Annotated in this window: 49 protein-coding genes (2 of these 49 only partly in view); 20 read left to right on the top strand and 29 right to left on the bottom strand. The window is 66.0% G+C overall.

From position 1 onward, the window contains the following. A protein-coding gene (locus ADE01S_RS09845; RefSeq protein WP_062681509.1) for a M24 family metallopeptidase crosses the window boundary here: on the top strand, positions 1–2 show a 2-nt sliver of it. 1,189 nt of this gene lie to the left of the window's left edge; only 2 of the gene's 1,191 nt are visible here; the start codon falls outside the window, past its left edge; only part of the stop codon is in view: it crosses the left edge, with 2 bases visible at positions 1–2. On the opposite strand, the gene ADE01S_RS09840 is transcribed toward ADE01S_RS09845, so the two are convergent. Further along, a protein-coding gene (locus ADE01S_RS09840; RefSeq protein WP_062681508.1) for a LysR family transcriptional regulator crosses the window boundary here: on the bottom strand, positions 1–960 show its 5' portion. The gene continues 6 nt to the left of window position 1, outside the view; the window shows 960 of its 966 coding nt (coding positions 1–960); its start codon is at positions 958–960; its stop codon lies beyond the left edge, outside the window. The genes ADE01S_RS09845 and ADE01S_RS09840 overlap by 8 nt on opposite strands. Before the next feature lie 44 nt (positions 961–1,004). Here ADE01S_RS09840 and ADE01S_RS09835 point away from each other — a divergent pair, with 44 nt between their 5' ends. Continuing rightward, a complete protein-coding gene (locus tag ADE01S_RS09835) occupies positions 1,005–1,574 on the top strand; it encodes a GAF domain-containing protein (protein WP_242663355.1) in 570 nt (189 codons plus the stop codon). Positions 1,575–1,586: 12 nt separating this feature from the next. Beyond that, a complete protein-coding gene (locus ADE01S_RS09830; protein WP_062681506.1) occupies positions 1,587–2,555 on the top strand; it encodes a Bug family tripartite tricarboxylate transporter substrate binding protein in 969 nt (322 codons plus the stop codon). 131 nt (positions 2,556–2,686) lie between these two features. Here ADE01S_RS09830 and ADE01S_RS09825 read toward each other — a convergent pair whose 3' ends face one another. From ADE01S_RS09825 to ADE01S_RS09810, 4 genes are all read right to left on the bottom strand, one after another. After that, positions 2,687–4,030 (bottom strand): Fic family protein, encoded by a 1,344-nt coding sequence (locus tag ADE01S_RS09825; protein ID WP_244983318.1) that lies wholly within the window; start codon positions 4,028–4,030, stop codon positions 2,687–2,689. A 182-nt stretch (positions 4,031–4,212) separates the two neighbouring features. Then, the gene (locus ADE01S_RS09820) at positions 4,213–6,576 is read right to left on the bottom strand and encodes a TonB-dependent siderophore receptor (RefSeq protein WP_062681504.1); all 2,364 of its coding nucleotides are present in this window, start codon (positions 6,574–6,576) and stop codon (positions 4,213–4,215) included. Between the two features lie 83 nt (positions 6,577–6,659). Further along, on the bottom strand, positions 6,660–7,604 hold the full coding sequence (locus tag ADE01S_RS09815) for a FecR family protein (protein ID WP_062681503.1): 945 nt from the start codon (positions 7,602–7,604) through the stop codon (positions 6,660–6,662). Beyond that, on the bottom strand, positions 7,601–8,101 hold the full coding sequence (locus ADE01S_RS09810) for a sigma-70 family RNA polymerase sigma factor (RefSeq protein WP_242663356.1): 501 nt from the start codon (positions 8,099–8,101) through the stop codon (positions 7,601–7,603). Before ADE01S_RS09810 ends, ADE01S_RS09815 begins: the two co-directional genes overlap by 4 nt. A 95-nt stretch (positions 8,102–8,196) precedes the next feature. Here ADE01S_RS09810 and ADE01S_RS09805 point away from each other — a divergent pair, with 95 nt between their 5' ends. From ADE01S_RS09805 to ADE01S_RS09780, 9 genes are all read left to right on the top strand, one after another. Further along, complete coding sequence (locus tag ADE01S_RS09805) at positions 8,197–8,811, top strand: ABC transporter ATP-binding protein (protein ID WP_062681501.1); 615 nt, start codon at positions 8,197–8,199, stop codon at positions 8,809–8,811. 228 nt (positions 8,812–9,039) lie between these two features. Beyond that, positions 9,040–9,912, top strand: coding sequence for a DUF2971 domain-containing protein (locus tag ADE01S_RS31210; RefSeq protein ID WP_082775751.1), 873 nt, complete (start codon positions 9,040–9,042; stop codon positions 9,910–9,912). Positions 9,913–10,222: 310 nt separating this feature from the next. Next, entirely contained in the window at positions 10,223–11,386 is a 1,164-nt protein-coding gene (locus ADE01S_RS31205; RefSeq protein ID WP_075873195.1) for an AAA family ATPase, read from the top strand. A 92-nt stretch (positions 11,387–11,478) separates the two neighbouring features. Continuing rightward, a complete protein-coding gene (locus ADE01S_RS31545; RefSeq protein WP_131828701.1) occupies positions 11,479–11,979 on the top strand; it encodes a hypothetical protein in 501 nt (166 codons plus the stop codon). Positions 11,980–12,433: 454 nt separating this feature from the next. Further along, complete coding sequence (locus ADE01S_RS09800; protein WP_062681500.1) at positions 12,434–12,766, top strand: hypothetical protein; 333 nt, start codon at positions 12,434–12,436, stop codon at positions 12,764–12,766. Between the two features lie 117 nt (positions 12,767–12,883). Further along, on the top strand, positions 12,884–13,411 hold the full coding sequence (locus ADE01S_RS09795; RefSeq protein ID WP_062681499.1) for a sigma-70 family RNA polymerase sigma factor: 528 nt from the start codon (positions 12,884–12,886) through the stop codon (positions 13,409–13,411). 85 nt (positions 13,412–13,496) lie between these two features. Further along, entirely contained in the window at positions 13,497–14,498 is a 1,002-nt protein-coding gene (locus tag ADE01S_RS09790) for a FecR domain-containing protein (RefSeq protein ID WP_244983319.1), read from the top strand. A gap of 234 nt (positions 14,499–14,732) precedes the next feature. Further along, on the top strand, positions 14,733–17,159 hold the full coding sequence (locus ADE01S_RS09785) for a TonB-dependent siderophore receptor (RefSeq protein WP_062681497.1): 2,427 nt from the start codon (positions 14,733–14,735) through the stop codon (positions 17,157–17,159). Between the two features lie 127 nt (positions 17,160–17,286). After that, positions 17,287–18,360 (top strand): hypothetical protein, encoded by a 1,074-nt coding sequence (locus ADE01S_RS09780; RefSeq protein WP_062681496.1) that lies wholly within the window; start codon positions 17,287–17,289, stop codon positions 18,358–18,360. A gap of 129 nt (positions 18,361–18,489) precedes the next feature. Here the strand turns inward: ADE01S_RS09780 and ADE01S_RS09775 are convergent, their stop codons facing one another. The 3 genes from ADE01S_RS09775 to ADE01S_RS09765 form a co-directional block, all read right to left on the bottom strand. Beyond that, positions 18,490–18,912 (bottom strand): hypothetical protein, encoded by a 423-nt coding sequence (locus tag ADE01S_RS09775; protein ID WP_062681495.1) that lies wholly within the window; start codon positions 18,910–18,912, stop codon positions 18,490–18,492. Positions 18,913–18,927: 15 nt separating this feature from the next. Next, positions 18,928–19,302 (bottom strand): glutaredoxin family protein, encoded by a 375-nt coding sequence (locus ADE01S_RS09770; RefSeq protein WP_062681494.1) that lies wholly within the window; start codon positions 19,300–19,302, stop codon positions 18,928–18,930. A 168-nt stretch (positions 19,303–19,470) separates the two neighbouring features. Continuing rightward, the gene (locus tag ADE01S_RS09765) at positions 19,471–20,022 is read right to left on the bottom strand and encodes a type 1 glutamine amidotransferase domain-containing protein (RefSeq protein WP_062681493.1); all 552 of its coding nucleotides are present in this window, start codon (positions 20,020–20,022) and stop codon (positions 19,471–19,473) included. An 85-nt stretch (positions 20,023–20,107) separates the two neighbouring features. Here ADE01S_RS09765 and ADE01S_RS31540 point away from each other — a divergent pair, with 85 nt between their 5' ends. Then, positions 20,108–20,650, top strand: a complete 543-nt coding sequence (locus ADE01S_RS31540; RefSeq protein ID WP_131828702.1) for a hypothetical protein — start codon at positions 20,108–20,110, stop codon at positions 20,648–20,650. Positions 20,651–20,670: 20 nt separating this feature from the next. Here ADE01S_RS31540 and ADE01S_RS09755 read toward each other — a convergent pair whose 3' ends face one another. Together ADE01S_RS09755 and ADE01S_RS09750 are read right to left on the bottom strand one after the other, a co-directional pair. Then, positions 20,671–20,850, bottom strand: a complete 180-nt coding sequence (locus tag ADE01S_RS09755; protein ID WP_062681491.1) for a hypothetical protein — start codon at positions 20,848–20,850, stop codon at positions 20,671–20,673. 264 nt (positions 20,851–21,114) lie between these two features. After that, positions 21,115–23,469 (bottom strand): mechanosensitive ion channel domain-containing protein, encoded by a 2,355-nt coding sequence (locus ADE01S_RS09750; RefSeq protein WP_242663359.1) that lies wholly within the window; start codon positions 23,467–23,469, stop codon positions 21,115–21,117. Positions 23,470–23,738: 269 nt separating this feature from the next. Here ADE01S_RS09750 and ADE01S_RS09745 point away from each other — a divergent pair, with 269 nt between their 5' ends. Continuing rightward, entirely contained in the window at positions 23,739–24,014 is a 276-nt protein-coding gene (locus ADE01S_RS09745) for a cupin domain-containing protein (RefSeq protein WP_082775750.1), read from the top strand. A 59-nt stretch (positions 24,015–24,073) separates the two neighbouring features. Here the strand turns inward: ADE01S_RS09745 and ADE01S_RS09740 are convergent, their stop codons facing one another. The 6 genes from ADE01S_RS09740 to ADE01S_RS09715 all read right to left on the bottom strand — a co-directional run bounded on the left by ADE01S_RS09740 (position 24,074) and on the right by ADE01S_RS09715 (position 33,908). After that, the gene (locus ADE01S_RS09740) at positions 24,074–26,815 is read right to left on the bottom strand and encodes a beta-eliminating lyase-related protein (RefSeq protein ID WP_062681489.1); all 2,742 of its coding nucleotides are present in this window, start codon (positions 26,813–26,815) and stop codon (positions 24,074–24,076) included. Between the two features lie 65 nt (positions 26,816–26,880). Beyond that, complete coding sequence (gene aspT, locus ADE01S_RS09735) at positions 26,881–28,569, bottom strand: aspartate-alanine antiporter (RefSeq protein WP_062681488.1); 1,689 nt, start codon at positions 28,567–28,569, stop codon at positions 26,881–26,883. A 504-nt stretch (positions 28,570–29,073) separates the two neighbouring features. Then, positions 29,074–31,500: a TonB-dependent siderophore receptor gene (locus ADE01S_RS09730; protein ID WP_075873197.1), complete on the bottom strand. Its 2,427-nt coding sequence runs from the start codon at positions 31,498–31,500 to the stop codon at positions 29,074–29,076. Between the two features lie 106 nt (positions 31,501–31,606). After that, a complete protein-coding gene (locus ADE01S_RS09725; RefSeq protein ID WP_062681487.1) occupies positions 31,607–32,569 on the bottom strand; it encodes a FecR family protein in 963 nt (320 codons plus the stop codon). Beyond that, on the bottom strand, positions 32,566–33,111 hold the full coding sequence (locus tag ADE01S_RS09720) for an RNA polymerase sigma factor (protein WP_062681486.1): 546 nt from the start codon (positions 33,109–33,111) through the stop codon (positions 32,566–32,568). The genes ADE01S_RS09725 and ADE01S_RS09720 overlap by 4 nt, the downstream gene beginning before the upstream one ends. Before the next feature lie 134 nt (positions 33,112–33,245). Further along, positions 33,246–33,908: a TetR/AcrR family transcriptional regulator gene (locus ADE01S_RS09715; protein ID WP_373281409.1), complete on the bottom strand. Its 663-nt coding sequence runs from the start codon at positions 33,906–33,908 to the stop codon at positions 33,246–33,248. 17 nt (positions 33,909–33,925) lie between these two features. Between ADE01S_RS09715 and ADE01S_RS09710 the strand changes: the two genes are divergently transcribed. Further along, positions 33,926–35,404 carry an MFS transporter gene (locus ADE01S_RS09710; protein WP_370511540.1) on the top strand — a complete coding sequence of 493 codons (1,479 nt, stop codon included), beginning with the start codon at positions 33,926–33,928 and terminating at the stop codon, positions 35,402–35,404. Positions 35,405–35,453: 49 nt separating this feature from the next. Here ADE01S_RS09710 and ADE01S_RS09705 read toward each other — a convergent pair whose 3' ends face one another. Next, on the bottom strand, positions 35,454–36,674 hold the full coding sequence (locus tag ADE01S_RS09705) for an MFS transporter (RefSeq protein ID WP_062681485.1): 1,221 nt from the start codon (positions 36,672–36,674) through the stop codon (positions 35,454–35,456). A 175-nt stretch (positions 36,675–36,849) separates the two neighbouring features. Between ADE01S_RS09705 and ADE01S_RS09700 the strand changes: the two genes are divergently transcribed. Then, entirely contained in the window at positions 36,850–37,797 is a 948-nt protein-coding gene (locus ADE01S_RS09700; protein WP_062681484.1) for a LysR family transcriptional regulator, read from the top strand. Between the two features lie 81 nt (positions 37,798–37,878). On the opposite strand, the gene trxB is transcribed toward ADE01S_RS09700, so the two are convergent. The 10 genes from trxB to ADE01S_RS09650 all read right to left on the bottom strand — a co-directional run bounded on the left by trxB (position 37,879) and on the right by ADE01S_RS09650 (position 51,315). Further along, positions 37,879–38,844, bottom strand: coding sequence for a thioredoxin-disulfide reductase (trxB, locus tag ADE01S_RS09695; protein WP_062681483.1), 966 nt, complete (start codon positions 38,842–38,844; stop codon positions 37,879–37,881). Then, positions 38,841–39,857, bottom strand: a complete 1,017-nt coding sequence (locus ADE01S_RS09690; RefSeq protein ID WP_062681482.1) for a Bug family tripartite tricarboxylate transporter substrate binding protein — start codon at positions 39,855–39,857, stop codon at positions 38,841–38,843. Before ADE01S_RS09690 ends, trxB begins: the two co-directional genes overlap by 4 nt. A 39-nt stretch (positions 39,858–39,896) precedes the next feature. After that, positions 39,897–41,129, bottom strand: a complete 1,233-nt coding sequence (locus ADE01S_RS09685) for a CaiB/BaiF CoA transferase family protein (protein WP_062681481.1) — start codon at positions 41,127–41,129, stop codon at positions 39,897–39,899. 58 nt (positions 41,130–41,187) lie between these two features. Then, complete coding sequence (locus ADE01S_RS09680) at positions 41,188–41,766, bottom strand: UGSC family (seleno)protein (protein WP_062681480.1); 579 nt, start codon at positions 41,764–41,766, stop codon at positions 41,188–41,190. A gap of 33 nt (positions 41,767–41,799) precedes the next feature. Continuing rightward, entirely contained in the window at positions 41,800–42,915 is a 1,116-nt protein-coding gene (locus ADE01S_RS09675; protein WP_062681479.1) for a hypothetical protein, read from the bottom strand. 207 nt (positions 42,916–43,122) lie between these two features. Beyond that, positions 43,123–45,135, bottom strand: a complete 2,013-nt coding sequence (locus ADE01S_RS09670) for an acetyl/propionyl/methylcrotonyl-CoA carboxylase subunit alpha (RefSeq protein ID WP_062681478.1) — start codon at positions 45,133–45,135, stop codon at positions 43,123–43,125. A 56-nt stretch (positions 45,136–45,191) separates the two neighbouring features. Continuing rightward, entirely contained in the window at positions 45,192–46,799 is a 1,608-nt protein-coding gene (locus ADE01S_RS09665) for a carboxyl transferase domain-containing protein (protein ID WP_062681477.1), read from the bottom strand. Positions 46,800–47,023: 224 nt separating this feature from the next. Next, positions 47,024–48,205 carry an acetyl-CoA C-acetyltransferase gene (locus ADE01S_RS09660; RefSeq protein ID WP_062681476.1) on the bottom strand — a complete coding sequence of 394 codons (1,182 nt, stop codon included), beginning with the start codon at positions 48,203–48,205 and terminating at the stop codon, positions 47,024–47,026. A gap of 33 nt (positions 48,206–48,238) precedes the next feature. Beyond that, on the bottom strand, positions 48,239–50,122 hold the full coding sequence (aceK, locus tag ADE01S_RS09655; protein WP_062681475.1) for a bifunctional isocitrate dehydrogenase kinase/phosphatase: 1,884 nt from the start codon (positions 50,120–50,122) through the stop codon (positions 48,239–48,241). Positions 50,123–50,136: 14 nt separating this feature from the next. After that, positions 50,137–51,315 carry an isovaleryl-CoA dehydrogenase gene (locus tag ADE01S_RS09650; RefSeq protein WP_062681474.1) on the bottom strand — a complete coding sequence of 393 codons (1,179 nt, stop codon included), beginning with the start codon at positions 51,313–51,315 and terminating at the stop codon, positions 50,137–50,139. Between the two features lie 247 nt (positions 51,316–51,562). Here ADE01S_RS09650 and ADE01S_RS09645 point away from each other — a divergent pair, with 247 nt between their 5' ends. Then, positions 51,563–52,741 (top strand): M20 aminoacylase family protein, encoded by a 1,179-nt coding sequence (locus tag ADE01S_RS09645; protein WP_062681473.1) that lies wholly within the window; start codon positions 51,563–51,565, stop codon positions 52,739–52,741. 58 nt (positions 52,742–52,799) lie between these two features. Further along, positions 52,800–53,768 carry a Bug family tripartite tricarboxylate transporter substrate binding protein gene (locus ADE01S_RS09640; RefSeq protein WP_062681472.1) on the top strand — a complete coding sequence of 323 codons (969 nt, stop codon included), beginning with the start codon at positions 52,800–52,802 and terminating at the stop codon, positions 53,766–53,768. A gap of 39 nt (positions 53,769–53,807) precedes the next feature. Here the strand turns inward: ADE01S_RS09640 and ADE01S_RS09635 are convergent, their stop codons facing one another. Continuing rightward, on the bottom strand, positions 53,808–54,188 hold the full coding sequence (locus ADE01S_RS09635) for a MerR family transcriptional regulator (RefSeq protein ID WP_062681471.1): 381 nt from the start codon (positions 54,186–54,188) through the stop codon (positions 53,808–53,810). 73 nt (positions 54,189–54,261) lie between these two features. Here ADE01S_RS09635 and ADE01S_RS09630 point away from each other — a divergent pair, with 73 nt between their 5' ends. Next, a complete protein-coding gene (locus tag ADE01S_RS09630) occupies positions 54,262–55,329 on the top strand; it encodes an MBL fold metallo-hydrolase (RefSeq protein ID WP_062681470.1) in 1,068 nt (355 codons plus the stop codon). A gap of 46 nt (positions 55,330–55,375) precedes the next feature. Here the strand turns inward: ADE01S_RS09630 and ADE01S_RS09625 are convergent, their stop codons facing one another. Beyond that, positions 55,376–56,002 carry a LysE family translocator gene (locus ADE01S_RS09625; protein WP_062681469.1) on the bottom strand — a complete coding sequence of 209 codons (627 nt, stop codon included), beginning with the start codon at positions 56,000–56,002 and terminating at the stop codon, positions 55,376–55,378. A gap of 134 nt (positions 56,003–56,136) precedes the next feature. Between ADE01S_RS09625 and ADE01S_RS09620 the strand changes: the two genes are divergently transcribed. Further along, positions 56,137–56,868 carry a nitroreductase gene (locus tag ADE01S_RS09620; RefSeq protein WP_075873199.1) on the top strand — a complete coding sequence of 244 codons (732 nt, stop codon included), beginning with the start codon at positions 56,137–56,139 and terminating at the stop codon, positions 56,866–56,868. Positions 56,869–57,032 lie beyond the last annotated feature (164 nt).

Raw genomic sequence — 57,032 nt, 5'->3', positions numbered from 1 at the left:
AGCCGCGTCGCTGGCGGCGCTGCCCTGGGAGGTGCGCTGCGCCTCCTGGCGCAGCGTTTCACGCAAGGCCGGCAGCACGATGCTGGGCGAGTCGGCCGCCCACAACATGCCGATGGGACCGAACTCCAGGCGGGACGGCGCGCGCACGATGCTGATCAGGGCAAGCCGTTCGTACATGTGCGCGACGGAACTGGCCAAGGTGGCGATGTAATCGCGGTCCTGCAGCATCGACAACAGCGCAACCAGCGAACTGGTCTCGACGGATGGCTTCGGGGGCGGCATGCCCGCATCCACCACGGCCTGATCCAGCCGTGCGCGCGACAGCGTGCCCAGCGGCGGCAGGATCCACGGATAACGCTGGGCGTCCTCCCAAGAGGGCGCATCCAGTTCCGCCAGCGGATGCCCGCGCCGGGCCACCACGCTGAAAGCGTCGGTCATCAGCCATTCGGTGCACAGGCCGGAGCGGCTGGCGCGCACGTCCAAGGGCCCGATGATGAGATCGATCTCGCGGCGTTCCACGCGTTCAATCAGCGGTTCAAGCAAGCCCTCGACCAGTTCGATCTGCACGTTCGGCGAACGCTGGTGCAGCGCGGCGATGGCGCGCGGCAGCAACACCGGCGCCGCGGAAAGAATGGTGCCGATATGCAGATGGCCGGCCACCCCGCCCTTGACCGCTTCGATCTCCTCGCCGGTGCGCGCGGTGTCTCCCAGCACGCGGCACGCATAGCGCCAGAGCGCCCGTCCGGCTTCCGTCAGTTCAAGCGACCGGCCGCGCAGGAACAACGGCGTGCCGACCAGGTCTTCCATGTCGCTCAGCCAGTGCGAGAGCGCGGGCTGCGTCATGTGCATGGCTTTGGCGGCGCCGGTGACGCTGCGCGCGGTTTCCAGGGCGGCCAGCACCTGCAAGTGCCGAAGCTTGAGCCGGCGGGTCCAGGGCGGGTCGATCGAGGTGGAGTCCATGCGGAAATGGTAATGGATCTCTCAGGTTTATTCATTAGCCTCGTATGGCCATTGGCAGCCAAAATGCCTTTCCCGATAGACGAGGGCAAGCGGTGACGAACGCAACAGAAAACATGGCGCAGACGCGGGCGTTAAGCGACATGGCGAAGGCCCTGGCCGCCGCGCCCCAACCCGAATGCGGACTGCAGGCGCTGGCCCGCGCGCTGGCCGCGCGGATCGGCTATCGGCTGTTCACGGTATTGGTGCTGGATCGAGAGGCGGAGCAGAGCCGGCGGTATTTCTCAAGCCAGCCCGAGGCCTACCCGCCAGGCGGCGCCAAGCCCATCCGGGAAAACAGCGAGTTCTACGCCACTGTCGTGCTTGAGGGAAAGGCGCGGATCTGCATCGACCGCGCGGAATGCGCGCGCGCATTTCCAGACCATGAGCTCATCCATTCACTCGGCTGCGAGAGCGCCGTGAACGTGCCGGTCCGATGGGACGGCCAGACCATCGCGTCGCTGAACCTGCTGCACGAGGCCGGCTGGTATCGCCAGGACATGCTGCCGGAACTGAGCGGATACGCCGCGATGGCCATTCCCCTCATTCAAAAGATCATTCATACCACCCGCCCGTAGGGAGAGAAAACGATGACACGCCTTTGCACCGCCATCACCGCATTGCTGCTGTCGGTGGGACTGACGCCGGCTCACGCCGCGGACGCCTACCCCGCCAAACCGATCACGATCATCTACCCCTACGCGCCGGGGTCGGCGTCCGACACGATGACCCGCCTGCTGGCGGAAGCGATGTCCAAGCGCCTGGGGCAGCCCGTGATCGTCGACGGCAAACCCGGCGCGGGCGGCTCGATCGCCACCGAGCACGTCGTGCGCGCCGCGCCAGACGGCTATACGCTGCTGCTCAGCGCAAGCGGCACCATCGCCGTCAATCCGCACATCTACAAGTTGCGCTACAACCCCGTCGAGGACCTGGCGCAGATCTCGATCGCCGTGGAAGTCCCGTTCGTGTTTGTCGTGGGCAAGAATTTCCCGACGCAGGATTACGCGGCGTTCAAGGCGTTAAGCACCACGAAACCCGGCGGCCTCTCGTCGGCGAACGCCGGGCTCGGCACCCAGGCGCACCTGACGCAAGCGGCTTTTGCCAAGCTGGCTGGGGTGAACCTAAGCATCCTGGGCTACAAGGGAGCCGCGCCCGCCGTCAACGACATCCTGGGCGGGCACGTGGATTCCATGATGGACAACGCCGCCTCGCAAATCCCGTACGTCACGTCGGGCAAGACGACTGCGTTGTTCGTCACCAGCGACTATCGGTTCGACGGTTATCCCCAAGTGCCCACGGCGAAGGAGCTGGGCATCACGGGGCTGGTTCCGACCGGGTGGTTTGGTCTGGCTGCGCCCAAGGACACGCCGCCCGCGGTCGTTGAAAAAATACAGGGGGCGGTGGTTGCGAGCCTTAAGGATGCCGAGATGCAGCGTAAGCTCAAGGAACTGGGCTGGGTGATCGTGGGGAATACGTCGCAGCAGGCCACTGAACGGGCTCGCACGGACTATGCCCTGCTGGGGCAAGTGGCCCGTGATATCGATCTGAAGCCCAATTGACCGGTCTGTGGGAAGCGCCCGTCCTGATGCCTTCATAGGGCTACGCGGGCGCCAAATCGACCGCGCTTGCTACGCCTCGACAATCTCGGCAAACGCTAATCGGGCGCGTGATTGACACCGCAAATGCGTGCCTACTGCGGCCGCCCCGCCTCGATCCATTCCTGCACTTGGTCCATCGCCAACCGATACCGCGCGCAGTTGTACAGATTCAGCACCCGCAACTCCTCCGCCAACATCGGACGAAACACGCGCGCATCGTCTTCAGACAAGGCCAGCGCCGCCAGCGCAGCATCGGCGGTCTGCCGCGCACGCACCACCCGGCCGATCGCTTCGTTCAGCTTTTCGCGGAACCGCAGCCGCACGGGGTCCGGCACGCCCGCCGCGTCGAGTTGAATGGCGTACTTACGAATCGAGCGCCGATAGACCCAGATGAACAGGTCCGCCGCCAGCGCCACGTCGCAGCGTTCGTAGACGCCCATCATGGCGTAGGCATAATCCTGCGCGTCCACGTCCAGGAAGGACAGCGGCGCGCAGTTGTAGAGCATCAGCGGGATATTGGCTGACAGGCGACTGGTACGCTTGTTGCCGTCTTCGAAAGGTTGTAAGTAGGCAAGGTTCACCCAGAGAAAGAACGCCGCTTCCACGGGGTTCTTGATCAGCCGCGCCTTTTCAACGATGCGGTCGAACATTTCCCGCAGCAGCAAGGGCGCCTGGATGGGCAGGTAGGTCGTGTCGCGGATGTTGACTACGGTCTGGCGGATGCGGCCCAGGCTTTCGGCGTCGGCCAACAGGTCCTGCATCAGGATCGCGTGCAGGTTGCCGACGATGGCGGACGCCAGGCCATACACGGGCACCGCGTCGACCATGAACTCAATGGCGGCCTTGTGGTTGAGCAGCATCACGGCGTCCAGATCATTGCCCGCCGTGCCGCGCTGGAAGAGTTCTTGCGTGGCCAGCAGCGAATACCGGTTGCCTTCCAGCCGCGAGGACGACCAGGACAGGTCGAGCAGCAACGGCTCCAGCACGCGGCGCGCGTAGGTGCCGGCAGGCTGCTGGCCCTGCATGCGGCCCTCCTCGGCCAGGCTCTGGGCCAAGGCGGGAGGCAGCAGGGAACTGTGGTTCGGCACGTATTCGTCCACGAAGCTGCGCTGGTAGCCGACCGGCGCGCGTGACGCCAACGGCTGCCGTAGGTGGGCCAGCAGCGCTTGCCCGGGTTCGGACCAGATCATTCCGCTGGCGTCTGGCGCCGGCTCAGCCAGCCGTGTGGCGATGCCGGCTGCCGGGAGCGCCCAGGCGGACGTTGGGTCCGCGATCCGGTAGCGTGTAGCCCGGCCGCGCCCAAGGCGTTGCACCATGCCGGTTTTGAGCAAGACGTCCAGTTGGCGCTTCACCGTGGACCAGCTTGTGTCGATTCCGTTGGCCAGTTCGCTGGAACTGAGCCACGGACGCGCTTCCCGCTGTCGGGTGCGGAGCATCTGGAGTATGTCTTCGGGGACGGTCATGATGTGCCCAAGCCAGGTCGAATCAGCTCAATTTAGCAGCAATCAGCTCATGAAATAAGCCATATATGGGCTTTAGTGAGCTGAAATGGTCTGATTATGAGCTGATTTCGATCCAATCATTCGGCAGCCCGGGATGTCGGCATCGCCCCCAGTCCCTAAAACGCGTACTTCGCCGTCAACAAAAACGACCGCGGCGCGCCGAAGTGATTATTGTCCTGGTTGCTGCCTATCGCTTGGTAGTAATACTTGTCGAACAGGTTGTACACGTTCAAGCGCAGATCCAGATTCGGCGATGCCCGATACGCCACCACCGCATCCCACACGCTGTAGCCGGGCTGGCGCACGTTGTAGGCGGGCAAGCTGATCGCGCTCTGCACGCGCACCGCCCCGCCCACGCGCCACGCATTCAGCGCGCCCGGCAAGGTGTACATGGTCGAGAGCTTGAACAGATGGCGCGGGGTTTGCGTGTCGTAGGCCGCGCCCGCCCGCAGGCTGCCCGAATCCTCCAGGTACTTGGACTGGTTGTACGTATAGCCGGCCGACACCTGCCAGCCCGGCGTGATCGCGCCCGCCACTTCGAACTCCACCCCCCGGCTTTGCACCTTGCCCGACGGCGCATAGCATTCGATCACCCCCGGGCCGCACGCGGACGTGGCCAGCGCAACCGGACGGTTGCGTTGGCGGATCTGGAACACCGCCGCGCTGGCGTTGAGCCGGCCGTCGTAGTACTCCCCCTTGATCCCCGCTTCCAGATTGGTGCCGATGACCGGGTCCAGCGGCGCGCCGCTGGTTGACTGGCTGCTCTGCGGCTGGAACACGCTGGTCCAGCTGGTGTAGACGGAATGCTGGCGGTCCAGGTCGTAGATCAGGCCCGCGTAGGGCGTCAGCTCGTGCTTGACCTTATAGTCCGCGGGCGGGCTGACGTAGTCGCCGGACTTCAGCGTCATGTCGTATTCATACCAGTCCAGCCGGGCGCCCAGCATCAGCGTCAGCGGATCGGCGAGGCTCAGGCGGGTGGTGGCGTAGCCGCTCATCTGGCGCTGGTATCCCTTGCGCGACCAGGGGTAGACGAACGCGGGCTTCGCCACGGCGCTGGAGTCCCAGTGTTCCGGGTCGACCGTCATGTTGTAGTCCAAGGGCCAGCCGCCGGGGCCGTCGTCGTCCTTGTTCTTCAGGAAGCTGCCGCCCAGCACCAGTTCATGCGTGCGCCCCAGCAGCGTGAAGGGGCCGCTCAGATAGCCGTCCACGCTGTACTGGGTCTTGTCATAGGCATACTGGCCCAGCCCCTGCCCGAAGAACGTCGAGTCTTCCAGGGGGTACAGATAGCTGCCCAGCATGTTCATCTTGGCGCGCAGCGTGCGGGCGGTCAGCTTGCCGGACCAGCCGTTCTCGAAACGGTGGTCGAGCTCGGCGAAGAAGCTGGTGTTTTCCTTGTTCCAATAAGCCCAGTCCGGCGACAAGCGGATCGAACGATTGAAGTCATAGAAGCTGCCGTCCCGGCGCGTCGGCAGCCCATTCCAGTCCGCGCCCGGGTTGTCTTCCCGGTTGTAGTAACCGCCGATGCTGAGCGTGGTGTTGGCCGTGAGATCGGCTTCGATGGTGCCGTAGAAGAGCTGGCGCTGGTGCTCGTAGGCCTTCTTGAAGGTATTCGAATCCTGATAGGCCACCACGCCCCGGGCGCGCAAGGTGCCGGCCTCGTTCAGCGGGCCCGAGCCGTCGACTTCGCCCCGGTAATTGTCCCAACTGCCGGCGCTGGCCGTCACCGAGAACTGCGGCGCCGCCGTGGCGCGCTTGCGCACCAGGTTGATGGTGCCCGAGGGATTGCCGGCCCCGGTCATCATGCCGGCCGCGCCGCGCAACACCTCGATGTGGTCGTACATGGCCAGCGTCGCCACGCCCTGCGTGTCGTAGTCGTAGCCCAGCGGCACCCCGTCAGCCAGGAATGAACTGATCTCGAAACCGCGAGAGAAGAACTGCGTGCGTTCCCCGCCGCCGATCTGGCGCGTGGTCAGCCCGGTCGCGTCGCGGGCCACATCGTCCAGCGACTGAAACCCCCGGTCCTCGATCTGCTGGCGCGTCACCACGCTGACCGACTGCGGCGTCTCGCGCGGAGACAGCGCGAACTTGGTGGCCGTGGACATGACCGGCGTGGTGTAGGAATGGGTGCCTTCCGTCACGCCCAGCGTGGCCGCTTCCACCGTCACCGGCGCCAGCGTGGTCGTGCTGGCCGGCGCCACCGTCAGGCTGCCATCCGGCGTGCGCCGCAACTCCAGCCCGCTGCCGGCCAGCGCGCGGGCGGTGGCCTCTTCCAGGGACAACTGGCCGGAGACGGCCGGCGCGGACTTGCCCGCCACCAGATCCGCCCGAAACGAGATCACCGCGCCCGCGATGCGCGCGATCTGGGTCAGCGCCACATCCAGCCGGCCCGCGGGCAAATCGTATTGGCGCAGCGCCTGGGCATGGGCGGTGCAGGCGGCGGCTGCGATGACGCAGGCGGCCGGAAACCTCAGGGAAAGCATGGAACACTCCGTGGATGCGTGAGCACGCGTTCCCTGTATGTGCATCGGCGCCATCAAAAAAACACCCGGCGCGTAAAAAAAGTTCAGGCCAGATCGATCATCACGTACCAGCCGCTCAACCGCTGCACCCGGATCGGCAAGGTATTCCTCAGCGCCTCCAGCGCCCGGTCGCCATCGTCCAGCGGAAACAGCCCCGTCACGCGCAACCGCGCCGCCTGCGGCGACATCCGCAGCCAGCCCGGCCGGTACCGGGCCAGCGCATCCACCACGGTTTGCAGCGGCTCGTCATGGACTTCCAGTTCGCCGTTCTGCCAAGCGGCGGCGTGCTCCTGGCCGTTCTGCACCGCATCCACCTGCCGCGCATCGAACCAAACGCTCTGCCCCGGCGCCAAGGGCTGGCGCACGCCTGCCAGCGTGGTGACCTCGGCGGCCCCGCTCAAGGCCAGGCAGAAACTGCGCCCGGCCCCGCAGCGCACCATGGCGCGCCCCTGGCCGAGCCTGACCTCGCCTTGCGGCAGCCGCACGTGCAGCCCCTGGCTGCCCCCCACCTCAAAAATCGCCGCGCCGGCCGACACCCGCACCACCTGCGGCCCCTCCCACGACGCCGCGCTGCGCGCATCCAGCTCCATAGTGTTGCCGTCCGGCAAAGCCACCCGCCGGCGCTCGCCCGTGCGGGTCACATAGCCCGCCGCCAGAGATTGCAAGGGCACATAGCGGTCCGCCACGCCCGCGCCCAGCAGCAGCGCCCCGCCCGCCAGCGCCAGCTTCCCCAGCCGCCGGCGTTGCGCAAGCTGCGGCCCCACCAGCGAACGCCGCAGCGCATCGCCATCGGCCAGCAACCCCGGCCGCAGCGCATGCAACGTGCCGTTCAGCGCCGCGTTCAGCCGCTGCCACGCCGCGCCATGGCTCGGGCTCTCCGCCAGCCACCGGTCAAACGCCGCGCGGTCCGCATCGCTGGCCTGCCCGCTGGACAAACAGACCTGCCATTCAATCGCCGCCTCGCGGGTGCGCGCATCCAAGGCCGTCATACCCCAAACACCTCGCAGCAACGGCGCAAGGCCTGCACGATGTACTTGCGCACCATGGTCGGCGACACCTTCAGCCGCGCCGCAATCTCCACATGCGTCAGGCCGTCGAGCTGGCTATACAGAAACGCCATCCTGGCCTTGGCAGACAGTCCATCCAGCGCCGTATCCAGCGCCTGCAAGGCCTGCAAGGTCTGCACCCGTTCCTCGGCCGACGGCTCCAGCGGCTCCGGCTGCAAGCGCAGCACCTCCAGCCACGCTTGCTCCAGCTCGCGCCGCCGCCACAGCCGCCACGTAATGCGCCGGGCGATCGTGACCAGCATGGCCCGCGGCTCGTTCAACTGCTCCAACGCCGGCAGGCACAGCAACTGCGTAAACGTCTCGCCCGCCACATCCTCCGCGTCCTCGCGGTTGCGCAACCCATTGCGCAGCCGCCGCTCCAGCCACGGATGGTCGTTCTTATAAATGGTGGAAAACCGGCTATCGCGTGTCGAGTCCACGGCCTGCGCTATCAATAAATAGGAATCGTTATCAATTATGGCATAGCGCGCGCCGCCGCTTCTAGTCCCCCCTGATCCTGCGTAAACTTCCCGCCATGCTACGACTCGACAATCTCAGCAAACGCTACGGCGACTACCTCGTCTTCCAGGGCCTCACCCACCGCTTCACGCCCGGGTGCGTGGCCCTATGCGAAGAAGACAGCACCGGCAAATCCACCCTCCTGAATATCATCGCAGGCGTCCTCGCGCCCGATAGCGGAGACGTCTGGATAGACGGCCATTCCCTGACCCACGCGCCCCAACAAGCCAAGGCCCGCCTGGCCTACGTGCCCGACAACTGCCTCGCGTTTCCCACGCTGACGGGGCGCGGGCTGCTGGAACAGGTCGCGGCGGAAAAGAATGTGGCGCTGGACGAGGCCACGTTGGAGCTGGCCTATGACCTGGGCCTGGAGCCGCATCTGGACAAGCGCTTTGAACAGATGTCGACCGGCACGCGGCGCAAGGTGTTCGTGACGGCGGCGGCCTTGGGCGATCCGGCGGTGGTGATCGCGGATGGGCCTAGCAAGGGGTTCGATGCGCGGGGGCGGGCTGTGCTGGCGGAGTTATTTAGGGCTTGGGGGAAGGATCGGGTGGTGTTGTTTGCGAGCCATGATGGGGAGTTGGTGGAGGGGTGTGGGGCGCGGACTATTGATGTTGGAGTTCTTTGCTAGCTACTGATGATAAGGTGTTTGTTTAGGCCATCAATCGCGTGTGGAGGCTGGCCCTCGGAACTGTGGGTTGAGCAAAAATTTCAGATTATTTTTTTGCGAGTTGTAGTCCGATATTTCTTCGCTACCGCCTTTTAAAAGGGACTGAAATTCCCGGTTTCTTGGGGGTGAATTTTTTCAAAGAGCGAAAGAAAAGGTTAAAAAATATTTGCGTCGAATACGAGAAAAATAATGCATCCACCGGTATTCTATAAATATACTTCGGCAAAAACCGCTTCCATAGTTCTGGAAGGCTCTCGTCTTCGTTGGTCCAGTCCCGTGCTATTTAACGATGTTGCCGAGTTTCGACGGATGCCGAGATTTGAACCATCGGTAGCGGAAGCCAGTGCACTACTACCAGGAATCCTTGAATCAGCGGTGTTTGATGGCGAGGGTTTGGACGAAGACCGGTTGGGGCCATCGACGAAGGAGTTGCTCGTCCTGATTAGGCAGTTAGTTGCTAGTGGTCTTTCCAGAGAGGAATTGCATCAAATGTTGCATATGGCTCAACCTGACATTGATGATCGAATTGCAACGACGCTACGGAATTACTTCGAGGCACTTGACATCAATAAGGCGAGAGTTCTGTGTGTGACCACCGACTTTAGCATTGATGCGATGTGGGGAAACTATGCCGGATCTCACACGGGTTGCGTTCTTGGTTTTCAGCATATTGAAGAGCGCTCAACGCCCCTGCTTGCAGCACGTAAGGTAACCTACTTGGACGAATGCCCCGTTGTAGGTTCGGGGCTGGACTTCTTGTTGTACGGAGATACCTCTGAATTGAGGGAAAAGACACTTCATGCGGTCTGTTTTACGAAAAAGTCCAGTTGGTCTAATGAGCAAGAGTGGAGAGTTCTTACATGGCGAAACGATGAGGGAGGTAGACAGTATGGAGACTATCAGTTCTATCCCGAGGAGCTGGAGTCTGTCACACTGGGCAATCGGACGTCAGAAGCGACGGAAGCTAGAGTGCGCGAGTTGCTAAAGGAAAGATATCCCAATACTGCTCTTTATCGCATGGGCGTCTCTAATGGTGATCTCATGCGAGAATTAATTTCTTAATTCTCTGCCCTTTTCTTCAATGGGGGGCGGAAATTAAGCGAAGAACATTTTCGAATTGACTAAAAAAAGAAATGGTAGACTATTATTTTATGCCCCCGGGGATAAAAGGGGGGATTGAAGGAAATGGGATTTATCGTTATTGATCTCGAAGGTTGTTTTTAGAGAGTTAATTCCAAATTCTATGAAAATATAATTCCCTGATTGACGATGTCTTTGGTTTAAGTTGTTCTCCCTGGTGATGGTGAATTTTTCTTCGTTCAAATATACTTGAAACGAACTTTCTGGCCAAAATTAAGCGAAAGGCGTAAATATGCAAATTGAGGGAATCAAGTTAAAGAACTGGAGGAACTTTCAGGATATTAATATCCCCTTGAAGCCACGGAGTTTCGTAATTGGGGCGAATGCATCAGGTAAGTCGAACTTTTTAGACGTATTTCGTTTTCTGCGCTCCTTAGCGCAGTCGGAAGGGGGAGGGCTTCAAAAAGCCTTGCGCGACAGAGGTGGACTGACTAAATTGCGCAGCCTTCATGCACGTCGCGATCCGGGAATTCGCATTGAAATTTATTTGTTGGATGATTCAAGCGATGTTCCTGTTCAGTGGGCTTATATCTTGGCGCTTAAAGCTGAAGGGAAAGGTCAGCAGAGGGTTATCGTCGCTGAAGAACGCGTTATGTGTGGTAGCGATGAGGTGCTAAATAGGCCGGACAAAGATGATCTAAAGGACCCTGAGAGATTGACCCAGACTCATCTGGAGCAAATTGGTAGTAACGCGAAATTTCGCGAATTGGCAGAGTTTTTTGCTAGTACGACGTATCTCCATTTAATTCCTCAATTATTAAAGCATGGGGATGAGATCGGAGCACGTATGCCAGAAAGTGATCCCTTTGGACAAGGGCTAATGCAACGTATTGCAAAGACTCCGAAGAAAACTAGAGATGCCAGATTAAAGCGGATTCAGCAATCTCTCGCTACCGCAGTTCCACTATTTTCCGAACTGCGATTTGAGCAGGATGTGGTGACTGGTTTATGGCATTTGGAAGCCAATTTTACTCACTGGCGCGTCAACGGGGCTTGGCAGAGAGAAAATCAATTCTCAGATGGAACATTGCGCTTAATTGGTTTACTTTGGGCCTTGCAAGAGGGGGAGGGGTTACTTCTCTTGGAGGAACCGGAATTGTCGCTAAATGACGGCATTGTTTCGCACATACCTCTACTGATCGATCGAGTGTTGAGAGGTCGAAAAAAGCGTCTATCTTCACGCCAAGTCTTAGTAAGTACCCATAGCGAGACTCTGCTACAGCAAGTTTCAGAAGATAGTCAGATTCTCTTAATCGAACCCGGACCGAACGGCTCAACCATAAGGCCCCCGAATAAGGAGGAGGAAGAGCAGACTCGTTACGGCTTGACGGTTGCGGAAGTCCTGTTGCCAAAAACGAGGCCACAAGCCATTGATCAGTTGGGGCTGTGGGAATGAGTCGAATATTAGTGATAGGCGAAGATGTTCTATGTTGTTCTTTAGGGGAGAAGATAATACAGACATTATTGCCGGCATGGAAATTATCGGGAATGGCTATTGATGCCAGAGGCATAACAAAGCTCACTACCAATTTGCCCCGGTATGCGGAGCAAGCTCAGTATGTGCAGCCTGTTTTTTGTATAGCAGATACCGACGGGAGGTGTCCGGTACAGTTAGCTAGGCAGTGGCGACCTCTACATGCACCGCGCGATTTTGTGTTTCGTTTGGCGGTGACTGAGATTGAAAGTTGGATATTGGCCGATCGTGCCGGTTTTTCATCCTATTTTCAAACCGTCCCTAATAAAATTCCAATGAATGTGGATAGAGTAGTCGATCCCAAGTTGCTGATTTTGAATTTAATTTCAAAATCCAAGAAACGGTTGTATCGAGATGAAATGGTGTCGTCAATGGATTTGAGCAAGAGAGGGTCGGGCTATAATATTCATCTTAAGGAATTTGTAAAAAGCAGATGGGCGTTGCAAAATGCTCAAGATCATTCGGCAAGTCTGCGGCGCGCGATATCAAATTTGAGGGAATTGAATCCTGTGTGATTTTTAAGATGCCTCGCGGCCCCAATACATTATTAGTCTGATGGCGCGGTGCGGCTAGTTGCTGAGGAAACGATTACCCCTGAAAGCAGTCGGCAGGTAAGGGTATGCGGCTGACTGGCCTGGTTAAAAGACAATTATCAGCCTGAATATAAATATCATCATGCGGCGAAATTGTCACTAACACCGGACAGCACCAATCCCCTCCCGTATGCTCCCCCCATTACCGCCACCAACGGTAGCCCGGTTTGGAAGCCGGTAATGTCTTTGGCGGACTGCCGCCGCTTCGGCGGCATTTTCACGTCCGAACGCCTTTGCACGTCCCTATGGGCGGGCCTTGGCGAGGGTGCGTTCGCGCACGCCGGTTTCCAAAGATACCGGTCTTCCAACCTTGCCTTGTGCCCGCCCACCCCATTTGGAAGTGGGGAGCAGGCCTAACCTGTCTTTGGAGCCTGTCATGCAATCCCACCCCCTCACCCAAAACCCCTGGTCCGTCGACGCCGATCCCGAGCACGGCCTGGTCCCCCTATCCCCTCTCTACCAAATCGACAGAGCCCGCTACGCCATCGCGGCCATGGCACGCATGGTCGGCAACAGCGCGTCCGAGCCTGACGCGACCGGCGGACAGCCGCTAGACGCGTGGACGGTGGCGGCGTTGATGGGCGGGGTGGAAGGCTTGTGCGATCACTTGGGGACCTTGGCGGACGCCATGCTGAAGCAGGCGCGGGCTTGCGGCGCGGATGCGGACCCTTGCGGCGTGTTGCACGACGCGCCGGCGTCGTTGCAGTAGGCGCCCGCCCGACGACAAAGACCCGCCCGTGCCGGCGGGCATGGGAGACGAACACCGGGCTTGGGCCAGTATTCGTCTGGATATAATGGGAACAATTCCCATTTCCAAAATATCCCCATGTCCGCCACCCCCAGCGCCAGTCCCGACGCCGGTATCGCGACGCTATACCGCGATCATCATTCCTGGCTGCACGGCTGGCTGCGGCTGAAGCTGGGCGATGCGCATCGCGCGGCGGATCTGGCGCAGGACACGTTTGTGCGCCTGTTGTCGGCGAAATCCACTTCCCCTTCTGACTCTGCGCTGCGCGAGCCGCGGGCCTACTTGCGCACCATCGCCAACCGCTTGCTAGTGGACCATTGGCGGCGGCTGGAGATCGAGCGCAGTTATCTGGCGGTGTTGCAGACCTATCCGCAGAGCCATTGGCCCTCGGAAGAGTCGCGGCTGTTGATTCTGGAGTCGCTGGAGCAGGTGGCTCAGATGCTGGGCCGGTTGAAGCCGGAGGTGCGCGAGGTGTTTCTGTTGGCGCAGATGGAGGGGCATACGTGCCCGCAGATTGCGCGGCAGGTGGGGAGGTCGGTGGCGACGGTGGAGCGTTATCTGGCGCAGGCGCTGCAGCACTGCTATCGGCTGGTCTATGGGGTTTGATCGGGCGGGCGTGTCGCCAGGGGCGCCAGGCGCCCGTGCGGAGGACTGCGCGGAGGGCGGCGCGGAGGGCGCGGCGGATCGGGCGGTGTTGGACGAAGCGATCCGTTGGCGCATCAAGCTGCAATACAACACGGCGGACGCGTCGGCGTGGCAGGTGTTCGATGCCTGGCTGCGGGCGCAGCCGGCGCATGCGTTGGTGTGGGAGCGTTTGCAGGCGCTGGGCGCGCGTTTGCAGCGGCCGGCGGCGGAGATGCCGGGCGAGGCGGCGGCGCGGATTCTGCGGCAGACTGAGGCGGCGCAGGTGCGGCGGTCGCGCCGCAAGGCGTTGATGTCGCTGGGCGCGTTGGCGGCGGGCGGTTGGGTGGCGTGGCGGGCGGGGGATGTGCCGGCGGTTCGGCAGGCGCTGGCCGATGTGTCCACGTCGCGGGGCGAGCGGCGCCGCGTCACGCTGCCGGATGGCGGCACGCTGGTGCTGAATACGGAGACGGCGGTCGATATTGATTATGGCGGGCCGGTGCGGCGCATTCGTTTGCTGGCGGGCGAGGTGTATGTGATCTCGGGGCATGACCCGTTGTCGCGGCCGCTGTTCGTGGAGACGCGCGACGGGCGGGCGCAGGCGCTGGGTACGCGGTATCGGGTGCGGCAGTGGGACGACGGCAGCGAGGTGGCGGTGGATGAAGGCGCGGTGGCGTTGCTGCCGCGCGATGGCGCGGGCGAGGCGGCGGGTACGACGCTGCGGGCCGGGGAGTCTGCGCGGATGACGCCGCAAGGCGTACGGGCGCTGGCGCCGGTGGAGGGGCGCATGATGGATGGCGGGGCCTGGGTCGAGGGGGCTTTGTCGGTGCGCGATATGCCGCTGGACGCTTTCTTGCAGGAGCTGTCGCGTTATCACGGGGCGATTGAGTGTGACCCGGCGGTGGCGCGGTTGCCGGTGTCGGGGGTGTTCCAGTTGGACGATACGCGCAAGGTACTGGCGCTGCTGCGCCAGATTCTGCCGGTGGAGCCGCAGGCGGGGCGCTTGTGGTGGGGCGGGCGGGTGACGCGGGTTCGGGCACGCGCACGGGCGCCGGAACGGGCGCGGGGCTGAACAAACAAAAAATGCCCCCACGCTGCGCCTGCGGCTTGCTGCCCCCCGAGGGGGCGCTTTTTGTCTTGGGGCGGCCCGGCAACAAAAAAATCTGAGGGGATGGGCGAATTCGTTCGTCATACCGGTTGTAGCAGTGCGCACTGCCCAGCACCGACCGACCCTCATTGGAGTATCCCTTTCGTGAAGACCCATCGTCTCCGGGCCGCGACGCCGTCGTCCGGCGCACGGGCTTGCTTGCGCGCTTGCCCCCAGCCCTTTTTTACCGTGCTGCTGCCGTTGGCGGCGGCCTTGGCCGCCTTGTCGGCGCCGCCGCCCTCCTACGCCCAGGCCGCGCCGGCCAGGGCGGTGCAGTCCGATGCCGCCCGTGTGTACGCGATTGCGCCGGGGCCGTTGAATGACGCGCTGGCCGCGTTTGCGCGGCAGGCGGGGATTTCGTTGGGGTATTCCTCGTCGCAGTTGAGCGGGGCGCGCAGCGCGGGGCTGAATGGCCAGTACGGTGTGGCGGAGGGTTTGCGCGCGCTGTTGGCGGGCACGGGCTATCGCGCGGTGAATGTGGACGGCGGCATCCGTGTCGAGGCCGAGCCGCCGTCCGCCACCAGCACGCTGGCGCCGGTGCTGGTGACGGGCGCCTATCATGCGCAGACGGAGGGCACGCAGTCTTACGGGTCCAGCGTGGCGACTATCGGCAAGACTGAGCAGGCGTTAAAGGACATTCCGCAGTCGGTCACGGTGGTGACGCGCAAGCGCTTGGACGACCAGAACTTGTCGACGATCAGCGAGGTGCTGGAGAACACCACGGGCGTGACGATCAGCGAGGTGGCCGACGGCGGGCGCAATTTCTATTCTCGCGGGTTCAAGATCACGAACATCCAGTACGACGGCGTGCCGCTGTCGCGCAGTTTCTATGCGGTGGGCAATAGCTTCACGGGCAGCACGGCGTATCTGGACCGGGTGGAGGTGTTCCGCGGGGCGCAGGGGCTGTTCGAAGGCGCGGGGCAGCCGGGCGGCTCGGTGAACCTGGTGCGCAAGCGCCCTACCGCCGAGACGCAGGTGTTGATGGAGGCGCGCGCGGGCTCGTGGGACCACGTGGGCGGCATGCTGGATGCGGGCGGGGCCTTGAACGCGGACGGCAGCCTGCGGGCGCGGGCGGTGCTGGATCTGGATTCCAAGGGCTCGTTCATCGACGTGGTGAAGGAGCGCAACACCAATCTGTACGTCGCGCTGGATTACGACCTGTCGCCCAGCACGACGGTGGGCGCGGGCGTGCTGGTATCGCGCCTGCGGTCCACGCCGTTCTTCGGCGGGCTGCCGCGTTATAGCGATGGCAGTTCGCTGGGGCTGAAGCGGTCGACCTTTCTGGGCGCGGACTGGAACCAGTGGGACCGGGACGAGACGCAGGTGTTTGCGGACCTGACGCATCGTTTCAACAGCGATTGGCGCGTGAACGTGGCGGCCACCTACGTGAAGGAGACGAGCCTGACCTCGGCGCTGGACGCGACGGGCGCGGTGGACCCGGTGACCTTGATGGGGCCGATGCGCAATGCGTGGAATTACGACAAGTCGGCGGAGCACATCGGTTTTGATGCGAATGTGAACGGGCGCTTCACGGTGCTGGGCATGGCGCAGGACCTGACAGTGGGCGTGAGCCTGTCGCGGCTGACGTCGAAGGATCGTATCGAGTATGCCTCCAACTATCTGCCGCTGGACGTGTTCCACCCCAATCCGCATGTGCCCAAGCCAGACAGCTTTCCGGATTCTCAGCGCACGTCGCGTTATGAGCCGCATGTGCAGAAAGGCATCTATGCGCAGCTGCGCAGCAGCCTGACGGAAGACCTGACGCTGGTGTCGGGCGGCCGCTTCAGCTGGTTTGAAAGCCGCTACACCACGCAGGCCGCGACGTGGGACGACGTCAGCACCGCCAAGGCCAGCGCGGAGTTCACGCCCATGGTGGGGCTGGTCTATGCGCTGACGCCGCAGTGGTCGGCCTACGCCAGCTATGCGGATATCTTCGAGCCGCAAACGGCCACCACGCTGGACGGCAGCATCTTGAAGCCCATCGTCGGCGCGAACTACGAAGTGGGCGTGAAGGGCGAGCTGATGGACGGCAAACTGAATACGTCGTTCGCCCTGTACCGCATCGACCAGAAGAACCGCGCGGTGCAGGACTACGAGGCGGGGCCGGTGTGCAACGGCGGCTACTGCTCACGCGCCGCGGGCAAGGTGCGAAGCCAGGGCTTCGAGACGGAGATGAGCGGCGAGCTGATGCGGGGCCTGCAAGTGGCGGCGGGCTATACCTTCAACAGCAACAAGTACCTGAGCGATCCGGACCGCGAAGGCCAGACTTTCAGCGAGGAAACGCCGCGGCACCTGTTGCGCCTGTGGAGCGAATACCGCTTGCCCGGCCAGTTGAACCGCCTGAGCGTGGGCGCGGGCGTGAATTGGCAGAGCGCGCTGACCAACAGCATCTCGAAGGTGCGCCGGCCGTCGTACAGCGTGTGGAACGCCCGGCTCGCGTATGACGTGACGTCGAATTGGACGGCGGCGTTGAACGTGAACAATCTGTTCGACAAGGTGTATTACGAGTATCCGGGCTATGTCGAGAACCGCAACAACTACGGCGCGCCGCGCAACATGATGCTGACGCTGCGCGGGCGGTTCTGATGCTTGCGCGGGCGGGGGCGGGGCCGACGCGATATCATGGCCTGGCCTATTCCCGCCGGGGTATTGCCTGGCTCTGCCGCTTGCAATGCCCCGTTCCTTCCCGCCTCGGACACAGGAACCCAGAACGATGCCGCTTTTCCCCCCGCTTGCCCGCGTCAGCCTGCTTGCCCTTTTCGCCCCGGCGCTGGCGCTTGCCCAGCCCGCCGAGCCGGATTTCGCCGCGCGCACCGCAGCGTTGGTGGAGCGCCATCGCGTGAATGTGGATGAATTGCTGGGCAACGCGCGGCAGGAGGGAATGGCGCTGCTGGTGATTCCAACCCTGAACCTGGACGCCGGGCCCCAACGCGATTTCGAGGATGATGCGACGCGCGACCGTTTTGTGCGTCAGCGCAGCACGTTCGTGCACTGGAACCACAAGACGGAAGAGGGCTACGCGATCAGCGCCGGCGCGGGGGACCACAAGCTGGATCCGACGGACCCCGGACCGCAGTTCCAGACGGTGCGCGGCAAGCTGCTGTATCAGGTGATTCCGGTGTGGCCGGGCGAATACCGGCTCAACCGCATCACCTATCATCAGCCCCGCACCGAATTGCCCGACACGGTGCCGCCCCAGAGCGCCATGGAGAGGCTGAAGAAGATCGGCATCGCGACGCTGGATTACGCGGTGGATCGCGAGTTCAAGATGGCCACGCCAAAACCGCCATCCGGGAAAGAGGACGAAGACGGCCTGGGCAAGGGTTGCGAGGTGCTGTTGCGGATGGGTGGCGGTTGCGACGAAGCGGCGCGCGAGGTGCGCTGGCGGATCAACGGCGAGATCGCGTTCAATGCGGGACAGGCCGATGCCGCGCCTGCGCCCGGCATCGAAGCCGAACTGCTTTTCGCGCCGATCGCGGCGATCACGCTCGTAGCGGGCGAGGCCGTGCTGACGGATGGTTTCGTGTTGCCCGTCGATCAGCCGGTCATGACGCCGGATTCGTGCGAAGACACGTCCCTCGGCCCCACCTGCACGATGGACTCGTTGACGTTGACGCGGTTGCCCGCCAGCCTGGACGATTTCCGGCAGGCGCCGGGGGCGGCCAGTTTCAATTTGCCCAAGCTGGATGCGGCGCTGCGCGACCTTACGTATCGGGCGCCCACGCTGTACTACAAGCCGGCGTCCGAGGCCGAGCCGAACGTGATCCGGGCCGTGGACAGGAAGTAGGACCCGGCAGGAAACGATATGGACGCGAAGGAATTCGTCGCCAACTGGAATGCGCAAAAAGAGTCAGACTACAATTCCCCGCTGACTGATCGTTAACGCCGCCAGGCGATGGCGGCAGGCGGTGTCCGGTCAGCGCGGCTTCCAGTTCAGCCCGTCTTTCGAGCGATATTCAGGTGTGCCCGTGCAACACCCGCCTGCGCCAAACGCCTGGCGTCCGATGAACGCCGTGATGAAGCCTTTGCCTTCGGTAAGCGATTGGCTGATGCACGACGTGGGCAGCGGATAGAAATCGCCCTCCAATACCAGCGTCCAGCTCACATTCTCGCCTTCGGCCGCGTCCACCTTGTAGACCTTGCAGTTATTGACGAGCAAGTGAATGGGCTTGCCGGCCAGCACGCCTTTGAACTGGCGTTCCGGCGGCGTTTCGCGCGTGGCGATGGTTTCGGCGGTAAGTGTCGACCCGGGCGGCGGCGGAGGCAGCGAAGAATCGCAACTGGCCAGCGCGCCTGCCGCGCACAGCGCCAGAGCCATTCGGAGGGCAAGGCGCGTCATCTGCGCGTACTGCCGTCAGGCAACGTTGGCGAAGCGCTGTTCCAGGTAGGCGATGATGTCGCTGGACTCGTACATCCAGCGCGTGCCGCCCGCCTCTTCGATACGCAGGCAAGGCACCTTGACCTTGCCGCCACCTGCCAATAACGCTTCGCGCGCTTGCGGATCACGCTTGGCGTCATGCAACGCCACGGGCACGTTCAGCCGATGCATGGCACGTCGCGTCTTGACGCAAAACGGGCAGGCGTGAAATTGGTAGAGCGCAAGCGAGGCCGCCTCGCTGTTCACGGCGGCCTGGCCTCGCGGCGTACGCTTTTGAGGACGCGGGCGCGTAAGCGCGTCGCCCGCGACGATCAATTGGCCCAGGCCGACACGCAAGGCTTTAACAATCATGGATAGGGTCTCGAAGAGGAAAAGGGAAGGGCCCAGTCTACTCTCTGCGGGTCCTCTACCCTTGAACCCTCTGGGTTCTGCCCTCGCCAGACCTCATGCCCCCCCGGCGCCGCCCACCTCGCAAGGCGCCGGCATCGCCGCCGGCCCGCCGCCTGATGAGCCGGGCGCTTAACGCGTCGTCGACTGCAGCAATTCAATGAATGCGCGGCTGAAGGCGGGGATGTCGTCAGGCTTGCGGCTGGACACCAGCGATCCGTCGACCACGACCTCCTCATCGACCCACTGCGCGCCTGCGTTCACCAGGTCGTCGCGCAGCGACGGCCAACTGGTCAGCGTGCGGTTTTGCACGACGCCTGAAGAAATCAGCAGCCAGGCGCCATGGCAGATGACCGCCGCGGGCTTGTCCGCCTTGAACATCGCGCGCACGAATTCCTGAGCCTTGGGCTGCATGCGGATCTCGTCGGCATTCACCACGCCGCCCGGCAGCAATAGCGCGTCGAACACCTCCGGTTCCGACGCGGCTTGTAAAAAAGTCATGTCCACGGGGAAGCGATCGCCAGGTTTGTCGTGGTGCATGCCCAGGATCGGATCAGTCTTGGCGGAAATCAGCACCGTGCGCGCGCCTGCTGCCTGAAGGCTGTCACGCGGGCCGGTCATCTCTACCTGCTCGAAGCCATCGACGGCCAGAATCGCCACATTTCGTTCCTTGAGGGTTGCCATGGTTGCTCCTTGATCATCGGCTCCGGCGTATGCATGCGCGGCGCGCCGGAACCCCACGCGCCGCTGCCGTCGTGCAGCAAGCGCCATGCCGTCGCAGGGCAAGAAGGCATGGCGGCGCAGTCCCTGCGCGTGGGGACGGATGGGCGATGTGGATCCCATCCCGGGTGGTCTGACGCCCTTTTTATGGATTTATCCCGCTCGGATCACGTCATCCCGATATCAAATGTGGCGGAGGACGCTCGTTCGCGCCCAGGCCCGCGGCCAGACTGGCGTCGCCGCGCCTGAGCCGGCGCGCCTGAGACGCTGCGAATGCGAATGCGAATTCGGGTTCTCGGGTGTCGGGACTGATCGTGCGGTCGTCGATGCGCTGCTTGGCCGGGAGGCATTTGATGCGCAGTTGCGAATTGCGTCCGAGATTTTTGTGCGCGACGTCGCGTTTGCGCAATCCGGCGATCCGGCTTCCCGCGAGGCCGTCGTTCATGCCGATTTGCCGGCCAATCAAATGGACGCGGAAATCGGGGAATCTTCAAGAAAGTGCAGCCCGGTTATTTTGGAGGTATTTCGCGGCAAGCAGCCGCCTCAGACAATCAAGTGGAGTCCCAACGGCCAGTTCGAGATCGGGCCGTGAAAAAGAGTCAGACTGACGCCTTACTGGGCTTTCATCTCCTCTTCCTTCTCTTTCTCCTTCTTCTCCTTTTTTTCTCCATCGTAGTGAGACTTGATGGCGAGAAACATGCCCGTGCCCAACACGAGGAGCTTGAACGTACCGAAGACGACAGGGACCCAAAAATTCATTATTTCCTCAAAACGCTGCTTCAGCAGCTTCATTTACGACTTGTGGGCCAGGCAAAGAGAAACGAACTGCCGACATGGCAGTTCGATGCCTTTCGTTGGGACGGTAGCGTCAGCGTCGCGGCCTGCGCCGAGCAATACGCTCCCAATCGTACCTGCGTTATTCAGCGTTCGACCGGATCAGTTTGGCTGAATTTGTAGGGATCAGTGTGTGCGCAGCCGCCGCAAAAAAAGTCAGACCACAATTTCTCGGCACATGAGCGCCGAAATTGTAGTCTGACTTCAAGGCCGACCCCGCCTCTACGCGCGGGTCGCGTCGGGGTCTTCGCGCGCTTCGAGCTCGTTGCCCAGCACCTCGGCCGAATCCTCGCCCGGCGCTTCCGGCTTCAGGCGGCGGCGCGTGTGCCCCGCCGCGCGGGCATTGCCGCCCTCGTTGGGGCGCTCGGGCTGCACGAACACATTGGCCGGCGGGGCATACCCCCGCTTGTCCTGGCCGAAGTACACGACGGTGTGCGGGTACGGCAGCTCGATGCCGGCGGCGTCGAAGTGCTTCTTCAACAGGCGGTTGTAGCCGCGCTGCACGGCCCACTGCATGCCCGGCGTGGTCTTGATCAGGATGCGGATGGTCACGCCCTTCTCGTTGACCGCGGTAACGCCCGCGACCGTCATCTCTTCCAGGATCTCAGGCCCCAGCACCGAATCGGTCATCAGCTCGGCGAAGGCGGCGCGCAGGTGCGCGATCGCGTCGTCCACGCTCTCGCGATGCGCGATGGTGTATTCCCCGAGGTGGTAGGAGAAGTCGCGCATGTGGTTGGCCACCACGTCGACCGACGAAAACGGCACCAGGTGATAGCCGCCGTCCAGCGTGCGGATGCCCACCGAGCGTATCGTCATCTTCTCGACCGTGCCGAACACGCCCGCGACCTGCACCACGTCGTTCTCGTTCATGCCGTTTTCGAGCTGGATGAAGATGCCGGTAATGATGTCCTGGACGAGCTTCTGCGCGCCGAAGCCGATGGCCAGGCCGACCACGCCGGCGCCGGCGATCAGCGGCCCTACGTCGATGCCGATCTGCGACAGCAGCACCATGACCGTCATGGTCACAATGACGATCAGCGCGGCGTTGCGAAACAGCGCCAGCAGGGTTCGTTCGCGCGCGCTGGGCATGCCCCGCCCCTCGCTCTGGCTGAGACGGTGCTCGATGATGCTGGCGATCACGGTCCAGGCCAGCGCCGCGATCAGCAGCACGATGCCGATGTTCACCACCATCTTGATGGCCGCGGCCCCGGCGTCCGAGGCCAGCCAGCGCGACAGGTCGAAGGCGTGCCACGCGTCGAGCACCAGCAGCAGCAGGACGATGCGGATGATCAGGCCCACCAGCTTCAGAATGGCGGGCACATAGGCATTGACTCGCGCCTCCAGCAGCGGAAGGCGCCGCCGGAGGTCTTCCGGCAGTTTGATCGGCTTGGACAGCACCGTGTTCAGCAGCAGGATCAGCAAGCTGCCCACGGCAAGAACCAGCAGCGTCTGCGCGGTGGCGCGGGCCATGAAGGGCAGGGCGTTGGTCGGGTCGACCTGGCTGACCACCAGCAGGATCGTGAAGTAGACGATGCCCAGCACGTGCCACACGCGCGACAGCACGCGCAGCCGCGATCCCATGAAGGTCGTCGCGCCGGCGGCGCGGCGGTCCAGGCGCTCTCGCACCGATTGGCGGTTCTGCCAGATGACGCGCACGGCGTACACGTACACCGCCAGCATGATGACCAGGTTGGCCAGCCGGCCCAGGGCGGGCGAGAGCGAGGCCGTGATCACGGGGTCGACCAGCAGCGTGCCGTAGCCTGCCGCCATGGCGATGCGCACCAGCCAGGTGTTCCAGTACCGCGCCAGTTCGTCGGACATGGGCAGCAGGCGCAGGCTGGGATGCCGCACGGCGAACACCGTGCGGATCAGCACCTTGACGATCTCCACCGCCACGAACGCCTGCAGGAACACGAGCGCGAGGGTGTCCAGCGTGCCGCGCCCGGGCGTGCGCCACAGGGCCGCGGCGGCGCCCGCGAGGGCGGCGAGCACCACGACGCCGACGTCGATGGCCAGCGCTCCCACGATGGCGCCCATGCGCCGGTACAAGGCGCGCAGGGAGGTCGGCGCGCCGCGCCGGGGCGTCGCTTCGGGCGCGCGGCCCTGCGCCGCGACCCAGCGATCGATGCGCGCATAGGTGCGCATGGCGATCGCGCGCAGCAGGATGAAGGCAATGATCGTGGCGATGGCGGCCAGCGCCAGGGGCAGCAAGGCGTTGCTGGCGGTGTCGCCGTCCATCCGCAGGCTGCGTCCCGAGGCCAGCGCGCGCATGTCGTCCGCGCCCTGCCCCATATCGCTGGCCAGGCCGGTCAGAAAGCGCTGCACATTGTCGGCCACTCGCTCCCGCAGACCGGGCTCGGCCGGCTGCGCGGACGCCTTGGCGGCATTCGCGGCCTGGGACGCGCCGGGTTTCGCGCCGGAGGCCTGCGCCCGCAGCTCGTCCACCAGCGCCTTGCGCGCATCGGGATTTTCCAGCAGGTCGGCCAGCGCCGCGGGAGTCAGCGCCTGGGACGACGCCGCCTCCTTGGCCGGCTGCGGCAGCAGGCTCACGGCCCGGGCCTGCCAGGCGAACATCATGCAACACAGCATCGATGCCAGCAGCAGTGCCGCCAGCCAGGGTCTCTCCCGTCGGCGCCGCCAGTAACCGGCGACATGGGTACGGGGACGGAATGAATTCGATGCTGTCGTCGCGGATCCAACCACTAGGGAACCTCCTTTGCGATCAAGGCCAAAAGACGGCGTGGCGACCGCGGTCGCCACGCCGCTGGACCTTAAATCATAAAGGCTTGGCCAAAAGAGACCTTTCCACAGGGAGGGAGATGGGAGCATGATGGTGTGTCTACGTCCTGGAAGGCACGCTGCGCTACGCCGTGGACGCGGATACCCGCGACCTTGGCGCCGGAGAGTGGATGTACAGCCCGAAAGGAAGCATCCACCAGTTCTCGAACCCGTTCGACGGACAGGCGCGGGCCCTCATCGTGCAGTCGCCCGACATCGGCGCCCAGTACTTCCTGGACGTGCAGGCGACGGCGAGCGCCGGCGGGCCGCCCGACAAGGCGGCCCTGGTTGCGGTGATGGCCCGCTATGGATTGGTTCCGGCCCGGCCTGGCGGACCGCAATAAGCGAGCGGCCATGTCTCTCGGCATGGCCGCTCCGGTAATGCCCGAGCGTATATCCCTCCCTATCGGGGTCCGATGGCGGCAGGCTTGATCAGCTTGAGCCCCCGCGCGGCGTTGTAGCCGTGGATCTCCTTCACGTCGAGCTTGCGCATGAACTCGATCGTCTGGGCATCGATGATCTGCCCCGGAACCATGATGGGGAAGCCCGGGGGATAGGGAATGACGAAGTTCGCCGAGACCAGATCGGGGCCGTTGGCCAGCCGTTCGTCCAGCTCCTTGCTCCTCAACGGAAGATATTCGCAGTCGTCTTCGTTGTAGGCGGCGAAGAACGCGGTGCGCATGTTTCCTTCCGAGGTGGTGCTGCCCGGGTCGTCGCGGTAGCCGTCGTGGAAGCGGCTGAAGTTGGGCAGATCGGGCACGTCCTCCATCAGGTTCTTGACCTTGGCGGCGAACTCCGCCCTGCCCGATTCGCCGGTCTCTTTCAGGCGCTTCTCGATCTCTTCGGAGATTTCGAGCAGCACCTTGACGAGGGAGGCGACGTCGCTGCGGGTGTTGTTGATATTGCTTTGCAGCAGCACGCTGTTGCGCGAAGTCTTGTTCAGCTGGATGTTGTAGCGCGAGGCCAGCAGGTTCTTGAACGCCGTGCCGTCGTAACCCGCGGTGCCGCAGACCAGGGTCAGCCGCGTCGGATCCAGGCAGAACTCGTCGTCCTTCAGGGCCTTCGCGGCGGTCAGCCAGTTCACGCCCGGCGCCAGGAAGTCGGTGAAGCCCGAGGCGCGGAATTCCTCGGGAATCATTTTGTCTGCCCCCAGCACGCTGAAGTACCTGGAGATCACCGGGTGCTTCGCCACTTCGCGGCGGATGGCCAGGGCCACTTCGATGGCGCGCATGACGAGTTCGTAGCCTTCCAGCTCCATCTGCCTGCGGGCGATGTCCAGGGACGCGATGATCTGGGCGTTGGGCGAGGTCGAGGCATGGATGAAGACCGCCTCGCGGAACGCCGAGACATGGTGTTCGTAGTCTTCGTCGCGCACCGCCACGATCGACCCCTGCCTCAGGCTGGACATCGATTTGTGAATGGAGTCGGTTTCGTAGACGCGCACCCGCAAGGCGCCGGGGTTCGGCACCAGCTCGCGGTCCAGCAGGCGCGGGTCCCGGGGATCCAGGTTTTCACCCAGCTCCGCGCACTGGGCTTCCCATGCCTGTTGCGAGGCCGGATCGTCGCGCCATTGCTCCAGCGCCGCGGCCGCGCCCATCGCGGTGCGCATGCGCAGGAACGGCGACCAGCGCGCGAAGCCGAACCAGGCCTCGTCCCACAGGAAGATCAGGTCCGGCTTGATGGCCAGGCATTCCTGCATGACCCGGCGGGTGTTGTAGATATGGCCGTCGAACGTGCAGTTGGTCAGGGTGACCATGGCGACTTTGTCGAGCCGCCCTTCCGCCTTCAGGTCCAGCAGCGCCTGTTTGACGGTGCGCAGCGGGACGGCGCCGTACATCGAATACTCGGTCATGGGGAAGGCTTCCACGTACAGCGGCTGCGCGCCGGACAGCACCATGCCGTAGTGGTGGGACTTGTGGCAGTTGCGGTCCACGATGACGATGTCGCCGGGCTTGGTGACGGCCTGGTAGACCATCTTGTTGGACGTGGAAGTGCCGTTGGTCACGAAGAACACGTGGTCGGCGCCGACGGCGCGCGCGAATTTCTCCTGGGCGACCTTGATGTTGCCGGTGGGCTCCAGCATGCTGTCCAGGCCGCCGGTGGTGGCCGAGGTTTCCGCCAGGAACAGGTTCAGGCCGTAGAACTCGCCGAAGTCTCGGATCCAGTTGGATTTGATGATGGATTTGCCGCGCGCGATCGGCAGCGCGTGGAAGGTGCTGATGGGCTTGGCCGCATACTGCTTCAGGTTGTCGAAGTGCGGCGTGGACTGGCGGTCTCGCACCCCTTCCAGGATGTTCAGGTGCACTTCCATCGGCTCTTCCACCTCATAGAACACCCGCCGTATCACCGACGCTGCCGGGTCGCCCGCCAGTTTTTCCACTTCCCGGTCGGTCAGCAGATAGATGTCCAGCTCGGGCCGGATGTTGGCGATGAGGTGGGCCAGCTTCACGCCGACCGCGCGCGGGGCGTCCACGCTGGTGTCCAGATGTTGATAGACGCTCAGGAAATTGCGCAGCAGCGTGGCCTCGTGCTTGGACGGGATGGGAATGCCGTCGTAGATGACGACAGCCTCCAGCTTGCCGTTGAGTATGGTGGCCAGCAGCGCGTCCTCGACGCTGCCCACCATGACCGGCTCGTAGATCATGGTGTCGTCGTGCCGCCGCAGTTCGCGTATCTCGCTGGCGATCGCGGCGGTGCGCGCCGCTGGCGCCGGGCTCACGAACAGGGCCTCGAAATAGGGCCGGTGCGCGAGGCTGCCCCCCATGCCGGGCGGGGTGCGGTCCGGGCCGCTGGCGGAAGACTCTTCCGCGGCCTCCCACTCGCCTTCGTCGTAGCGGTAGCTGCCCGATAGCAAGGCATTGCTCATCCGCAGGATCAGCCGCGCCGTGCCCATGGCGTCGCCGTCCGCGATCCGGTCATCCAGCGTGTGCAGCAAGCGGGCGCCCGGATAGGCGAAGTAGCTTTCCATCGGGCGCAGTTCGGCCAGGGCGTCCTGCACGGGGGCGGCGCCCGCCGCGCTCTTGCCGCTGCGCATCTCGGCCGCCCAGGTCTGGGCCTTGGCGTTCATGTCGCGCCACCGGTCCAGGCGCGCGGCCGAGTTCGAGAACAGGTGGTCCAGTTGGTTGTCGTGCGTTCCGTTCGTCATGGCAATCCTCGGATTTCAGGCGAAAAAAGGCCCCGGCCGCCAGGCGGCCGAGGCGTTGCGCGTCGCTATGAAAGAATCATGATGACCACCATCCCCCAGATGGTCAGCAAGGTATTACCCACTGCGTATGTCACCGTGTAGCCCAGGCCGGGAACCTGGCTCTTGGCCTCCTCGCACACCATGCCGAGCGCCGCGGTGGTGGTCCGCGAACCGGCGCAGATGCCCAGGATCAAGGCGGGATCGAAGCGGAAGACGTACTTGGCGATGAGCATGCCCAGCACCAGCGGCACCGCGGTCGCGAAAATGCCCCACAGGAACAGGCTGATGCCCAGCTTCTGCAGGCCGGCCACGAAGCCCGGTCCGGCCGATATCCCCACCACGGCGATGAACACGTTCAAGCCCACGGAGTTCATGAACCAGAGCGTGGGCTCCGGAATGCGGCCGAAGGTGGGGTGGATGGCGCGGAACCAGCCGAATATGATGCCGGCGATCAGCGAGCCGCCGGCGGTGGAAATGGTGAGCGGAATGCCGCTGACGTTGATCACGATGGCGCCGATCAGCGCGCCGATGGTGATCGCCAACGAGACGAAGGCGACGTCGGTCACGGTCGTGGGCCGGTCGACGTAGCCGAGGTTCTGGGCCGCCGCGTTGATGTCCTGGGTCCGCCCGACCACGGTAATGACGTCGCCACGGAACAACTCGGTCTTGGGCAGAATGGGAATCACGGTCTCGGTCGGGCCGCGCCGGATCTTCTTCAGGAACACGCCGCGCGCGCCGGGCCAGTGCGCCAGTTCTTCCAGCGGCTTGCCGTCCACCTTTTTGTTCGAGACGTAGATGTCGACGCCTTCGGTCTTGATGTCGAGCAGCTCGGCATCCTCGACTTCGCGGCCGCTGGGTCCCAGCCGCGCGATCAACTGGTCGCGCTTGCCGCCGATGGCAACGATGTCGCCGGGCTCGATCACCGTGGCCTGATCGACCTCGATAATCTTCCCGCCGCGTCGGATCCGCTCGATAAAGGCGCGGAACCCGGCCTGCGTTCCCCCCTCAAGTTCGGCCACGGTCTTGCCGATGAAGGGGCTATGCTCGGCCACCGAGTAGGCCCGCAACTCGAACTCGTACCAGTGGGTCCCGTCCGCCGGCCCCTGGCCCGCGCCCAGCTTCTGTTCGTACGCCTTGCAGGCCGCGACCAGGTCGATGCCCAGCAGCTTGGGGCCGATCTGCGCCAGGATGATCGCCGAGCCGACCGTGCCGAAGATATAGGTGACGGCATAGGCGATCGGCATGGCATCCAGCAGCTCCTGGGTTTCCGCGGGTGAGCGGGCCAGGCGGTTGATCGCGTCGGTCGCCAGGCCCATGGAAGCGGAGATGGTCTGCGATCCGGCGAACAGCCCGGCCGCGGAACCCAGGTCGTATCCCGCGATCATCGCGGCCACGACCGCCGCCCCAAGCGACAGCAAGGCCATGATGACGGCGAAGATCGCCTGCGGCAGCCCGTCCTTGGCGATGCCGCGCACGAATTGCGGCCCCACGCCGTATCCCACGGCGAACAGGAACATCAGGAAGAAGACCGACTTCACGTTGGGGGAGATCTTGACCCCGAGGATGCCGATGACGATGGCGACCAGCAGGGTCGACGTCACGGCGCCCAGACTGAAACCCTTGAAGCTTTTCCCGCCTATCCAGTAGCCGATGCCCAACGCTAGGAAGATGGCGATTTCCGGATAGGCTTTGAGGGTGGAAACGAACCAGGTCATGACTTTCTCCTTGGTGTTCCCCGGCGCGGGGAGCGTGTCGTCATGCGAGCCGGCTTGCCGCCGGCTCGTGGAGGTGTTCGTGTTGGTTGGGCGCGGATCGCGCCCGGGTCAGCGGCCGCGCGGCTTGCGCGCGTATCGGCCGGGTGTCGCGGCGTGCCCGGCGGCCGGCACTGCCGGCGGCTGGCGGCCGGGCGGGGAGGCCTGGCGCCGGTGGCGCGAGGCCCGCCAATTCCTGGGGGCGGGCCGCAGGGGGCCGCCCTGGAAAGCGAAGGGAGAGAAGCTGGCCTGGCAGGGTGTATTCCGTGTGTTCATTGCACTTCCCGTGGAGCAGGCAACGACTGGAAACAAGGGCCGGACCAGCGAGGAACATCCCGGCCATGGGCGGTGTGGCGCCCATGGATGAATCTATGCTTTGAAACAGGGCCGCTCAATTGGCCGCTATGACTACGCCTGTACTACTTTAGTAGCAATCCGGCGGCCATCGCGGCCAACGAGGCATGCGGCCTAGTACCTTGCCCGTAAGTTCAGCATGACGCTGCGGGGTTCGCCGTAGTAGTTCGAGCCGTAGGCCGCCCAGACGCGCTGGTAATAGACCTTGTCGAACAGGTTGTTCACCGTGAGGGTCGCATCCAGGTTTTTGTTGAAGCGGTAGCCGGCCTGCGCGGACACGGTGGTGTATGGGCGCTGTTCGAACTTCACGGGACCGTTCAGGCGGTACATGCTGCTCACGCTGCGCAGCCCCGCGCCCAGCGACAGGCCTTCCAGCGAGCCGGTGGCGAAGGTGTACTTGGTCCAGAGGTTGAAGGTGTGGCGCGGCGTGATGAAGGCGTACTGCTGCGACTTCTGTTCTTCCGTGCCCTTCAGCGTCTTGGTGGTGGTGTAGGCGTAGCCGGCCGTGACGTCCCAGCCCGGCGCCGGGCTGCCGCTGATCTCGGCCTCGAAGCCTTGGCTGCGCATCTTGCCGGCGGCCATCGAGAACAGCGGATTGTCCGGGTCCGTCATGGCGCGGTTCTCGTCTTCCATGCGGAAGAGCGCGGCGTGGCCGTTCAGGCGCTTGTCCAGGAATTCGCCCTTCAGGCCGATCTCGAACTGCTTGCCGGTGCGCGGATCGAGCAGCTGGCCGTTGACGTCGGTGGTGGTCTGCGGCGTGAAGATGCTGGTGTAGCTGGCGTAGGCCGAGAGTTGCTCGTTCAGGTCCACCACCAGGCCCAGGTAGGGCGTGAACTTGCCGTTGATTTCGCTCTTGGTGTTGGTGAACTGGTTGAAGTAGGCGTTGCGATTCTCGGTCCGGTTTTCCCACCAGCTCAGGCGGCCGCCGGCGATGATGGTGGCGGCGTCGGCCACGCGCAGGTTGGTGCGCGCATACAGGCCGTATTGCTGGGTCTTGCCGTCGTTGCCGTTGGTGAACGCGTAATCCGGCTTGGGGACATCGTTGTCCGGGTGGTACAGGTTGATGTCGGCGTTGTCGCCGCCGCCGTAGCGGAAGTTCTTGTGGATGTTGCGGTAATCGGCGCCCACGATCAGTTCGTGTTCGCGGCCGAAGGCCTGGAACGGCGTGGCGACGAAGGCGTCCAGGCCGTAGGTCTTCCAGTGGCTGCGGTACTTCCACGACACCAGGCAGGTGTCGCCGGTTTCCGGATCCACCGCGCAGTCGGACCAGCCGAACTCGCGGCTGGGCTCGTCCTGCTCGCGGTAGATGCCGCTGACCTTGATGCGGCCGCCGTTGGACAGGCGGTGTTCCACGTCGGCGAAGTACTCGGTGACTTCTTCGGTGATGTGGTTCCAGCTGGGATCCAGGTTGGTCGAGCGGCGCACGTCGAGCAGGCTGCCGTCGGTATAGCCGGGCAGGCCGAAGAAGGGGCGGCCCTTGTACTGCTGGTAGGTGGCGCCGGCGGTCAGCACGGTGTCGGGCGTCAGGTCGAAGCTCAGGGTGCCGTAGAACAGTGGCTTCTCGGTGTAGACGCCGTCGACGAAAGAGCGGCGGTCGTCGTAGGACGCCACCAGGCGGCCTCGCAGCCGGCCGTCGCTGTCCAGCGGGCCGGTGATGTCGGCCTCGGTGTAGTAGCGGTCCCAGGACCCGGTCATGACCTGGCCGCTGAAGGCGAAGTCCTTCTGCGCGCGCTTGCGCACCAGGTTGACGGTGCCGCCGGGATCGCCCGCGCCCTGGAACAGGCCCGAGGGGCCGCGCAGCACCTCGATATGGTCGTAGATCGCCAGGCCGAAGCCCGAGCTCAGGTCGTTGCCGGTGCTGGCGGGCGTGTTCACCCCGTCCACCTGGATGGTGTCCAGCGCGTAGCCGCGCGAATAGAAGTTGCCATGGTTGCCGCCGATGCTGCCCGCTTCCACGGTGATGCCGGTGACGGTGCGCATGGCGTCGTCCAGGTTCACCAGGTTCTGGTCGTCGAGCAGCTGGCGCGTCACCACCGAGACCGATTGGGGGATCTGGCGCAGGCTCTGGGCGTTCTTGCCCAGGGTGACGGCGGGCGTGGTGTAGGAACCCGTGCCCTCGGTCGTGGCGAGGTCGTTGCCGGTGACCGTGACCGGGGCCAGCGTGGTGGCGTCGCCGGCCGACGAGCCCGCCGGCGCGCGCACCACGAAGCCCGTGGCGCTGGGCACGGCCACCAGGCCGCTGCGCGCCAGCAGGCGGTCCAGGGCGGCCTGCGGACTCATCCTGCCGGACACGGCGGGCGCCTGCAGGCCGGCGACGGCGTCGGGGCTGAACAGCACCTGCACCTGGGCCTGGCGGCCCAGCGCCACCAGGGCGTCGGCCAGCTTGCCGGCGGGCAGGTCGAAGGCCTGCGCGGCCGCGCCCTGGGCGTGCGCCACGGAGGGCGCGAACGTCTCTACCGCCAGCGCGGCGCTCATGGACAGCGCGCACAGCAGCGCGTAACGGCCGGCGTTCAGCCGGCAACGGAAATGGCGTTGCGCCATGGACTTTCCCCAGTCAAGAAGTGGATCTTCACCGGGGAAGACGCGCCAGCCGCCGGAACCCGTACGTCCGAAAGAAAAATTATTCGCAATTCGGCACAGGCGGGGTTCAGCGGCTGGCGATCACCGCCGACCCGTCGGGCCGGCGGCTCAATGTGACGGGCAGCAGGCCGGGCAACGTGTCCAGGAAGGCCTCGGGGTGGCGCAGGTCCAGCGTGCCGGACAGGCGCAGGCCGCGCGCGCGCTCATCGGCGAAGCGCACCGGGGCGTCGCGGTACAGGGCCAGGTAGCCGGCAAGCTGCTGCAAGGTGGCGTCATGCACCACGGCCACGCCGTCCTGCCAGGCGCCGACCTCGCCGGGCGCCACGTGCTGGCGGGCCAGCAGCCGGCCGCCGGCGCGCGCCAGCAGCACGGTGTCGCCGGGTCGCAGCGTGTGTTCCTTGGGGCCGTCGGCGCCGTCGGCATCCAGCAGCACCTGCCCGCTGCGCACGCCGACCTGCAGCATGTCGGGCAGCAGCAGCACGTTGAACTCGGTGCCGATGTCGCGCAGTTCGGCGCCGCCGGCGGTCACGACCAGGGGGCGGCGGTCGGCGGCGGCGTCGATGTAGACTTCGCCGCCGTCGATGTCGATGCGCCGCTCCGCCAGTGTGTAGCGCACGCTGACGCGGGTGCCCACGTTGGCATGGACGCGGGTGCCGTCGGGCAGGTCCAGGCTGCGGGTCTGGGTGGAGGCGTTGGCCACCGATTCATAGCTTACGGGCAGGTACTGGTAGGCCGCGCCCGTCACCAGCAGCAAGGCGGCCAGCGCCCCGCCCCAGCGCAGGAACGCGGGCCGGCGGGCGGGCCGGGGCGGCGCGGGCGTCTTGGCGCGAGCCGGGGCCGGGCGCGGCAGCGAGGCCATGTCTTCCCAGACCTGGGCCAGGCGTTCGTATTCCTGGCCGTGCAGCGGGGATTCGGCCAGCCACGCCTGGAACGCCTGCTCGGCGCGGGCATCGGACGCGACTTCCCGGCGGCGCAGGAACCAGGCGCTCGCGGCCTCTTCGACGGCGGATAGGGAGTGGGATTGGGTCATGATGCTTCGCCGTGGACGTGACGCTTGCAATGCGCCAACGCCAGTTGCAGGTGCTTTTCCACCGCGCGCACCGAAATGCCCATGCGGTCGGCGATCTCCTCGCAACGCAATTCATCATACCGATAAAGCAGGAAGGCCTCGCGCTGGCGCGGGGGCATCGCGTCGATGGCGGCCTGCAGCCGGCGCAGCCGCTGGTTCACGTCGGCGCGCGCCTCGGGCTGCGAGCCGGCGTCGGCCGCCAGGCTGTCGGCCTGCGGCGCGAAGTCCCGGTCGTCCAGGCTGGCCGCCAGGTGCTCGCCGCGCACGCCTTCGCGGCGCCAGTGGTCGCGCAGCAGGTTGCGCGCGATCTCGTACAGGTAGGCGCGGGGCTTCTCGGGCGGCTCGGCGCCATGGCTGGCCGCCAGCCATTTGGCGAAGGTTTCCTGCGCCAGGTCCTGGGCGGTGTCCGGCGAGCGCTTGAGCTGGCGGTTCAGGAAACCGACCAGTTCCGCGTTCCACGCTTTGTACGCCTCGGCGATCACGCCGAAGAAACGCTCCCCCATGATGCCCCTGAGTACACGTCCGCCGCGAGGCCAGGGGGCCGGGCGCGTCGTCATGGATTGAATGGAATGATAATGATTCCTATTGTATCAACTTTGGCGGGCAATGCGGGCGCGGCCCCGGGGGCGGGCCACCCTCATTTCGCGCCGACGATTTCCAGCGAGCGTTCGCGCGCCATGGCGAACTGCGCCTCGTCGCCCATGGCCGCGGCCACGTTGGCGATGGCCTGGTAGGCCAGCAGATCGAAGGCGAGCCTGGCCGGGTCGGTGGACGCGGGCAGTTCTTTCGCGGCGATGGCTTCGCGCGCGAGGGTTTCGAAGCGTGCGCGCGCTTCGTTCCTGTGCTGGTTCACGCGGTCGCGGATCGCGCCGGGCCGGGTGCGGTATTCACTGCTGGCCGCCGTGAGGAAGCAGCCTCCCGGCAGGCTGCGGCCCTGCACGAACTGGAACCAGCCCGTGACCAGCGCGCGCAGCCGCTCGGCCGGGCGCGCGAGCGCCATTGCCGGCGCCACCACCGCCGCGCGGTACAGGTCCACCGCGCTTTCCAGCGTGGCCAGCTGCAGGGCCTCCTTATCGCCGAACAGCACCTGGATGTTGCCCTTGGCCACGCCCGCTTCGGTTGCGAGGCGCCCGAAAGTCAGGCCCTCCAGCCCTTCCATCGACGCGATGCGCGCTGAATGGGCCAGCACCCCGGCGCGCGCCTTTTCGCCCCGGATGCGGCGGCGATCCGTTTCAACCATGAGTCCGTCCTTGCTTGTCAGCATGCGATTCTTCAATTTAATATACGATCGTACGTATATTAATTCATCCCCTCTTTCTGGCCGATGTTATGACCGACACCTCTTCCGCCGGCTCCGGCCGCTGGTTCGCCCTGGCCGCGCTGCTTTCGGCGAATTTCCTCATCATTCTCGACCTCTTCATCGTCAATGTCGCCCTGCCGAGCCTGCAGACGGGGCTGGACGCCAGTTTCTCGCAGGTCCACCTGGTGATCGTCGCCTACAACGCCGCGCTGGCCGTGCTGCTGATCACCGGCGCCCGGCTGGGCGATCTCTTCGGCCGCCGTCGGATCTTCCTGTGGGGCATGGGGCTGTTCACGGCGTCGTCGCTGATCTGCGGGCTGGCCCCCGGTCCCGGGATTCTAATTGGCGGGCGCGTGATCCAGGGGGCCGCCGCGGCCATGCTGATGCCGCAGGTGCTGGCCTCCATCCGCGTCATGTTCGATGGCGCCAGCCGCGCGCGGGCCTTCGGGGCGATGGGCGCGGTGCAGGGCGTGGCGGCGACCATCTCGCAGCTTGCGGGCGGCTACCTGATCGAGCAGGACTACGCCGGCCTGGGCTGGCGCACCATCTTCCTGATCAACCTGCCCCTGGGGCTGGCCGCGATGCTGGCCGCCCGGCTCTGCATCCGCGAAACCCGCGCCCCGGTGGCGAGCCGGCTCGACATCGTGGGCGCGGTGCTCGCGGCGCTGGGCCTGTTCCTGCTGCTGGTGCCCATCATGCTGGGGCATGATCATGGCTGGCCCTGGTGGTCTTACGCCGGTCCGGTGGCCGCGGTGCCGGTGCTGGCCGCCTTCGTGCGCTACGAGCGCGGGCTGTCGCGGCGCGGCGGGGTGCCGTTGATCGAGATGGCGCTGTTCGCCAATCGCCGCTTCGTCACGGGCATCGGCGCGGTGTTCCTGTTCTTCTCGGCCATCAGTTCTTTCTTCCTGTCGCTGACCATGCTGCTGCAGTTCGGCCTGGAACTGAGCCCGTTCGCCGCGGGCGCGGTGTTCACGCCGTCGGCGGTCGCGTTCTTCGCGGCGTCGGTCTGCGGCCCGCGCCTGGCGGAGAAACTGGGCCGCCGCGCGCTGCTGCTGGGCGTGGTGGTATTCGGCGCCGGCATCGCGCTGTCGGCGGCCGGCGCGATCGTGGACGCCTCCAATCTGTCGCTGATCGTGGCGGCGCTGGTGCTCAACGGCGCGGGCCAGGGCATGGTGATCCCCCTGGCGTTCAACGCGGTGCTGGGGGCGGTGCGCGCGGAGGATGCGGGCATGGGTTCGGGGATCTCGTCCACCATGCAGCTGACCGGCACCACCGTCGGCGTGGCCGTGGTGGGCGTGGTGCTGTTCTCGGCCATCGGCTCGCCCGATCTGCCGGGCGTGGCGCAGGCGCAGCACTACGGCCATGCGCTGGCGTGGGCCACGCTCTACAACCTGGCCGCAGTGGCCGCCAGCTTCCTGCTGTTCGCGCGGTTGACGGCCAAGGCGGCGGACGCCGGCGCCGTGCCGGCGGCGCGCCCGGCGCCGGCGGGCGACTGACCCGCCCGCCTCGCCCGGCCGTCCTCTCGTCCGGCGAGGCGCGGCCGGGTCAGGCCGGGGTCAATGAGCGCAGCTTGCGCAGTTCCGGGAACCACCACATCCACAGCCCCGCCACCGCCACGGTGCCCACGCCGCCGATCACCACGGCCGGCACGGCGCCGACCAGCGCGGCCAGCATGCCGGACTCGAATTCGCCGAGCTGGTTGGAAGCGCTGACGAACAGCGTGTTCACCGCGCTGACTCGGCCCAGCATATGGTCGGGCGTATTCAGCTGCACCAGCGAGGACCGCACCACCACGCTGATGGCATCGGCCGCGCCCAGCACCACCAGCGCGGCTACCGACAGCGGGATCGAGGTGGACAGGCCGAACACCGTGGTGGCCACGCCGAAGAGCAGCAGCGCGCCGAACAGCAGCCGTCCCACGTGCTCGCCCAGGGTCAGCCGGGCCAGCGTCAGGGACATGAGCATCGCGCCGCAGGCGGGGGCGGCGCGCAGCGCGCCCAGCGCCCAGGGACCGGCCTGCAGGATGTCCTTGGCGAAGATGGGCAGCAGCGCCGTGGCCCCGCCCAGCAGCACGGCGAACAGGTCCAGCGACAGCGTGCCCAGCAGCAGGCGGCGCTGGAAGATGAAGGTGATGCCCGCGAACAGCGTGCGCCAGGTGGTGGGCTCCTTGCGCGGGGGCGCGCGGTCCACGGCCATGCTGGCGATGGAGGCGAAGGCCGTCAGGTACAGCGCGGCGGCCACGCAGTAGATCCAGCCCGCGCCCAGGCCGTAGCCGACGCCGCCCAGCGCGGGCCCGGCGATCTGCGCGATCTGCCCGCCCGAGGACGACAGCGCGGTGGCGCGCGGCAGCCAGGCGCGCGGCACGATGGCGGGAATCAGGGTGGTGAGCGTGGGCGCCTCGAAGGCGCGCGCCGAGCTCATGACGATGAGCGTGACGTAGATCAGCGGCCGCCCGCCCAGGCCGTGCAGCGCGGCCAGGGCCAGCGTCAGCGTCGCGAGGGCCTCGATGGCCATGCAGATGGCCACGATCCGGCGGCGGTCGTAGCGGTCGGCCACGTGGCCCACCACCAGCGTCAGCACGGCCATGGGCAGGAACTGCGCCAGCCCGATCAGGCCCAGGTCCAGCGCGCTGCCGGACAGTTCGTAGACCTGCCAGCCCACCGCCACCGAGACGATCTGGAAGGCCAGCGAAGCGCCCACGCGGGCGCACAGGAAATGCAGGAAGGCGGGGCGGGAAAGCGGACTGGGGGAGTCGGGGGCGGGCATGGAGGGGTGGACGGGCGGGGCGCGCGGCAGGCGCCGGAACCGGCATTCTAGGGACAATTCGCTGACGGGAAACTAAGAGGGTCCGAGCGCCGGGGTTTTCATTTATGCGCGAAATGCTGGGCAGGCGTATATATTTTCGTTTTCCGCATTAGCGCCTTCGAGGGGCATATCCGCCATGGCCACCCTTCCCGATCTCAGTTCCCGCGAGCTGCAGGCGATCTGCATGGTCGCCGAATGCGGCAGCTTCGTGGCCGCGGCCTTGACGATGAACATCTCGCAGCCCGCGCTGACGCGCACGGTGCAGCGCGTGGAAAAGGCCCTGGGCGTGGAACTGTTCCATCGTTCCACGCGGCGCGTCGAGACCACGGCGGCGGGCCAGGAGTTCGTGTCGCTGGCGAACCGCGTGCTGTCGGACCTGCGCATTTCGTTCGAGAACATGCGCGAGATCTCCGATGAGCAGCGCGGCCGCAGCATCGTGTCCGCGGTGATGTCGGTGGCCTATACGCAGCTGCCGGGCATCGTGGCCCGGTACCGGGAATCGCGGCCCCGCATCGAACTGCAGATCCGCGAAGGCGTGCATGGCACGGTGCTGGACGACGTGCGCAGCGGCGTGGCCGACATGGGGATTACCTACATTGACGAGGTGCCGGGCGAATTCTCGGTCGTGTCGCTGGGCCGCGAGGTCTTCCATGTGGTGATGCCGCGCAAGCATCCGCTATCCACGCAGGCGGGTTTGACGCTGGAGCAGCTGGCGCCGTACGCGCTGGTTTCGCTGCCCCGGGAGGCGCAGACGCGGCGCCTGATCGATAGCCACGCCTCGATCGCCGGCGTGCCGTTGCGGCACGCGGTCACCGTGAGCCAGTTCGCGACGGTGATGCAATGCGTATGGGCGGGCGTGGGGATCGCCATCGTTCCCGGCGGCGCGGTGCCGGCCGCGTTGAGCGCGGACCTGGTGGCGCGGCCGCTGACCCGGCCGGCGCTCAGCCAGGCCATCGGCGTGGTGTATCTCAAGGAGCGCGGCCTGACGCCCAGCAGCAGCGGCTTCCTGGCGCAGTTGCGCAGCGACTGGGTGCAAGCCGTTCCCGTCGCGCGCGGTCGCCGCGGGCGGCGCGACGGGGCCTGACCGTTCTCTTTTTTTTCAGGCGTCATCGGCCGCCGGAGCGGCGCCGAGGCCCAGGCCCGTCGGAAATGCGCGCGCAGCCGGTCAGGCGGAGGCCTGTTCCAGGAAGCGCTGCGCATCCAGCGCCGCCATGCAGCCGCTGCCTGCGCTGGTGATGGCCTGGCGATACACGTGGTCCTGCACGTCGCCGGCGGCGAACACGCCGCTTACGCTGGTCATGGTGGCCAGCCCCCTGCGGCCTGCCCGCGTCACGATGTAGCCATCTTCGAGCTCCAGCTGGCCTTGGAACAGTTCGGTGCTGGGCCGATGGCCGATGGCCACGAAGCAGCCGCTGACTTCCAGGTCCGCGCGGGTATCGTCGGCCAGGTTGCGGATACGCACGCCGGTGACGCCGGAATCGTCGCCCAGCACGTCCTCCAGCACGCTGCGCAGGCGCAATCGGATCTGCCCCTGCTCCACCTTGGCGGCCAGCTTGTCCAGCATGATGGGTTCGGCGCGGAAGGTGTCGCGCCGATGAACCAGGGTGACGGTGCGCGCAATGTTGGACAGGTACAGCGCTTCTTCCACCGCCGTATTGCCGCCGCCCACCACGCACACGTCGCGACCGCGATGAAAGAAGCCGTCGCAGGTGGCGCAGCCGGATACGCCGCGGCCCATGTAGGCCTGTTCGGACGCGAGGCCCAGATACCGCGCGACCGCTCCCGTGGCCACGATCAGCGCATCGCAGGTATAGGCGGCGCGTTCGCCGCGCAGCACGAAGGGCCTGCGCGACAGGTCCACGCTCTGCACGTGGTCGGCGATGACGTCGGTGCCGAAGCGCAGCGCATGATCCTGGAAGCGCTGCATGAGCTCCGGGCCCTGCACGCCGGCCGCATCGGCGGGCCAGTTGTCCACGTCGGTCGTCGTCATGAGCTGGCCGCCCTGCGCCATGCCGGCGATCAGCACCGGACTGAGGTTGGCGCGGGCGGCATAGACGGCGGCGGCGTATCCGGCCGGGCCGGACCCGAGAATGAGGACCCGCGCGTGGCGCGGCGTTTCGGCGGCGCTCATTGCAGGCGGATCCCGGCGCGTTGCACGATCTCGGCGTAGCGCTTGGCTTCGCTGCGGCAATAGGCATCGAACTGTTCGGGCGTGTCGCCCACCGGCATGGCTTGCGAGTCGGCCAGGCGGGTTCGCACGTCCGGCTGTCGCAGCACGCCGCTCACCGTCTTGTAGAGGGCGGCGATCAGCTCGGGCGGTGTCTGCGCCGGCGCCCACATGCCGTACCAGGTGGTCAGGTTCACGTCCGGATAACCCAGTTCGGCGAAGGTCGGCACGTCGGGCAGCGCCTCCACGCGCTGCGCGGAAGTAACCGCCAGCGCGCGCAGCTTGCCGCCCTTGACCAGGCTGATCGAGGACGGCATCGAATCCAGCATATAGGTGACCTGGCCGCCCACCACGTCCGTGAGCGCGGGCGCGCTGCCCTTGTACGGGATGTGGGTAACGTCGAGTTTGGCCGCGGCCTTGAAGACCTCGCCGGCCAGATGGCCGGGCGTGCCGTTGCTGGATGACGCGAAATTGTGCCGGCCGGGTTGCGAGCGCACCAGCTCGATCAGCTCTGCCACGGAGCGCACCGGCGAGTTGGCGCTGATCACCAGCTGGATCGGCGTGGACGCGAGATTGGTGATTCCGCGGAAGTCCCTGAGCGGATCGTGCGACATATTCGCGTAGAGCGCGGGATTGACCAGCTGGCCGGAGACGTTGATCAGCAGCACATAGCCGTCCGGGGCCGCCTTGGCCACCATGTCGGCGCCTATCATGCCGCTGGCGCCCGGCCGGTTGTCGATGACGACGGATTGCCCTAGCTTGTCGGCCAGCGTCGTCGCGACGATGCGGCCGACGATGTCGGTCGGGCCGCCGGGCGGATAGGGAATGACGACGCGCAACGGCTTGGATGGATAGCCGGCGGCGGCGAAAGCCCTGGCGCCGCCGCCCAGCGCGCCCAGGGTGGCGCCGGCCGCGCCGATCAGCAGGCGGCGCCTGCGCGGGTTGCATGATGCCTCTGCTCGAATGCGTGGTTCCATGGTTTGTCTCCCTTGTCGCTTTCTTGTGTAGGGCACAGCTCAGGGGCCGACCGCGATCGCGCCATTGCGTCGCAGTTCGGCCAGCGCCCGCGGCGCCAGTCCCAGCACGTCGCGCAGGACCGGTTCCGTATGGGCGCCCAATACCGGCGGCGCGCTGCGGTACTCCACGGGCGTCGCCGATAAATGCAGGGGGTTGCCGACCAGCTCGGCGCAGCCCGTTTGCGCGCCGGGCATCGGCACGCGCATGCCGCGTTGCAGGACCTGGGGGTCGGCGAATACTTGTTCCAGGCCGTTTATCGGGCCGCAGGGCACTGCCAATGCTTCCAGTTCGCGCAGCCAGTGCGCGCTGGGTTCGAGCGCCATCCGCGCCTGGATCTGGGGGATCAGCGTGTCGCGCGAGGCCAGGCGCGCGGTGTTGGTGGCGTAGCGCGGATCGTCGGACAGCTCGGGGCGGCCGATGGCGCCGCAGAAGCGGCGGAACTGCGCGTCGTTGCCGACCGTCACGATGACGTGGCCATCGCGGGTGGCGAAGTCCTGGTACGGCACGATGTTCGGGTGCGCATTGCCCAGGCGTTCCGGCTCGCGCCCGCTGGCCAGGAAATTCATGGCCTGGTTGGCCAGCGCGGCCACCTGCACGTCCAGCAGGGCCACGTCCACGTGCTGGCCTTCGCCCGTGCGGTCGCGATGCGCCAGCGCGGCCTGGATGCCGGCGGTGGCGTACAGGCCCGTCAGGATGTCCGTCAGCGCCACGCCCACTTTCAGCGGCCCGGCGCCGGGCTGCCCGTCGCCGCGGCCGGTGATGCTCATCAGGCCGCCCATGCCCTGGATCAGGAAGTCATAGCCCGGGCGCGCGGCGTAGGGGCCGTCCTGGCCGAAGCCGGTGATGGAGCAGTACACCAGCCCGGGATGCCGAAGCCTGAGCGTGTCGTAGTCCAGCCCGTAGGCCCGCAGCCCGCCCACTTTGAAGTTCTCGATCAGCACGTCGCATTGCGCCGCCAGCGCGGCCACCAACCGCTGCCCGTCGAGTGTGGCGATGTCCACGGCGACGGACTTCTTGTTGCGGTTGGCGCCGGCGAAGTAGGCCGATTGCGCCACCTCGCCCCATTGCGGATCGCTGATCCACGGCGGGCCCCAGGCGCGCGTGTCGTCGCCCTGGCCGGGCCGTTCGATCTTGATGACCTCCGCGCCGAGGTCCGCCAGCAGCTGGCTCGCCCAGGGGCCTGCCAGCACGCGCGAAAGGTCCAGCACCCGCAGGTGCGACAGTGCGCCCATCGTTCCCCTCCCCGTGTCGGCGCGCCGCATGGCGCGCCGTCGCGACGCCATGCGGCCGCTATTGCAGTTCCACGCGCACCTGCAGCGGCGCCTTGGTGCCCAGCCACACCTGCTGCGCCTGCTCCTTGATCTGGGCGACGCGCTGCGCCACTTCCTCGGCCGTGATGGAGCTGACCGGATGCGCGATCACGACGGGCTCCAGCGCTTTCATGCCGATGGCCTGCCGGGTCAGTTCGGTTTCGCGCGCGAATTCGGTGGTGATGATGACGGCGCTGGGCACGCCCAATCGTTCCAACGCGATCGAGTCGCGCACGCAGGCCGAGCAGCACGAGCCGCAGTCGCCGATGGCGGTCAGCACGATGTCGTTTTCGGCCGCGATGCGCTCGATGAGGTCGGGCGCGGCGTCCTTGGAGAAGCTGTGCTTGACGTAGTAGTTGACCTGGGCGAATGCGATGTCTTCGCCCAACGCGGCCGCCGCGCCGCGCAGCAGCTTGTTGGCGTTCCACTTGGAGTTGTCGAGGATGCCCAGCCGCAGCCCGGCCAGGGTTTTCTTGCGCGCCGATACCGGCGTGTCCTCGAAGCGCAGCGCGCCGCGCGGGTCGAACACCGCGACTTTTTCACCGTTGTTCATCTGCATGTCATTGCTCCTGGTTGTCGTGTCCGCGACGCCTCAAATGGCGCAGGCGCCGCTCGTGCAATCGCCGGCTCCGGCGGCGCTGGCGCCGTCGACCGCGCGCAGCACCGGCGTGCTCATGTGCCCCCAGCCCGGGATCAGCACGGAAAAGCGGCCGGCCTCGCCGCCCATCACGAACAGATGGATGTGGTCGGGGCTGTGCACGATGGGGATGCGGGTGTCGTCCTCGCGCTTGTAATACTTGGGCAGGTTGCGGTTGTAGACCTTGCCGTAGCGATGGCCGTAGGCCAGGTCGATGAAGCGGTTGCCGTGGTTGGCGTACAGGTAGTTGCGCACGTCGGCGCGCGACCAGCCGTGCTTGCCGATGGTCTCGGCATGCTCCAGGCCCAGCACCACGGCGATATGGCCGCCCAGCACGGCGCTGTTGGACGCGATGGTGCTCATGGCGGAGCACATGGTGTCGAGGATGCCCTCGGGGTCGTTCGAAATGTGGTTGGTCACGCTGTGCGGCGCTTCGGCGGCCATCGCGAAGACGGTCGAGTCCTCGGGTTTGTAGCCGTGCTCCACGTGGTACGGCGCCAGGGGGCTTTGCAGCTCGTTTTCGCAGACGCAGTAGGTGTACTTGCCGGGATGCCCCAGCGTGCTCTTGTCCAGGTCCCCGGGCCAGCCGCCGCCCACGTTCAGCATGATCAGGCGCAGCGCCCGGCCGATGGTGGCGTTGGCGCGGTTGCCCGAACCGAAGGCGTTGACGCCGCCGTTCATGCCGATCTCCCGGGCGATCGGCCCGTTGACCACCAGCAGGGGCGAGGCCACGTGCGTGGTCGCTTGCACGCCGTTGAGATTGAAGGCCTGGTCGGTAATGGCCTTTACGCCCGCCAGCACCACCGGCGCGTATTCGGGCTTGCAGCCGGCCATCACCATGTTGATGGCCAGGACCTCGCGGGTCAGTTCGCCCCAGCGCGGCGCCACGCGGGCCTCCACGAAGCCGGCGTCTCCGCCCAGCCGTTCCACGATCTCGTCGATCTTCTGCCGCGTCGGCGGCACCACCGGCAGGCCGTCGGTGAAGCCCCGCTCGTAGTAGTACTCCACCAGGTCCACGCCGGCCGGAACCATGCCTGTCGGCGACGCGTTAGTCTGCAGAACCGCGCTCATCGGAATCTCCTCGTTGCTGTCGGATGACGTTGCGAAGAGCATAGGAGTCGCGCGCTATTTATAACAAGAACAATCTATTACGATAAATGATTGCGAAAAACGCATAAATAAGCGTATGCGTGGCGCGCAAATGGATCGGGGCGGCCCGCAGGCCACCCCGATCCATTCCAGCGGCGCAAGGCGACGCCGCGCGCGAGAGGTGCCGGGCTATTCGCCGATCGCCACCAGTTCCGCGCCTTCCGTGACCTGGTCGCCCACGGCATAGAACACTTCCGTGACCGTGCCGTCGGCCGGCGCGGAGATGGTGTGTTCCATCTTCATGGCTTCCATGACCAGCAGGGGCTGGCCCTTCTCCACGGTGTCGCCGGCCTTGACCGAGATCGAGATGATCTTGCCCGGCATGGGCGCGGTCAGGCCGCCGCCGTGCTCGCCTTGCGTGTCCTGCGAGTGCGTCAGCGGATCGTAGAGCTCCAGCGCGTGCGAGCCGGCGTCGGTGAAGACGTGGGCGCGGTCGGCGTGCAGCACGACGGTGCCGGCGCTTTCGTGGCCGTCCAGCGTGATGCGCAGGCCGAAGGAGAGGTTGGGGTTGGCGCTGGCGTGGGCACGCCATTGGAAAGCCTGCGGACCGTTGCCGCAGTCCAGCGTCCAGGCCGAGCCGTCACGCGCGATGAGCGCCTTGCGGGTTTCGCCGTTGTCCACCCATTGCAGTTCGCGATGGTAGCGGCCGCCCAGGCGCCAGCCGTCGCGGGCGTCCCAGGGATCGCCGCCGGCCTTGCCCGGCGCGCCCAGGCCCTGGCGCACCAGCACCGCGGCGCTGGCCAGGGCCAGCACGGCGGCGTCGGCGGGCTGGGGTTCGGGCAGCAGCGTGGCGCGTTGGCGTTCGATCAGGCCGGTGTCCAGGTCGGCGGCGGCGAAGGCGCTGTCCTTCATGAGCCGCGACAAGAACGCGACGTTGGTCTGCACGCCCACCGCCTGGGTCTGCGCCAGCGCTTGCAGCATGCGGGCGCGGGCCTGGTCGCGGTCGGCGCCATGCACGATGAGCTTGGCGATCATGGGATCGTAGTAGGGCGTGATCGTGTCGCCCATGCGCACGCCGCCGTCGACGCGAATGTCGCCGTTGACGAAGGCGGTGTGCGCCGGCAGGCCCAGGTAGGCGAGCGTGCCGATGGACGGCAGGAAGCCCTTCTCGGGGTTCTCGGCGTAGATGCGGGCCTCGATGGCGTGGCCGGTGATGCGCAGGTCTTCCTGGCGCGCCGGCAGTGGCTGGCCGGCGGCCACGCGCAACTGCCATTCCACCAGGTCGTGTCCCGTGATCATTTCGGTGACCGGGTGCTCGACCTGCAGGCGCGTGTTCATTTCCATGAAGTAGAAGCGGCCGTCGGGCTCGGCGATGAATTCCACCGTGCCCGCGCCCACGTAGCCCACGGCTCGGGCGGCGGCCACGGCGGCCTCGCCCATGGCGCGGCGGCGCTCATCGGTCATGCCGGGCGCGGGGGCTTCTTCGATCACTTTCTGATGGCGGCGCTGCACCGAGCAGTCGCGTTCGAACAGGTAGACGCAATTGCCCTGCGTGTCCGCGAACACCTGGATCTCGATGTGGCGGGGCTTTTGCAGGTAGCGTTCGATCAGCACGCGGTCGTCGCCGAAGCTGGAGGCGGCTTCGCGCTGGCACGAGGCCAGCGCGTCGAGGAAGGCGCCGGACGATTCCACCACGCGCATGCCCTTGCCGCCGCCGCCGGCGCTGGCCTTGATCAGCACGGGGTAGCCGATGGCATCGGCCTGCTCTTTCAGGAACTGCGGATCCTGGTTGTCGCCGTGGTAGCCGGGCACCAGCGGCACGCCGGCCTTCTCCATCAGGGCCTTGGCGGCGGACTTGCTGCCCATGGCGGCGATGGCCGACGCCGGCGGGCCGACGAAGGCGATGCCGGCGTTGGTGGCGGCCCGGGCGAAGGCTTCGTTTTCGGACAGGAAACCGTAGCCGGGGTGAATGGCCTGCGCGCCCGTATCGCGCGCGGCCTGCAGGATGGCGTCGGCGCGCAGGTAAGTGGCGCGCGGCTCGGCGCCGCCGATATGGACGGCCTGGTCGCAGGCGGCGACGTGGCGGGCGTTGGCGTCGGCGTCGGAATACACCGCGACGGTGCGGATGCCCATGCGGCGGGCGGTGGCGGCCACGCGGCAGGCGATTTCGCCGCGGTTGGCAATCAGCAAAGTGTCGAACATGGATGTCATCCAGGCTGAAATTATTCTTGGGCTGCGGTGTGGGCGGCTGCGCCGGCCTACATCCGGAACACACCGAACTTGGTGTCTTCGATGGGCGCGTTCAGCGCGGCCGACAGCGCCAGGCCCAGCACGCGGCGCGTGTCGGACGGCGCGATGATGCCGTCGTCCCACAGGCGCGCCGTGGCGTAGTAGGGATGGCCTTCGTGTTCGTACTGTTCGCGGATGGGCGCCTTGAACGCGGCCTCTTCGTCCGCCGACCACTGGCCGCCGCGGGCTTCGATGCCGTCGCGCTTGACGGTGGCCAGCACGCTGGCCGCCTGCTCGCCGCCCATGACGGAAATGCGCGCGTTGGGCCACATGAACAGCATGCGCGGGGAATAGGCGCGGCCGCACATGCCGTAGTTGCCGGCGCCGAACGAGCCGCCGATCAGCACGGTGAACTTCGGCACCGCGGCCGTGGCCACCGCCGTCACCATCTTGGCGCCGTGGCGGGCGATGCCTTCGTTTTCGTACTTGCGGCCCACCATGAAGCCGGTGATGTTCTGCAGGAAGACCAGCGGGATCTTGCGCTGGGCGCAGAGTTCGATGAAGTGCGCGCCCTTCTGCGCGGACTCCGAGAACAGGATGCCGTTGTTGGCGACGATGCCCACGGGCATGCCGTGGATGTGGGCGAAGCCGGTCACCAGCGTGGGGCCGAAGCGCGCCTTGAATTCGTCGAATTCGGAGCCGTCCACGATGCGCGCGATGACTTCGCGCACGTCGTAGGGCTTGCGGGTGTCGGCGGGAATGATGCCGTTCAGTTCGCTGGGGGCGTAGCGCGGTTCGCGCACCGGCACGGTGGCCAGCGGCTGCGGCTTCTTGCGGTTCAGGCGCGCGACCGCGTTGCGCGCCAGCTGCAGCGCGTGCATGTCGTTGGCGGCCAGGTGGTCCGCCACGCCGGACAGGCGGGTGTGCACGTCGCCGCCGCCCAGGTCCTCGGCGCTGACTTCCTCGCCCGTGGCGGCCTTCACCAAGGGCGGGCCGCCCAGGAAGATGGTGCCCTGGTTCTTGACGATGATGGACTCGTCGCTCATGGCGGGCACGTAGGCGCCGCCGGCGGTGCAGGAGCCCATCACCACGGCGATCTGCGAGATGCCCTGCGAGGACATCTGCGCCTGGTTGTAGAAGATGCGGCCGAAGTGCTCGCGGTCGGGGAAGACCTCGTCCTGCTGCGGCAGGTTGGCGCCGCCCGAATCCACCAGGTAGACGCAGGGCAGGTGGTTCTGCGCGGCGATCTCTTGCGCGCGCAGGTGCTTCTTGACCGTCATCGGATAGTAGGTGCCGCCCTTGACGGTGGCGTCATTGCAGACGATCACGCACTCCGTGCCCGCCACGCGCCCGATGCCGGTGATGACGCCGGCGCCGGGGGCTTCGCCGCCATACATGCCATGGGCCGCCATCGGTGACAGTTCCAGGAAGGGCGTGCCCGGGTCGATCAGGTGTTCGACGCGCTCGCGCGGCAGCAGCTTGCCGCGCGCCACGTGCTTGGCGCGCGCGGCTTCGCTGCCGCCCAGCGCCGTCTGCGCCAGCTTCTGGTTCAGATCGTCGAGCTGCGCCTGCATGGCCTGCGCATTGTCGGTGTAGTCCTGCGACCGCGTATTGATGCGGGATTCGATGATGGGCATGGGGTTCCACCCGTCCTGCTTGTTGGAGATTTGTAGGCGCGTAGGATGGGTGGAGCGCGAGAGACTGCAGGCAGGAAACCTGATGCTCATCGCGCGTAACCCATCGAACGGTCGTTGTGCTTAAACCGGAACTCGAAAGAATGCGGGGCGTTGCTCGATGGGTTGCGCGCGATCCGGGTTTGGGTTCTTTTGTCGGATTTCGCGCGCTACACCCATCCTACGGGTCAGATCATCTCGATCGCCATCGCCACGGCTTCGCCGCCGCCGATGCACAGCGTGGCCACGCCGCGCTTGCCGCCGGTCTTGCGCAGCGCGCCGACCAGGGTGGCCATCAGGCGGGCGCCGGAGGCGCCGATGGGGTGGCCCAGGGCGGTGGCGCCGCCGTGGACGTTGACCTTTTCATGCGGCAGCTTGAAGTCGGCCATGGCGGCCATGGTGACCACCGCGAAGGCTTCGTTGATTTCGTAGAGGTCCACGTCCTCGGCCTTCCAGCCGGTCTTGGCGAACAGGTTCTTCAGCGCGCCCACGGGGGCGGTGGTGAACCAGTTGGGTTCCTGCGAGTGCTGGCTGTGGGCCACGATGCGGGCCAGCGGCTTGACGCCCAGCTTCTCGGCGGTGGAGGCGCGCATCAGCACCATCGCGGCGGCGCCGTCGGAGATCGAGGAGGAGTTGGCGGCGGTGACCGTGCCGTCCTTCTTGAACGCGGGCTTGAGCGTGGGGATCTTTTCCGGCATGGCCTTGGTGGGGGCCTCGTCGGTGTCGATCACCGTGTCGCCCTTGCGGCCGGCGACCGTCACGGGGGCGATTTCCCACTTGAAGCTGCCGTCTTCCGAGGCGGCGCGGGCGCGGCGCAGCGATTCCAGCGAGAAGGCGTCCTGCTGCTCGCGGGTGAAGGAGTACTTGGCGGCGCAGTCCTCGGCGAACACGCCCATGGCCTTGCCCTTGTCGTAGGCGTCTTCCAGGCCGTCCAGCGCCATGTGGTCGTACACGGTGTTGTGGCCGTAGCGGTAGCCCTGGCGGCCCTTGAGCAGCAGGTACGGCGCGTTGCTCATGCTCTCCTGGCCGCCGGCGACGACGATGTTGGCGGTGCCCGCGGCCAGCAGGTCATGGCCGAACATGGCGGCCTTCAGGCCCGAACCGCACACCTTGTGGATGGTGGTGCAAGCGACGCCCAGCGGCAGGCCGGCGCCCAGCGCCGCCTGGCGCGCCGGGGCCTGGCCCTGGCCTGCCTGCAGCACGTTGCCCATGATGACTTCTTCGACCTGCTCGGGCTTGATGCCCGCGCGTTCCACGGCGGCCTTGATGGCGACCGAGCCCAGTTCGTGCGCGGCCAGGCCGGACAATGCGCCCAGCATGCCGCCCATGGGCGTGCGGGCGACGGAAACGATGACGATGGGATCTGACATGACTAGCTCCTGTGAGGGTCGGGACAGCTCGGGTTACGAGGCCGCGTCGGTGCCCGGCGGGCGTTCGGGACGCAGGCGTCTGTCCGTATCGTAAGGGAAAAATTCTTCAATCCGGCCTTGCGCCACGTGCGTCCGGCACGCCTGCCACCATTCCGGTTCCAGCAGATCGGAATGGTGACGCATGAAGGCGCCGCGCACGCGCGCGTCGCCCAGCAGGAATCGGCCGAATTCTTCCGGAAACACATCGTTCGGGCCGATGGCGTACCAGGGTTCCGCCGCCATTTCCGCCTCCTCGTTGGGAGCGGGCGGAATGCGGCGGAAATTCATTTCCGTCATGCGCTGGATTTCGTCGTAGTCGTAGAACACGACGCGGCCCAGCCGCGTGACGCCGAAGTTCTTGTACAGCATGTCGCCGGGGAAAATATTGGCGGCGGCCAGCTGACGGATGGCGTCGCCGTATTCGCGCACGGCGGGGTCCAGCAGCGCGTCGGATGCCTGTTGCAGGTACAGGTTGAGCGGTGTCATGCGCCGTTCGATGTAGACGTGACGGATGACCACCGTGTCGCCCGATTCTTCGATCAGGCTGGGAACCAGGCGGCGAAGCTCTTCCAGCAAGGCGGGCGCGAAACGGCTGCGCGGCAGCGCCACCTGGGAGTATTCCCAGGTGTCGGCCATGCGGCCCACGCGGTCGTGCAGTTTCACCATCTGGTACTTGCGCCGCACGGTGGCGTGGTCCATGCCGTCCTTGTCGATGCGGTCCTTGATCAGTTTGAAAACGTAGGGGTAGGACGGCAGCGTGAACACGCACATCACCATGCCCTTGATGCCGGGCGCGATGTCGAACGCGTCGCGCGAGTGCGCCAGGTGGTGCAGGAAATCTCGGTAGAACAGCGTCTTGCCCTGCTTCTGCAGGCCGATCATGGTGTAGAGCTCGGCCTTGGGCTTGCGCGGCAGCAGGCTGGACAGGAAATTCACCACCGCCGCCGGCGTTTCCATGTCGACCAGGAAGTAGGCGCGGGTGAAGCTGAACAGGGTGCTGAGGTCGTCCGCGCCCAAGAGCAGCGCGTCCAGCCGCACCTGGCCCGCCGGATTGCGCGTGAGCGCCACGGCGAACGGATACACGGTGGACTGGTTGATCAGGCGGCCGACGATGTAGGCGCCCTTGTTGCGGAAGAACAGCGAGCCCAGCGCGTGGATCTGGCAGTCGCTGGCGATGCGCCGCCCCACATCGCGCGGAAGCTGGGCGCGCAGCTGCTTGATCGCGGCGCGCGCGAGCAGCCGGGTGTCGCGCGGCAGGTCCTCGAAGGGCAGCGCCAGCCCGAAGTCGGCCACCATGCGGATCAGGCTTTTCTGCAGGCCCTCGGCCACGGGGTAGTACACCCGGTACGACGGCTTGTGGCTGTCCAGGTAGTCGGTGGCCACGGCCGGGCGCACGAACAGGAAATCGTTGTGGAAGTAATCGCGGTGCAGGATGCGGCAGGAGACCGAGTTGAAGAAGGTCTCGGCGCATTCGGGCTGGCGGTGGTCGCCCAGCAGGCCCACGTACTCCTGCTTCACTTGCTGCCAGAAGGCCGTTTGCGCGGTGTCCAGCGGCGCGGGCGCGTCGGGGCCGCCGCTACCGTTGGCGCCGGCGCCGTTCGCGCCCAGCGCGGCGCCCGGCCGGCCGCGCAGCGCGCCTTCCAGCTGCGCGGCGCATTCGCGCACCCGCATGTCGTAGTACTCGATGCGCTCGCGCGACAGGTGCTGGATGCCGTGCCAGTCGCCGGATTCGAACAGCGCCTTGGCCCGCTGGGCGCTGTAGCGAAAGAGCGCGTAATGGCGGTCGAAGCCCGCCAGGATCAGCCGCGCGACCTCCAGCGGCGAGGGCCCCGGAGCGGGGGCCTGCTCGATGCGCTGGACGTCGGACGTGCGGATCATGGCGGGCCGATGCGTCAGGCGGTTTCGTTGAACAGTTCGCGGCCGATCAGCATGCGGCGGATTTCGCTGGTGCCGGCGCCGATCTCGTACAGCTTGGCGTCGCGCCACAGGCGGCCCACCGGATACTCGTTGATGTAGCCGTTGCCGCCCAGGATCTGCACGCCCTCGCCCGCCATCCAGGTGGCTTTCTCGGCCGTGTACAGGATCAGCGCGGCGCAGTCCTTGCGCACCTGGCGCACGTGTTCCGCGCCCAGCTTGTCCAGGTTCTTGCCGACCTGGTAGCAGAACGCGCGGCTGGCCTGCAGCGTGGTGTACAGGTCGGCGACCTTGCCCTGGATCAGCTGGAATTCGCCGATGGCCTGGCCGAACTGCTTGCGGTCGTGGATATAGGGCACCACCACGTCCATCACGGCCTGCATGATGCCCAGCGGGCCGCCGGACAGCACGGCGCGTTCGTAGTCCAGGCCGCTCATCAGCACCTTGACGCCGCCGTTGACCTGGCCCAGCACGTTTTCCTCGGGGATTTCGCAGTCCTGGAACACCAGTTCGCCGGTGTGGCTGCCGCGCATGCCCAGCTTGTCCAGCTTCTGCGCCACCGAGAAGCCCTTGAAGCCCTTTTCCACCAGGAAGGCGGTGATGCCGCGCTGGTGGGCCTCGGGATCGGTCTTGGCGTAGACGACCAGGGTGTCGGCGTCAGGGCCGTTGGTGATCCACATCTTGGTGCCGTTGAGCACGTAGCGGTCGCCCTTCTTGTCGGCGCGAAGCTTCATGCTGACGACGTCCGAGCCCGCGCCGGGCTCGCTCATGGCCAGCGCGCCCACGTGTTCGCCGGAGATCAGCTTGGGCAGGTACCTGGCCTTCTGGGCCGCCGTGCCGTTGCGGTTGATCTGGTTCACGCAGAGATTGGAGTGGGCGCCGTAGGACAGGCCGACCGATGCGCTGGCGCGGGAGATTTCCTCCATCACGACCATATGCGCCAGGTAGCCCAGGTTGGCGCCGCCGTATTCCTCGTCGGCCGTCATGCCCAGCACGCCCAGCTCGCCGAATTTGCGCCAGAGATCCATGGGGAACTGGTCGCTGCGGTCGACTTCGGCTGCGCGCGGCGCGATCTCGGCCTGCGCGAAGTTGCGCACGGCGTCGCGCAGCATATCCAGGTCTTCGCCCAAGTCGAAGTTCAGTCCAGGAAGATTCATCGATGTCTCCGTGATAGTGGGTACTTACATTCTTATGGGCGCCCGTGCTCGGCGCCTTGCCGCCGCAGGAGGACTCATGATGCGCCGATCAGCCATCGCTACGCAATGATGCAGTGCAAATATTACGTTTACGTAAACGTAAATTGGAGTCGGGTTATCCCTAGGGGAAACACGCTTACGCAGGGAAGACGGCTGAGTAATATTTGAATCTGTCCCTGAAATTCGGCTTTACCGCGACGGAGTTGCCGTGCTCGAACTATCCAATCTCGAAGAAATTGTGGCGCTGCGGCGCGATATTCACATGCATCCGGAGCTCTGCTACGAAGAGCATCGCACGGCCAGGGTGGTGGCGGACACGCTGCGCGGCTGGGGCATCGAGACGCACACCGGCATCGCCAAGACGGGCGTGGTCGGCGTGATCAGGCGGGGCGCGTCCGACCGCGCCATCATGCTGCGCGCCGACATGGATGCGCTGCCCATGCAGGAAGAGAACCAGTTCGAGCACCGCTCGCGCCACGACGGCAAGATGCACGGCTGCGGCCACGACGGCCACACCGCCATGCTGCTGGCGGCCGCGCAGCACCTGCAGACGGCGGGCGGCTTCGACGGCACCGTCTACCTGTGCTTCCAGCCGGCGGAAGAAGGCGGCGCCGGCGGCCGCGCGATGATCCAGGACGGGCTGTTCACGCGCTTCCCCTGCGAGGCTGTGTTCGGCATGCACAACTGGCCGGGCCTGCCCGCCGGATCGTTCGGCGTGTGCGCCGGCCCGATGATGGCGGCGGCCAATGGCTTCAAGATCACGGTCAAGGGCAAGGGCGGCCATGCCGCCGCCCCGCAGGATTGCAACGACCCGGTGCCCGCGCTGTTCGCCATCGGCCAGTCGCTGCAAACCATCCTCACGCGCAGCAAGCGGCCGCTGGACGCGGCCGTGCTCTCCATCACCCAGGTCCAGGCCGGCGGCAGCGTGATCAACGTCATTCCTAACACGGCCTGGCTGGGCGGCTCGGTGCGCGCCTACAGCACCGACGTGGTCGACCTGATCGAGCGCCGCATGAACGAAATCGCCGGCAGCATCGCGGCGGCGCATGGCTGCGAGGCCGAGGTGTTCTTCGAACGCCGCTACCCGGCGCTGGTCAACACCGTGGCCGAGACCGAGTTCTGCATGGGAGTGATGCGCGAGGTGGTGGGCGAAGACCGCGCGCTCACGATCGAGCCGGCCATGGCGTCGGAGGATTTCGCCTTCCTGCTGCAGGAGAAGCCCGGCTGCTACGTGTTCCTGGGCAACGGCGACGGCGAGCACCGCCTCGCGGGCCATGGACTGGGCCCCTGCATGCTGCACAACGCCAGCTACGACTTCAACGATTCCCTGATTCCGGCGGGCGCCTCGTACTGGGTGCGCCTGGCGCAGCGCTACCTGGCGGCCTGAGCGCCGCGCCCGCCCCGGTTTACCCAACGCAGTGCTACGCAATATCCACTAGGACAATATGAAAAAGACTTTGCTGATCGGGGCCGCGGGGGCGGCCCTGGCAATCATGGCCGGCGGCGCCGCGGCGCAGGACTGGCCGGCGAAACCCGTTACCCTGGTCGTGCCCTACACCGCCGGCGGCAGCGCCGACGCGATCGGGCGCCGCCTGGGCGACGTGCTGCGCAAGGAAGCCAACGCCACCGTCATCGTCGAGAACAAGCCCGGCGCGGGCGCGTCGGTCGGCACGGATTTCGTGGCGCGCGCGCAGCCGGACGGCACCACGCTGCTGCTGGCTTCCACCAGCCCGCTGACGATCTTCCCGCATCTGGCCAAGACCAACTACGACCCGATGAAGGACCTGACGCCGGTGGCCAGCGTGGCGGTCGCGCCCGTCGCCATCGTCGCGACCAAGGCGCTGCCGGTGAAGGACTTCGCCGGCCTGGTCGACTACGCCAAATCGCATCCGGAAGGCGTGCGCTACGGCACGCCGGGCCAGGGCACCGTGGCCCACATCGGCATGGCGGCGGTCACCACCCAGACCGGCACCAAGATGCTGCACGTGCCCTACCGCGGCAACAGCCAGGCGCTGACCGACGGCCTGGGCGGCGTGGTCGAGCTGCTGGTGGTCAATAGCGACGTGGTGCTGCCGCACGTCGCCAGCGGCGCGCTCAAGCCGCTGGCCGTGATGGCGCCGCAGCGCCTGGCCGCCTGGCCGGACGTGCCGACCATGGCCGAGCTGAAACTGCCGCAGGCGCAGTACTACTCGAACTTCGGCGTGTTCGCGCCCGCGAACCTGCCGCCGACCGTGGCGCAGCCGCTGCAGGCGGCGTTGGCGAAGGCCGTGGCCAGCGCCGAATTCCAGGACCTGCTGGCCAAGTCCTACCTGCAGCCGGGCACCGCGTCCGGCGACGCGTTCGTCAAGCAGGTGCAGGCGGAATTCGCGAACAACGCGCGCATCATCAAGGAAGGCAACATCAAGGCCGAGTAAGCGCCCAGCCGGGGGCCCGGCTCGCCGGGCCGCGCGGCTTCAGGGTTTTTGGGCGAGCAGCTCGCGGCATTGCCGCTCCTGCAGGGAGATTTCCTGCAGGGTGTCTTCGATGTCGCGGCGCTGCTGTTCCAGGGTGGCGCGGTGCTGTTGCAGTACGCTCAGGTATTGGCGCAGCTGGACCTCGGTATCGCCGGGCCCGTCGTACATGTCGATCAGGGTCAGGATCTCGGACAGCTGCAGGCCCAGGCGTTTGCCGCGCAGGGCGAGCTTCAGGCGCGTGCGGTCGCGCGGGCCGAAGATGCGATTGCGCCCCTCGCGCGCCGGGCTGACGATCCCCTGGTCTTCATAGAAGCGGATCGTGCGGGGCGTGACGTCGAACTCGCGCGCGAGTTCGGAGATGGTCCAGGTTGACGAGGGCATGCGAGGGGTGGCAGTTTACGTAAACGTAAATTATGATGACTTGACCATAACGTCAAGCGTGGAGCGAGAGGCAATGAATCCCAACGAGCAGAAACTGCAATACCCCTGGGCCGATTTCCAACCCGAGGCCGGCCGCGCGCACGTGGTGGCGGACGGGGTCAAATGGATACGGATGCCTTTGCCGTTCGCGCTGGATCATATCAACCTCTGGCTATTGCGCGACCGCATCGACGGCAAGGACGGCTGGACCATCGTCGATTGCGGCATCTCGCGCGACGAGGTCAAGACTCTGTGGGAACAGGTCTTCGAAAACGAGCTGGAAGGCCTGCCCGTGCTGCGCGTGCTGGTCACCCACATGCACCCCGACCACGTCGGCCTGGCCCACTGGCTGTGCGAACGCTGGAACGCGGGCCTGTGGATGACGATGACCGACTTCATGGTGGCATCGCTGTGGTCTTCGCGCCGCGGCGACGCGGGAGGCGGCCCGGGCGGCCAATCGGCGGTCGACCACTTCGCCCGCCACGGCCTGACCGATCCGGACGCGCAGGAACAGATCCGCCAGCGCGCCAACTACTACCCCAATCTGGTGCCGGCGGTGCCCTCGCGCTACACCCGCATCCTGCACGGCGACCAGGTCCGCATCGGCGGACGCGACTGGCGCGTGATCGTGGGCTACGGGCACGCGCCGGAACATGCGTCGCTGTTTTCGCCCGACCTGTCGGTGCTGATCTCCGGCGACATGGTGCTGCCGCGCATTTCCACGAACGTAAGCGTGTTCGACTACGAGCCGGACGCGAACCCCCTGCCGCTCTACCTGCGCTCGCTGGATCGCTACGACGACCTGCCCGAAGACACGCTGGTGCTGCCCGCGCATGGCCGGCCCTTCAAGGGCCTGCACGAGCGCATCAAGCAGCAGCACGAGCACCACCGCGACCGCCTCGCGGAAGTGCTGGAGGCCTGTGCCGGCCAGCCCCAATCCACGTCGGACATCGTGCCCGTGCTCTTCAAGCGCAAGCTCGACCTGCACCAGCTGACCTTCGCCATGGGCGAGGCGCTGGCGCACCTGCATGCGCTGTATTTTGAAGGCAAGCTCAAGCGCGAACTGGGCGCGGACGGCATCGTGCGGTTCACGTCCGTCTAGGCAATGCCGGCGGAACGGCGCCTGCCCGCGGGCGGCGCCGTCGCCTTTACCGCGACGCAGTCGCCAGGCGCACGGCCAGGCCCACGAACACCAGCGCGGCGATCCGGTTGAGCCAGCGCTTGGCGGTCACCGACCGCTGCAGCAGCTCGCCGAAGGCGCCCGAGAAGAAGGCGATGGCACCGAACACCAGCAGCGTGGAGACCATGAACACGGCGCCCAGCTGCATGGTCTGCACGCCCACGCGCCCGAGCGCCGGCGAGGTGAACTGCGGCAGGAAGGCGAAGAAGAACAGCAGCACCTTCGGATTGGTGAGGTTCATCACGATGCCGCGCCGGTAGAGCGCGCCGGGCTTCATCGGCTCCGGACGCGAGCCCGCGTCGCCGCCGACGGGGGCGCGCAGGATCTGCCACGCCAGGTAGGCCAGGTAGGCGGCGCCCGCCAGCTTGAGCGCGGTGAAGGCCATGGGCGAGGCCGCGAACACGGCGGCCAGCCCGACGGCCACGGCGGCGGTATGGCCCAGCAGGCCCGTGCACAGCCCCAGCACCACGAACATGCCCGCCTTGCGGCCCCAGATGGCCGATTGCATCAGCACGAACAGGTTGTCCGGCCCCGGAGTCAGGGCCAGCAGGACGGCAATGCCGAAGAATGCGATCAGGGTATCGATGGGCAGCATGGGTTTCGCCTGGAACGGATCGGCCGGCCACGGTCGGGCCGGAGATGGCATCATAAAGGCAAAGCCCCGGGGCGCTTGAGCGCCCCATGCGTCCCCCGCGACGTTCCAGGCCCCCGAACATGAGAGACAAGCCCATGCCCCCCACCGCCGCGCAGTCCCGCCCGGAAGACGAAGACCCGACCCGCGCCGACGAGCGCCCCGACGCCGCGCTGGAAGCCTGGCTGATCGCGCGCCACAGCTGCCGCGCCTTCTTGCCCGAGCCAGTGCCGCGCGCCACCATCGCGCGTATCCTCGACCTGGCGCAGCGCACCGCTTCCTGGTGCAACTGCCAGCCCTGGCAGGTGGCGATCACCGAGGGGGCGGGCACCGAGCGGCTGCGCGCCGCGTTGCAGCAGCGCGCCGAGCAGGCGGGCTTTACCCCGGATTTCCCGTTCCCGCGCGAGTACCAGGGCGAATACCTCGCCCGGCGGCGCGAATCGGGCTTTCAGCTCTACGGCGCGGTGGGCGTGGCGCGCGGCGACCGCGAGGCCTACCGCCGCCAGGAAATGCGCAACTTCCAGCTGTTCGACGCGCCGCACGCGGCCATCATCACCACCGACGAGGCGCTGGGCGAGTACGGCGCGATGGATTGCGGCGGCTATGTCGCGAATTTCCTGCTGGCGGCCCAGGCCAACGGCGTGGCGACCGTGGCGCAGGCGTCCCTGGCCATGTACCCGGAAGTGCTGCGCGAGGTGCTGGGCCTGGCCCCGGACCGCCGCGTGGTCTGCGGCATTTCCTTCGGCTACGCCGATACCTCGCATCCCGCCAACAGCTACCGAACCCGTCGCGCGGAGCAGGCCGAGACCGTTAGCTGGGTCATGGATTAGGAACTGGGCTTCGAACTGGCGGATGTCAGGGTTCTTTAGCCGCCGAGGCTGCCCTGCGCCATTCCGATGCTCGCCCCACTGGGGCTGCGCTTCGGATGGCTCCGGGGTCCTCGGCTTACAGCCGCGTCATGCGATGGTTTTGGCCCTGGTTCGTGGGTAGATGT

This window comes from Achromobacter denitrificans NBRC 15125 (assembly GCF_001571365.1).
Taxonomy (GTDB): domain Bacteria; phylum Pseudomonadota; class Gammaproteobacteria; order Burkholderiales; family Burkholderiaceae_B; genus Achromobacter; species Achromobacter denitrificans.
Note: the sequence above shows the minus strand (reverse complement) of the source record. Positions and strands in the feature narration are given on the sequence as shown.

What these genes read in the sequence shown, in the direction of transcription:
- aspT (WP_062681488.1), bottom strand. Translation starts at nt 28,569, where the DNA reads ATGACCTGGTTCGTTTCCACCCTCAAAGCCTATCCGGAAATCGCCATC.
- ADE01S_RS09630 (WP_062681470.1), top strand. Translation starts at nt 54,262, where the DNA reads ATGAATCCCAACGAGCAGAAACTGCAATACCCCTGGGCCGATTTCCAA.
- ADE01S_RS09675 (WP_062681479.1), bottom strand. Translation starts at nt 42,915, where the DNA reads ATGAGCGCGGTTCTGCAGACTAACGCGTCGCCGACAGGCATGGTTCCG.
- ADE01S_RS09755 (WP_062681491.1), bottom strand. Translation starts at nt 20,850, where the DNA reads ATGAAGCTGCTGAAGCAGCGTTTTGAGGAAATAATGAATTTTTGGGTC.
- ADE01S_RS09730 (WP_075873197.1), bottom strand. Translation starts at nt 31,500, where the DNA reads ATGGCGCAACGCCATTTCCGTTGCCGGCTGAACGCCGGCCGTTACGCG.
- ADE01S_RS31210 (WP_082775751.1), top strand. Translation starts at nt 9,040, where the DNA reads ATGCATCCACCGGTATTCTATAAATATACTTCGGCAAAAACCGCTTCC.
- ADE01S_RS09825 (WP_244983318.1), bottom strand. Translation starts at nt 4,030, where the DNA reads ATGCTCCGCACCCGACAGCGGGAAGCGCGTCCGTGGCTCAGTTCCAGC.
- ADE01S_RS09800 (WP_062681500.1), top strand. Translation starts at nt 12,434, where the DNA reads ATGCAATCCCACCCCCTCACCCAAAACCCCTGGTCCGTCGACGCCGAT.
- ADE01S_RS09620 (WP_075873199.1), top strand. Translation starts at nt 56,137, where the DNA reads ATGCCCCCCACCGCCGCGCAGTCCCGCCCGGAAGACGAAGACCCGACC.
- ADE01S_RS09750 (WP_242663359.1), bottom strand. Translation starts at nt 23,469, where the DNA reads ATGATGTTCGCCTGGCAGGCCCGGGCCGTGAGCCTGCTGCCGCAGCCG.
- ADE01S_RS09625 (WP_062681469.1), bottom strand. Translation starts at nt 56,002, where the DNA reads ATGCTGCCCATCGATACCCTGATCGCATTCTTCGGCATTGCCGTCCTG.
- ADE01S_RS09830 (WP_062681506.1), top strand. Translation starts at nt 1,587, where the DNA reads ATGACACGCCTTTGCACCGCCATCACCGCATTGCTGCTGTCGGTGGGA.
- ADE01S_RS09670 (WP_062681478.1), bottom strand. Translation starts at nt 45,135, where the DNA reads ATGTTCGACACTTTGCTGATTGCCAACCGCGGCGAAATCGCCTGCCGC.
- ADE01S_RS09665 (WP_062681477.1), bottom strand. Translation starts at nt 46,799, where the DNA reads ATGCCCATCATCGAATCCCGCATCAATACGCGGTCGCAGGACTACACC.
- ADE01S_RS09720 (WP_062681486.1), bottom strand. Translation starts at nt 33,111, where the DNA reads ATGGGGGAGCGTTTCTTCGGCGTGATCGCCGAGGCGTACAAAGCGTGG.
- ADE01S_RS09725 (WP_062681487.1), bottom strand. Translation starts at nt 32,569, where the DNA reads ATGACCCAATCCCACTCCCTATCCGCCGTCGAAGAGGCCGCGAGCGCC.
- ADE01S_RS09690 (WP_062681482.1), bottom strand. Translation starts at nt 39,857, where the DNA reads ATGGAACCACGCATTCGAGCAGAGGCATCATGCAACCCGCGCAGGCGC.
- ADE01S_RS09795 (WP_062681499.1), top strand. Translation starts at nt 12,884, where the DNA reads ATGTCCGCCACCCCCAGCGCCAGTCCCGACGCCGGTATCGCGACGCTA.
- trxB (WP_062681483.1), bottom strand. Translation starts at nt 38,844, where the DNA reads ATGAGCGCCGCCGAAACGCCGCGCCACGCGCGGGTCCTCATTCTCGGG.
- ADE01S_RS09820 (WP_062681504.1), bottom strand. Translation starts at nt 6,576, where the DNA reads ATGCTTTCCCTGAGGTTTCCGGCCGCCTGCGTCATCGCAGCCGCCGCC.
- ADE01S_RS31205 (WP_075873195.1), top strand. Translation starts at nt 10,223, where the DNA reads ATGCAAATTGAGGGAATCAAGTTAAAGAACTGGAGGAACTTTCAGGAT.
- ADE01S_RS09775 (WP_062681495.1), bottom strand. Translation starts at nt 18,912, where the DNA reads ATGACGCGCCTTGCCCTCCGAATGGCTCTGGCGCTGTGCGCGGCAGGC.
- ADE01S_RS31545 (WP_131828701.1), top strand. Translation starts at nt 11,479, where the DNA reads ATGGCTATTGATGCCAGAGGCATAACAAAGCTCACTACCAATTTGCCC.
- ADE01S_RS09770 (WP_062681494.1), bottom strand. Translation starts at nt 19,302, where the DNA reads ATGATTGTTAAAGCCTTGCGTGTCGGCCTGGGCCAATTGATCGTCGCG.
- ADE01S_RS09640 (WP_062681472.1), top strand. Translation starts at nt 52,800, where the DNA reads ATGAAAAAGACTTTGCTGATCGGGGCCGCGGGGGCGGCCCTGGCAATC.
- ADE01S_RS09815 (WP_062681503.1), bottom strand. Translation starts at nt 7,604, where the DNA reads ATGACGGCCTTGGATGCGCGCACCCGCGAGGCGGCGATTGAATGGCAG.
- ADE01S_RS09660 (WP_062681476.1), bottom strand. Translation starts at nt 48,205, where the DNA reads ATGTCAGATCCCATCGTCATCGTTTCCGTCGCCCGCACGCCCATGGGC.
- ADE01S_RS31540 (WP_131828702.1), top strand. Translation starts at nt 20,108, where the DNA reads ATGCCGTCGCAGGGCAAGAAGGCATGGCGGCGCAGTCCCTGCGCGTGG.
- ADE01S_RS09805 (WP_062681501.1), top strand. Translation starts at nt 8,197, where the DNA reads ATGCTACGACTCGACAATCTCAGCAAACGCTACGGCGACTACCTCGTC.
- ADE01S_RS09740 (WP_062681489.1), bottom strand. Translation starts at nt 26,815, where the DNA reads ATGACGAACGGAACGCACGACAACCAACTGGACCACCTGTTCTCGAAC.
- ADE01S_RS09700 (WP_062681484.1), top strand. Translation starts at nt 36,850, where the DNA reads ATGGCCACCCTTCCCGATCTCAGTTCCCGCGAGCTGCAGGCGATCTGC.
- aceK (WP_062681475.1), bottom strand. Translation starts at nt 50,122, where the DNA reads ATGATCCGCACGTCCGACGTCCAGCGCATCGAGCAGGCCCCCGCTCCG.
- ADE01S_RS09685 (WP_062681481.1), bottom strand. Translation starts at nt 41,129, where the DNA reads ATGGGCGCACTGTCGCACCTGCGGGTGCTGGACCTTTCGCGCGTGCTG.
- ADE01S_RS09835 (WP_242663355.1), top strand. Translation starts at nt 1,005, where the DNA reads ATGGCCATTGGCAGCCAAAATGCCTTTCCCGATAGACGAGGGCAAGCG.
- ADE01S_RS09635 (WP_062681471.1), bottom strand. Translation starts at nt 54,188, where the DNA reads ATGCCCTCGTCAACCTGGACCATCTCCGAACTCGCGCGCGAGTTCGAC.
- ADE01S_RS09650 (WP_062681474.1), bottom strand. Translation starts at nt 51,315, where the DNA reads ATGAATCTTCCTGGACTGAACTTCGACTTGGGCGAAGACCTGGATATG.
- ADE01S_RS09680 (WP_062681480.1), bottom strand. Translation starts at nt 41,766, where the DNA reads ATGCAGATGAACAACGGTGAAAAAGTCGCGGTGTTCGACCCGCGCGGC.
- ADE01S_RS09765 (WP_062681493.1), bottom strand. Translation starts at nt 20,022, where the DNA reads ATGGCAACCCTCAAGGAACGAAATGTGGCGATTCTGGCCGTCGATGGC.
- ADE01S_RS09705 (WP_062681485.1), bottom strand. Translation starts at nt 36,674, where the DNA reads ATGCCCGCCCCCGACTCCCCCAGTCCGCTTTCCCGCCCCGCCTTCCTG.
- ADE01S_RS09780 (WP_062681496.1), top strand. Translation starts at nt 17,287, where the DNA reads ATGCCGCTTTTCCCCCCGCTTGCCCGCGTCAGCCTGCTTGCCCTTTTC.